General features: G+C 42.3%; 54 protein-coding genes (2 of these 54 running past the window's edge). 9 read left to right on the forward strand and 45 right to left on the reverse strand.

Annotated elements, in window-relative coordinates; translation table 11 throughout:
- The 6 genes from odhB to sdhC all read right to left on the reverse strand — a co-directional run.
- Positions 1-893, reverse strand: partial view of a 2-oxoglutarate dehydrogenase complex dihydrolipoyllysine-residue succinyltransferase gene (gene odhB, locus B6N13_RS03715; protein ID WP_169458538.1) — the 5' portion only. 634 nt of this gene lie to the left of the window's left edge; 893 of the gene's 1,527 nt are visible here — the first part of the coding sequence; the start codon lies at positions 891-893; the stop codon falls past the left edge of the window.
- Positions 894-926: 33 nt separating this feature from the next.
- Positions 927-3,764 carry a 2-oxoglutarate dehydrogenase E1 component gene (locus B6N13_RS03720; RefSeq protein ID WP_169458539.1) on the reverse strand — a complete coding sequence of 946 codons (2,838 nt, stop codon included), beginning with the start codon at positions 3,762-3,764 and terminating at the stop codon, positions 927-929.
- Between the two features lie 375 nt (positions 3,765-4,139).
- Complete coding sequence (locus B6N13_RS03725; RefSeq protein ID WP_012070489.1) at positions 4,140-4,844, reverse strand: succinate dehydrogenase iron-sulfur subunit; 705 nt, start codon at positions 4,842-4,844, stop codon at positions 4,140-4,142.
- Between the two features lie 12 nt (positions 4,845-4,856).
- The gene (gene sdhA / locus B6N13_RS03730) at positions 4,857-6,629 is read right to left on the reverse strand and encodes a succinate dehydrogenase flavoprotein subunit (protein WP_169458540.1); all 1,773 of its coding nucleotides are present in this window, start codon (positions 6,627-6,629) and stop codon (positions 4,857-4,859) included.
- A gap of 3 nt (positions 6,630-6,632) precedes the next feature.
- Entirely contained in the window at positions 6,633-6,980 is a 348-nt protein-coding gene (sdhD, locus tag B6N13_RS03735; RefSeq protein WP_012070491.1) for a succinate dehydrogenase, hydrophobic membrane anchor protein, read from the reverse strand.
- Positions 6,974-7,351: a succinate dehydrogenase, cytochrome b556 subunit gene (gene sdhC, locus B6N13_RS03740; protein WP_048814051.1), complete on the reverse strand. Its 378-nt coding sequence runs from the start codon at positions 7,349-7,351 to the stop codon at positions 6,974-6,976. The genes sdhD and sdhC overlap by 7 nt, the downstream gene beginning before the upstream one ends.
- Before the next feature lie 571 nt (positions 7,352-7,922).
- Here sdhC and gltA point away from each other — a divergent pair.
- Positions 7,923-9,206 (forward strand): citrate synthase, encoded by a 1,284-nt coding sequence (gltA, locus tag B6N13_RS03745; RefSeq protein ID WP_012070493.1) that lies wholly within the window; start codon positions 7,923-7,925, stop codon positions 9,204-9,206.
- A 78-nt stretch (positions 9,207-9,284) separates the two neighbouring features.
- Here gltA and B6N13_RS03750 read toward each other — a convergent pair whose 3' ends face one another.
- Entirely contained in the window at positions 9,285-9,515 is a 231-nt protein-coding gene (locus tag B6N13_RS03750) for a hypothetical protein (RefSeq protein ID WP_012070494.1), read from the reverse strand.
- A complete protein-coding gene (locus B6N13_RS03755) occupies positions 9,516-10,601 on the reverse strand; it encodes a DUF2066 domain-containing protein (RefSeq protein WP_169458541.1) in 1,086 nt (361 codons plus the stop codon).
- A gap of 115 nt (positions 10,602-10,716) precedes the next feature.
- Here B6N13_RS03755 and purM point away from each other — a divergent pair, with 115 nt between their 5' ends.
- The 3 genes from purM to B6N13_RS03770 are packed head-to-tail and all read left to right on the forward strand — an operon-like array spanning position 10,717 to position 13,179.
- Positions 10,717-11,775 (forward strand): phosphoribosylformylglycinamidine cyclo-ligase, encoded by a 1,059-nt coding sequence (gene purM, locus B6N13_RS03760; protein ID WP_012070496.1) that lies wholly within the window; start codon positions 10,717-10,719, stop codon positions 11,773-11,775.
- Complete coding sequence (purN, locus tag B6N13_RS03765; protein ID WP_169458542.1) at positions 11,772-12,425, forward strand: phosphoribosylglycinamide formyltransferase; 654 nt, start codon at positions 11,772-11,774, stop codon at positions 12,423-12,425. Before purM ends, purN begins: the two co-directional genes overlap by 4 nt.
- A 13-nt stretch (positions 12,426-12,438) precedes the next feature.
- Positions 12,439-13,179 (forward strand): DUF3108 domain-containing protein, encoded by a 741-nt coding sequence (locus B6N13_RS03770; protein WP_169458543.1) that lies wholly within the window; start codon positions 12,439-12,441, stop codon positions 13,177-13,179.
- Positions 13,180-13,205: 26 nt separating this feature from the next.
- On the opposite strand, the gene B6N13_RS03775 is transcribed toward B6N13_RS03770, so the two are convergent.
- The 14 genes from B6N13_RS03775 to B6N13_RS03840 form a co-directional block, all read right to left on the reverse strand.
- Positions 13,206-13,781 (reverse strand): molybdenum cofactor guanylyltransferase, encoded by a 576-nt coding sequence (locus B6N13_RS03775; RefSeq protein ID WP_169458544.1) that lies wholly within the window; start codon positions 13,779-13,781, stop codon positions 13,206-13,208.
- A gap of 11 nt (positions 13,782-13,792) precedes the next feature.
- Positions 13,793-14,806 (reverse strand): glycosyl transferase family protein, encoded by a 1,014-nt coding sequence (locus B6N13_RS03780; RefSeq protein WP_169458545.1) that lies wholly within the window; start codon positions 14,804-14,806, stop codon positions 13,793-13,795.
- Positions 14,803-17,502: a nitrate reductase gene (locus B6N13_RS03785; RefSeq protein WP_169458546.1), complete on the reverse strand. Its 2,700-nt coding sequence runs from the start codon at positions 17,500-17,502 to the stop codon at positions 14,803-14,805. Before B6N13_RS03785 ends, B6N13_RS03780 begins: the two co-directional genes overlap by 4 nt.
- Positions 17,503-17,799: 297 nt before the next feature.
- Positions 17,800-18,135: a nitrite reductase small subunit NirD gene (gene nirD / locus B6N13_RS03790; RefSeq protein ID WP_169458547.1), complete on the reverse strand. Its 336-nt coding sequence runs from the start codon at positions 18,133-18,135 to the stop codon at positions 17,800-17,802.
- A 4-nt stretch (positions 18,136-18,139) separates the two neighbouring features.
- Entirely contained in the window at positions 18,140-20,698 is a 2,559-nt protein-coding gene (nirB, locus tag B6N13_RS03795; protein WP_169458548.1) for a nitrite reductase large subunit NirB, read from the reverse strand.
- Positions 20,699-20,768: 70 nt separating this feature from the next.
- Entirely contained in the window at positions 20,769-22,007 is a 1,239-nt protein-coding gene (locus tag B6N13_RS03800; RefSeq protein WP_169458549.1) for an FAD-dependent oxidoreductase, read from the reverse strand.
- Positions 21,985-22,833, reverse strand: a complete 849-nt coding sequence (locus tag B6N13_RS03805; RefSeq protein ID WP_169458550.1) for an ABC transporter ATP-binding protein — start codon at positions 22,831-22,833, stop codon at positions 21,985-21,987. The genes B6N13_RS03800 and B6N13_RS03805 overlap by 23 nt, the downstream gene beginning before the upstream one ends.
- A 41-nt stretch (positions 22,834-22,874) precedes the next feature.
- Complete coding sequence (locus tag B6N13_RS03810) at positions 22,875-23,846, reverse strand: ABC transporter permease (protein WP_012070506.1); 972 nt, start codon at positions 23,844-23,846, stop codon at positions 22,875-22,877.
- A 64-nt stretch (positions 23,847-23,910) separates the two neighbouring features.
- Positions 23,911-25,308 (reverse strand): CmpA/NrtA family ABC transporter substrate-binding protein, encoded by a 1,398-nt coding sequence (locus B6N13_RS03815; protein WP_169458551.1) that lies wholly within the window; start codon positions 25,306-25,308, stop codon positions 23,911-23,913.
- Between the two features lie 347 nt (positions 25,309-25,655).
- Positions 25,656-26,849, reverse strand: a complete 1,194-nt coding sequence (locus B6N13_RS03820) for a CmpA/NrtA family ABC transporter substrate-binding protein (RefSeq protein WP_169458552.1) — start codon at positions 26,847-26,849, stop codon at positions 25,656-25,658.
- Positions 26,846-27,454 carry an ANTAR domain-containing protein gene (locus B6N13_RS03825; protein ID WP_169458553.1) on the reverse strand — a complete coding sequence of 203 codons (609 nt, stop codon included), beginning with the start codon at positions 27,452-27,454 and terminating at the stop codon, positions 26,846-26,848. The genes B6N13_RS03820 and B6N13_RS03825 overlap by 4 nt, the downstream gene beginning before the upstream one ends.
- A 198-nt stretch (positions 27,455-27,652) precedes the next feature.
- Entirely contained in the window at positions 27,653-28,288 is a 636-nt protein-coding gene (locus B6N13_RS03830) for a response regulator transcription factor (protein WP_012070510.1), read from the reverse strand.
- A gap of 104 nt (positions 28,289-28,392) precedes the next feature.
- Positions 28,393-29,724 carry an HlyD family type I secretion periplasmic adaptor subunit gene (locus tag B6N13_RS03835; protein ID WP_012070511.1) on the reverse strand — a complete coding sequence of 444 codons (1,332 nt, stop codon included), beginning with the start codon at positions 29,722-29,724 and terminating at the stop codon, positions 28,393-28,395.
- A gap of 2 nt (positions 29,725-29,726) precedes the next feature.
- On the reverse strand, positions 29,727-32,015 hold the full coding sequence (locus B6N13_RS03840; RefSeq protein ID WP_169458554.1) for a type I secretion system permease/ATPase: 2,289 nt from the start codon (positions 32,013-32,015) through the stop codon (positions 29,727-29,729).
- Between the two features lie 144 nt (positions 32,016-32,159).
- Between B6N13_RS03840 and B6N13_RS03845 the strand changes: the two genes are divergently transcribed.
- Positions 32,160-32,531: a hypothetical protein gene (locus B6N13_RS03845; RefSeq protein ID WP_012070513.1), complete on the forward strand. Its 372-nt coding sequence runs from the start codon at positions 32,160-32,162 to the stop codon at positions 32,529-32,531.
- Between the two features lie 40 nt (positions 32,532-32,571).
- Here the strand turns inward: B6N13_RS03845 and B6N13_RS03850 are convergent, their stop codons facing one another.
- Genes B6N13_RS03850 through B6N13_RS03870 form a run of 5 tightly spaced genes read right to left on the reverse strand, consistent with a single transcriptional unit; the run spans position 32,572 to position 36,919 of the window.
- The gene (locus B6N13_RS03850; protein WP_169458555.1) at positions 32,572-34,521 is read right to left on the reverse strand and encodes an EAL domain-containing protein; all 1,950 of its coding nucleotides are present in this window, start codon (positions 34,519-34,521) and stop codon (positions 32,572-32,574) included.
- Positions 34,522-34,531: 10 nt separating this feature from the next.
- Positions 34,532-35,254 carry a transglutaminase-like cysteine peptidase gene (locus B6N13_RS03855; RefSeq protein ID WP_083766346.1) on the reverse strand — a complete coding sequence of 241 codons (723 nt, stop codon included), beginning with the start codon at positions 35,252-35,254 and terminating at the stop codon, positions 34,532-34,534.
- Positions 35,229-35,522, reverse strand: a complete 294-nt coding sequence (locus tag B6N13_RS03860; RefSeq protein ID WP_012070516.1) for a DUF1244 domain-containing protein — start codon at positions 35,520-35,522, stop codon at positions 35,229-35,231. Before B6N13_RS03860 ends, B6N13_RS03855 begins: the two co-directional genes overlap by 26 nt.
- A gap of 38 nt (positions 35,523-35,560) precedes the next feature.
- The gene (locus B6N13_RS03865; protein WP_169458556.1) at positions 35,561-36,163 is read right to left on the reverse strand and encodes a tRNA-uridine aminocarboxypropyltransferase; all 603 of its coding nucleotides are present in this window, start codon (positions 36,161-36,163) and stop codon (positions 35,561-35,563) included.
- Between the two features lie 30 nt (positions 36,164-36,193).
- Positions 36,194-36,919 (reverse strand): pyridoxine 5'-phosphate synthase, encoded by a 726-nt coding sequence (locus B6N13_RS03870; RefSeq protein WP_169458557.1) that lies wholly within the window; start codon positions 36,917-36,919, stop codon positions 36,194-36,196.
- A 411-nt stretch (positions 36,920-37,330) separates the two neighbouring features.
- On the opposite strand from B6N13_RS03870, the gene B6N13_RS03875 reads away from it, so the two are divergent.
- The 3 genes from B6N13_RS03875 to B6N13_RS03885 all read left to right on the forward strand — a co-directional run bounded on the left by B6N13_RS03875 (position 37,331) and on the right by B6N13_RS03885 (position 39,068).
- A complete protein-coding gene (locus B6N13_RS03875; protein WP_012070519.1) occupies positions 37,331-38,005 on the forward strand; it encodes a DNA-3-methyladenine glycosylase I in 675 nt (224 codons plus the stop codon).
- 20 nt (positions 38,006-38,025) lie between these two features.
- Positions 38,026-38,685 carry a DsbA family oxidoreductase gene (locus B6N13_RS03880; RefSeq protein WP_348981523.1) on the forward strand — a complete coding sequence of 220 codons (660 nt, stop codon included), beginning with the start codon at positions 38,026-38,028 and terminating at the stop codon, positions 38,683-38,685.
- Positions 38,686-38,873: 188 nt separating this feature from the next.
- A complete protein-coding gene (locus tag B6N13_RS03885; RefSeq protein WP_012070521.1) occupies positions 38,874-39,068 on the forward strand; it encodes a (2Fe-2S)-binding protein in 195 nt (64 codons plus the stop codon).
- Between the two features lie 13 nt (positions 39,069-39,081).
- On the opposite strand, the gene bfr (B6N13_RS03890) is transcribed toward B6N13_RS03885, so the two are convergent.
- The 3 genes from bfr (B6N13_RS03890) to parC all read right to left on the reverse strand — a co-directional run bounded on the left by bfr (B6N13_RS03890) (position 39,082) and on the right by parC (position 42,449).
- A complete protein-coding gene (bfr, locus tag B6N13_RS03890) occupies positions 39,082-39,546 on the reverse strand; it encodes a bacterioferritin (protein WP_012070522.1) in 465 nt (154 codons plus the stop codon).
- An 11-nt stretch (positions 39,547-39,557) separates the two neighbouring features.
- A complete protein-coding gene (bfr, locus tag B6N13_RS03895; protein ID WP_012070523.1) occupies positions 39,558-40,031 on the reverse strand; it encodes a bacterioferritin in 474 nt (157 codons plus the stop codon).
- 120 nt (positions 40,032-40,151) lie between these two features.
- Entirely contained in the window at positions 40,152-42,449 is a 2,298-nt protein-coding gene (gene parC / locus B6N13_RS03900) for a DNA topoisomerase IV subunit A (RefSeq protein ID WP_012070524.1), read from the reverse strand.
- A gap of 184 nt (positions 42,450-42,633) precedes the next feature.
- On the opposite strand from parC, the gene B6N13_RS03905 reads away from it, so the two are divergent.
- Positions 42,634-43,362 (forward strand): hypothetical protein, encoded by a 729-nt coding sequence (locus B6N13_RS03905; protein WP_211172765.1) that lies wholly within the window; start codon positions 42,634-42,636, stop codon positions 43,360-43,362.
- 6 nt (positions 43,363-43,368) lie between these two features.
- On the opposite strand, the gene B6N13_RS03910 is transcribed toward B6N13_RS03905, so the two are convergent.
- The 15 genes from B6N13_RS03910 to B6N13_RS03980 all read right to left on the reverse strand — a co-directional run.
- Positions 43,369-44,256: a GNAT family N-acetyltransferase gene (locus tag B6N13_RS03910; protein WP_012070526.1), complete on the reverse strand. Its 888-nt coding sequence runs from the start codon at positions 44,254-44,256 to the stop codon at positions 43,369-43,371.
- 364 nt (positions 44,257-44,620) lie between these two features.
- On the reverse strand, positions 44,621-45,499 hold the full coding sequence (gene aguB, locus B6N13_RS03915; RefSeq protein WP_169458560.1) for an N-carbamoylputrescine amidase: 879 nt from the start codon (positions 45,497-45,499) through the stop codon (positions 44,621-44,623).
- A 47-nt stretch (positions 45,500-45,546) separates the two neighbouring features.
- Positions 45,547-47,451, reverse strand: coding sequence for a biosynthetic arginine decarboxylase (gene speA, locus B6N13_RS03920; RefSeq protein WP_012070528.1), 1,905 nt, complete (start codon positions 47,449-47,451; stop codon positions 45,547-45,549).
- 155 nt (positions 47,452-47,606) lie between these two features.
- The gene (lipA, locus tag B6N13_RS03925; RefSeq protein ID WP_012070529.1) at positions 47,607-48,566 is read right to left on the reverse strand and encodes a lipoyl synthase; all 960 of its coding nucleotides are present in this window, start codon (positions 48,564-48,566) and stop codon (positions 47,607-47,609) included.
- Position 48,567: 1 nt separating this feature from the next.
- The gene (gene lipB / locus B6N13_RS03930; RefSeq protein WP_012070530.1) at positions 48,568-49,212 is read right to left on the reverse strand and encodes a lipoyl(octanoyl) transferase LipB; all 645 of its coding nucleotides are present in this window, start codon (positions 49,210-49,212) and stop codon (positions 48,568-48,570) included.
- A complete protein-coding gene (locus B6N13_RS03935; RefSeq protein ID WP_169458561.1) occupies positions 49,213-49,518 on the reverse strand; it encodes a DUF493 domain-containing protein in 306 nt (101 codons plus the stop codon).
- Positions 49,519-49,547: 29 nt separating this feature from the next.
- Positions 49,548-50,696, reverse strand: a complete 1,149-nt coding sequence (locus B6N13_RS03940) for a D-alanyl-D-alanine carboxypeptidase family protein (protein ID WP_169458562.1) — start codon at positions 50,694-50,696, stop codon at positions 49,548-49,550.
- A gap of 74 nt (positions 50,697-50,770) precedes the next feature.
- Entirely contained in the window at positions 50,771-51,706 is a 936-nt protein-coding gene (locus tag B6N13_RS03945) for a septal ring lytic transglycosylase RlpA family protein (RefSeq protein ID WP_169458563.1), read from the reverse strand.
- A complete protein-coding gene (gene mltB, locus B6N13_RS03950) occupies positions 51,693-52,748 on the reverse strand; it encodes a lytic murein transglycosylase B (protein WP_012070534.1) in 1,056 nt (351 codons plus the stop codon). The genes B6N13_RS03945 and mltB overlap by 14 nt, the downstream gene beginning before the upstream one ends.
- Positions 52,748-53,869 carry a rod shape-determining protein RodA gene (rodA, locus tag B6N13_RS03955; RefSeq protein ID WP_012070535.1) on the reverse strand — a complete coding sequence of 374 codons (1,122 nt, stop codon included), beginning with the start codon at positions 53,867-53,869 and terminating at the stop codon, positions 52,748-52,750. Before rodA ends, mltB begins: the two co-directional genes overlap by 1 nt.
- Complete coding sequence (mrdA, locus tag B6N13_RS03960) at positions 53,862-55,742, reverse strand: penicillin-binding protein 2 (protein WP_012070536.1); 1,881 nt, start codon at positions 55,740-55,742, stop codon at positions 53,862-53,864. Before mrdA ends, rodA begins: the two co-directional genes overlap by 8 nt.
- A gap of 9 nt (positions 55,743-55,751) precedes the next feature.
- A complete protein-coding gene (rlmH, locus tag B6N13_RS03965; RefSeq protein WP_012070537.1) occupies positions 55,752-56,219 on the reverse strand; it encodes a 23S rRNA (pseudouridine(1915)-N(3))-methyltransferase RlmH in 468 nt (155 codons plus the stop codon).
- A gap of 11 nt (positions 56,220-56,230) precedes the next feature.
- Complete coding sequence (gene rsfS / locus B6N13_RS03970; RefSeq protein WP_012070538.1) at positions 56,231-56,584, reverse strand: ribosome silencing factor; 354 nt, start codon at positions 56,582-56,584, stop codon at positions 56,231-56,233.
- A gap of 14 nt (positions 56,585-56,598) precedes the next feature.
- Positions 56,599-57,264, reverse strand: a complete 666-nt coding sequence (gene nadD, locus B6N13_RS03975; RefSeq protein ID WP_012070539.1) for a nicotinate-nucleotide adenylyltransferase — start codon at positions 57,262-57,264, stop codon at positions 56,599-56,601.
- Positions 57,254-57,671 carry the 3' end of a glutamate-5-semialdehyde dehydrogenase gene (locus tag B6N13_RS03980; protein ID WP_169458564.1) on the reverse strand. Its footprint extends 842 nt past the window's final position, so the window shows 418 of its 1,260 coding nt (coding positions 843-1,260); the start codon falls outside the window, past its right edge; its stop codon occupies positions 57,254-57,256. Before B6N13_RS03980 ends, nadD begins: the two co-directional genes overlap by 11 nt.

Consider the following 57,671-nt stretch of genomic DNA (forward strand, 5'->3'; position numbering starts at 1 on the left):
TGAGCATCAACCAAACGCTTAGCAATAGTCGCGCGTAGACGAGTCATAGGAACACGTTTTTCAATGCGTCCTTCAGCGCCTAGTGCTGCCATTGGTGCTGCGGCAGCTTTAGGAGCTGGGGCAGAAGCTGCTTTTGCTGGTGCAGCTGCAGGAGCTGATGCTTTTGCTTTCACTGCTGCATCAACGTCTTCTTTAGTAATACGACCGCCTTTGCCTGTACCCTTTACTTGAGCGACAGTTAGACCCGCTTCAGACAGAGCTTTACGAGCTGCAGGACCTGCAACACCATCTTCATCAGCATCTGTAGAAGATGCAGATTCTGCTTGAGCAGCTGGCGCCGCTTCAGAGCCAGATGCACCTACCAAGAAGTTAGCAAGAACTTCATCGCTAAGAACTGTTTCGCCTTCGTTTTTCAAGATTTCGCCGATCACGCCATCAGCAGGCGCCACAACTTCTAGAACAACCTTATCGGTTTCGATATCAACAATATGATCATCACGTGTACAAGCTTCACCTGGCTGTTTGTACCAAGTAGCAACCGTACCATCAGCAACAGATTCAGGGAAAGTTGGTGCTTTAATTTGAACGGTTTCTTTTGAAGAAGCGGCAGCCGCAGGAGCTGCTGCTTTTTCAGCTGGAGCAGCAGAAGCGGCCGCACCAGATTCAAAAATTGCCAAAACTTCATCGCTCAATACGATGTCGCCTTCCGCTTTTAAAATTTCTTTTAGCACACCATCAGCAGGTGCAACGACTTCTAAGACAACTTTATCTGTCTCGATATCTACAATGTGCTCATCACGTGCACAGGCTTCGCCTGGCTGTTTGTACCAAGTAGCAACGGTACCGTCTGCTACAGATTCTGGAAAAGTAGGTGCTTTAATTTCAATGCTCATTTTATACCCTTATCTCTCTGACAGGCTATGGTACTAACCAACTAATGCGTCGTTGACCAGCGCTTCTTGTTCTTCAACATGGATTGACATGTAACCAGCCGCTGGTGCAGCAGACGAAATTCGACCTGCAAAGCGGATTTTCAAATCTGGATACAGTTTTTCCAATACTCGATTCATACGGTGACGATTGGCATGCCAAGCACCTTGGTTTTTCGGCTCTTCTTGACACCAAACCAAACTCTCAACATTTTTGTACTGTTCTAACTCAGACTCAAGGTCAGCGTATGGGAACGGGTACAATTGCTCCAAACGGATCACTGCAACATCATCTTTTTGCAATTCTTCACGACGGTTGATCAAGTCAAAATACACTTTACCGCTACAAAGGATAATGCGTTTCACTTTATCCGCTGCAATCATATCAGATGATTCTGGTAGAACCGTTTTGAAGCTTCCTTCCGCCAAATCTTCTAGAGTTGAAATCGCTTGTTTATGACGTAACAAACTCTTAGGAGACATAATAATCAGCGGACGACGCATAGGACGAATCGCTTGACGACGAAGAATGTGGAAGATTTGTGATGGTGTTGTCGGTACACAAACCTGAATATTGTATTCTGCACAAAGCTGCAAGAAGCGCTCTAGACGTGCAGATGAATGCTCAGGACCTTGACCTTCATAACCGTGTGGCAACAACATGGTCAATCCGCATAAGCGACCCCATTTGTGCTCACCACTGGTGATAAATTGATCGATTACAACCTGTGCACCGTTGGCAAAATCACCGAACTGCGCTTCCCAAATAACCAAACCTTTTGGAGCTGTGCTTGCGTAACCATATTCAAAAGCCAATACCGCTTCTTCTGAAAGGTAAGAGTCATAAAGATCTAATGTAGGCTGATCTTCAGACAAATGTTTCAGTGGAATATAAGTACTACCATCTTTTTGACTATGAATGACCGCATGACGATGCGAAAAAGTACCGCGACCAGAATCCTGACCTGTAATACGAATCGGATAGCCCTGCTCTAACAAAGTAGCGAATGCCAATGTTTCAGCATAGCCCCAGTTAAGAGGTAACGCACCTGCTGTCATTTTATCGCGATCTTGATAGATCTTTTGCACTTGACGCTGTACAACCACTCCATCTGGAACACTCGTTAATTTCTTAGCGACTTCTTGCAACTTAGCTAATGGATATGTGGTATCACCTGCATCAGTCCATTCAACACCAAGATAAGGCTTCCAGTCGACAAATGAACCAGTCTGAGATTCAAGGACAAGACTTTTCGCAACATGACGACCGTTATCTAAGTCTTCACGGTTTTCCGCAACCATCTGATCTGACTTTTCTTGAGTCACAACAGACTCGTTAACTAGGCGTTCAGAATATAATGTCCGAGTGGTTTTAAGACTATTAATCACGCTATACATTAGCGGCTGAGTACCAGAAGGCTCATCAGTCTCATTGTGACCACGACGACGGTAACAAACCATGTCGATAACCACATCACGACCAAATTCGTAACGGTAATCCAAAGCCAACTGAGTAACAAATAACACAGCTTCTGGATCATCGCCATTCACGTGGAAGATCGGCGCCTGAATCATTTTTGCAACATCCGTTGCATATTCAGTAGAACGAGAATCTTCTTGACGGTTAGTTGTAAAACCTACTTGGTTGTTGATAACGATGTGAACTGTACCACCTGTACGGTAAGCACGAGTTTGAGACATCTGGAATGTCTCCATAACCACACCTTGACCAGCAAACGCAGCATCACCATGAATCGAAATAGGTACAACAGTTTTACCTGTCGTGTCTTTACGACGATCTTGGCGAGCACGCACCGAACCTTCCACTACAGGAGAAACGATTTCTAGGTGAGATGGGTTAAAAGATAGCGCGATATGTACTTCGCCACCCGCTGTCATCACATTTGAAGAGAAACCTTGGTGGTATTTAACGTCGCCTGAAGTATTAACTAGTTTTTTACCTTCAAACTCGTCAAACAAGTCTTTTGGGTTTTTACCTAGCGTATTAACCAATACGTTTAGACGGCCACGGTGAGCCATACCGATCACAACTTCTTTAGCACCAAGTGCGCCAGAACGTTGAATCAATTCATTCACCATAGGGATCAAGCTCTCGCCACCCTCAAGCCCAAAACGTTTTGCACCAGGGTAACGGCTAGCAAGATATTTCTCTAAGCCTTCAGCCGCAGTCAATCGCTCAAGTAGATTTTCGCGAGTTTCTTGTGAGTATTCTGGACGAGAACGAACAGATTCTACACGCTGTTGAAGCCACGCTTTTTCTTGCGTATCAACAATGTGCATGAATTCATAACCTATGCTTCCGCAATAAGTTTTTTCCAATTCGGATACAATTTCACTTAACTTAAGAGAGTCTTTATTAAAGAACAAAGAACCTACATTAAATTTTGTATCTAAGTCAGCACCTGTTAATTGGTGGTAACCAATATCTAGGTCGGCAACTTTCTCACGTTTTTGCAATCCAAGCGGATCAAGTGTTGCATGTTGATGCCCGCGTACGCGATAAGCATTAATCAACTGCAAGACATTAATTTGTTTCTGTTCATGCTCAGAACTAGCCACTTTACCTGTAGAAACAGGCATAGAGCGAAACTTGTTCTTACCAATCTGTAGAAACTGCTCTTGAATCACGGAATGAGGAAGATCAGTTGATTGCGCTTCACTTACGCGAGGCAATTGATCAAAACATTTACGCCATTCTTCCGACACTGAGTTCGGATCGACGAGGTAGCTTTCAAACAACCCTTCAACATATTCCAAGTTTCCACCTGAAAAGTGAGAGGTGCTCCACAGCAACTCCATTAAACTTTCGTGCATTCTCGATCACCCTTATGTTCGAGCCAGCTACCGGGGTCCCGGTATCAACCTATGATTAAGGTCGATCATTTTATCAGGCCCGTAAGGCTATTAAAGCCTCGATTTTTTGTTAATTTCCAGCTACTTTCGCCCTTTTACGCTCAATACTAAGCCACTAAAAGCGTTTTATTTAATTAAACAAAACCCCTTGAATCCTTAATCACTAAGTTAGTGGCTTTTCTTTGTGCATCCTTGCTCGTAAAGATCGAATTTTAAATTCTTTTTATTGCATTCTCTATATTAGAATATGCAAAAATGGCGGCATTGAATCAATATTCAAGCCGCCTACCTTATGTGGTCACACTAACATACCATAATGAACCACTTTGAGCATTATCAGGTCGCTCTCTGCAATAGCATAGTACGAATATTACCGATTGCCTTAGTTGGATTTAACCCTTTTGGACAAACGTTGACACAGTTCATGATACCGTGACAACGGAAAACACTGAATGGGTCATCCAAATCGCTAAGACGTTCTTGAGTTGCTGTATCACGGCTATCTGCCAAGAAGCGATATGCCTGTAGCAAACCTGACGGTCCTACGAACTTATCAGGATTCCACCAGAATGATGGACAAGCAGTTGAGCAACACGCACACAAGATACACTCATAAAGACCATCAAGCTTTTCACGCTCCTCAGGGCTTTGTAAACGCTCAATTGCAGGTGCTGGAGTATCATTAAGCAAGTATGGACGAATCTTCTCATACTGCTTGTAGAACTGCCCCATATCAACAACAAGGTCACGAACAACAGGCAATCCAGGAAGTGGACGTAATACCAACTTACCTTTTTTAACTGCTTCAGAAACTGGCGTGATACAAGCTAGACCATTTTTACCTGACATATTCATACCGTCTGAGCCACACACACCTTCACGGCATGAGCGACGGTAAGAAATACTAGGATCTTGAGCCTTCAACAAGTTCAAAACATCAAGCACCATTAGGTCTTTACCTGCTGGCAACTCAATTTCATAATCCTGCATGTAAGGAGCGTCGTCCTTCTCAGGATTGTAGCGATAGATACTAACTAACATTGACATAACTCCTTAATATGAACGAGCCTTAGGTGGGAAAGCTTCCATAGTTTTCGGCGCAAAGTTTACATCACGCTTAGTTACCGCTTTACCTACTGGATGGAATAAAGAATGCTTCAACCAGTTCTCATCATCACGCTCTGTAAAGTCATTACGCGCATGAGCACCACGACTTTCCTTACGGAATTCCGCAGGAATGGCAGTCGCTTCAGCAACCTCTAATAAGTTCTCAAGCTCAAGAGCTTCAATACGAGCTGTATTGAATGCCTGGCTCTTATCTTCAAGGTGAAGATTTTCAACTCGAGCACGAATCTCTTTTAACTGCTCCAAGCCTTTCTGCATTGCTTCGCCATCACGGAACACACCGAAATATAGTTGCATTACACGCTGAAGGTCAGCACGAACTGCAGCAACACTTTCACCGCCAGTCGAACTATTTAAGCGATTTAGACGAGCCAACGCTTTTTCAACATTTGTATCGTCAGCATCAAGCGATTCAAAACCTTCATCCAAAGATTTTTTAACTTGAATACCAACAGCGCGCCCAAATACAACCAAATCAAGCAACGAGTTACCACCAAGACGGTTTGCACCGTGCACAGATACACAAGCCGCCTCTCCACACGCGTAAAGACCATCAATAATGGTATCTTCGCCCGCTTCGTTAACTTTAATTGCTTGCCCGCCGATATTTGTTGGAATACCACCCATCATATAATGACAAGTAGGGATAACTGGAATTGGCTCTTTAACTGGATCAACGTGAGCAAAAGTACGAGAAAGCTCAAGAATACCTGGAAGACGCTTATTCAAGGTCTCTTCACCCAAGTGATCTAATTTTAGCAATACGTGATCCCCATCTGGACCACATCCACGACCTTCTAGGATTTCAAGAATCATTGAACGTGCAACAACGTCACGACCAGCAAGGTCTTTAGCGTTTGGCGCATAACGCTCCATGAAACGCTCGCCGTCTTTATTGATTAGGTAACCACCTTCACCACGACAACCTTCAGTAACTAGAGTACCAGCGCCATAGATACCGGTTGGGTGGAACTGCCACATTTCCATATCTTGCATTGGGAAACCAGCACGAAGCGCCATACCCACACCGTCACCAGTATTGATATGAGCATTAGTAGTAGACTGATAAATACGACCAGCGCCACCAGTTGCAATAACAGTTGCTTTTGCTTTCAAGTAAACTGTTTCGCCAGTTTCGATACAAATCGCAATAACACCAACAACAGCATCTTCGTTATTTTTAACAAGATCTGTCGCATACCACTCATTAAAGAATGTAGTACCGCCTTTTAGGTTGCCTTGATAAAGGGTATGCAACAAGGCATGACCAGTACGGTCAGCAGCCGCACAAGTACGAGCAGCCTGACCACCTTTACCAAAATCTTTAGACTGTCCACCAAATGGACGCTGATAAATACGACCTTGCTCAGTACGAGAAAACGGTAGACCCATGTGCTCAAGCTCAAATACAGCCTGAGGACCTACGGAACACATGTATTCGATAGCATCTTGGTCGCCAATGTAATCTGACCCTTTTACAGTGTCATACATATGCCAGCGCCAATCATCATTTGGATCATCACTTGCGATCGCACAGGTAATACCACCTTGCGCAGACACAGTGTGAGAACGAGTCGGGAATACTTTGGTAACACACGCGGTATTCAAACCAGATTCAGTTAACTGAAGTGCTGCACGCATACCTGCGCCGCCACCACCGATAACAATGGCATCAAAAGAAATAGTACGAATATTTGCCATTACTTATAGCCCCCAAAGAACCTGAACACCCCATACGATGTAAACAAACATTACAAGACCGCATAGAGATTGAAAAAAGAAACGAGCACCGGTTGCTTTAATATAGTCAGTAGAAATAGACCACAAGCCAATCCAAGAGTGCATACCAATAGACAAAAGCACCATCAAACTAAAGATGCGCATCCATGTTGCTTCGTATAAAGCGCTCCACTGATCATATGTAAGATCAGGATTAAGCAGCAAATAACCAATAATGAAAATCGTGTATAGAGACAATACAACAGCTGAAACGCGCTGCATCATCCAGTCGTAAAGGCCTGAACGACCAAAACTAGTGATTTGAGTTACCATATCCAAACTCCTGCTAACACAATAAGAACCACAGCAATCACAATGTTTGCGATAGCAGCACTACGTCCACTTTCCAACTCCTCGAAATACCCCATATCCATAAACAAGTGTTTCACACCTGCTACGAAGTGGTACATCAATGCAGAGACAACACCCCAGATCACAAATTTCACTAAGAAGTTAGTTTGCAGTGCATTCACCACCTGATCAAAACCTTCTTGGGACTCTAAAGAAAGATCGAACGCATAAAACAAGAAAGCCAATCCTACAAAAAGGATGATTCCTGTAATACGGTGAAGAATAGACACGATTGCTGTTAGAGGCATCGATATTGTTAAAATATCAAGGTTGACTGGTCTTTTTTTATTCACGACTTTTTACACCATTTTATCGATTGAATGGTCAATCACGACCCAATGTCTATACGTGCTTACATAAACCTTAAAAAAGAGTAACGTAATCACGTCATAGGCCTACTTTGAAAATCTCATCGATTTGCAAACAAATGTTTAAAAGCGACTCTCTTTTATCCATTAGCATCAACAAATCAATGAAATCGTCTGAGGCGCAATTATAGACCAGCAAAAAATACTAAGACAAATAGACTGAACAAGAGGTTTTCAATGGTCACCATTCAGCAAATGAATGTAACCATAAGCCGAAACAATAATGGTATAAAATTACACAATTATTTACACACAAAAACCCAATAAAACCCTTATATTTCAACAATATAAACAAAAATCACCAACGCCTTGACTTTACCCTACATTGCAATTCTGTCAGATAATTACAAAATTACGCACCACAATGTAAATAGAGTGCAAATGAACAAGATTGACTTTTATAGCCTAGAGACAGTATTTTTTCCGCACCTTCTGGGCTAGATAGAGTCAAACAATAACTTAATAGCCCCGAATCGGAATACGAAGGAGACCATAAATGGCTGATAAAAAAGCGACACTCAAAGTGGACGGAATCGATAAAACTATCGAACTTCCTGTTCTTTCAGGCACTTTAGGCACAGACGTTATCGACGTTCGAGGCCTAGGCGCTAACGGTGTATTCACCTACGATCCAGGCTTTATGTCTACCGGCTCTTGTGAATCCTCTATTACGTTCATAGATGGAGACGCTGGAATCCTTTTGCATCGTGGCTACCCAATTGCCCAACTTGCAGAACACTCAGACTATCTAGAGACATGCTATTTGTTACTTTATGGGGAACTTCCTAATAAGGATCAAAAAGCCGAATTCGAAAAAACGGTTGGTAAGCACACTATGGTGAACCAATCGATGCACAAATTCATCGAAGGCTTTAGAAATGATGCCCACCCAATGGCGATTATGTGCGGCCTAGTGGGTGCATTATCAGCCTTTTACCAAGACCACATGGATATTACCAATCCGAAGCATCGTGAAATCGCGGCTTTCCGCCTAATTTCTAAAATGCCGACATTGGCATCAATTTGTTATAAGTACTCTAAAGATCAGCCTGTTATGTACCCACGTAACGACCTATCTTATGCAGAGAACTTCTTATATATGATGTTCGCTACCCCTTGTGAAGACTACAAGGTCAATCCTGTTTTTGCTAAAGCAATGGATAGAATTTTCATTCTTCATGCGGATCATGAGCAAAACGCTTCAACATCAACAGTACGTTTGGCCGGTTCATCTGGTGCCAACCCATTTGCTTGCATCGCAGCAGGTATTGCAACGCTTTGGGGCCCTGCTCATGGCGGCGCAAACGAAGCAGTACTGACTATGCTTGAAGAAATTGGCGATGTTGAAAATATCGACGAATACATAGCAAAAGCCAAAGATAAAAATGATCCATTTAGACTGATGGGCTTCGGTCATCGCGTTTACAAAAACTTTGACCCACGTGCAAAAGTTATGCGCGAAACCTGTGACCAAGTATTAGCAGAATTGGGACAATCTAACGATCCATTACTAAAAATTGCAAAACGCCTTGAGCAAATTGCATTAGAAGACCCATACTTTGTAGAGCGTAAACTCTACCCGAATGTGGATTTCTATTCAGGCATTATTATGAAGGCAATCGGCATTCCATCCAGTATGTTTACTGTGATTTTTGCCATGTCTCGTACCATTGGCTGGATTTCTCATTGGAACGAAATGATCAGTGGACCATATAAAATTGGCCGTCCTCGCCAGTTATATGTTGGCAAACCTGAGCGCGACTACCCTATTAAAAAGTAATACATTGAACAATGCATTACAAAAAACGCGCCCTCAGGCGCGTTTTTTTATGAATAAAATCAGCAAGAAGACGATGAATCACTCTTCATCGTCTTCAACTATTTCAGTCACAGTCGAATTACCACATTTAACACAATCACCTTCAATCCAAACGCGGTCCTTACCCTCAAATTCCTTAGGATTAACCATACCTAAGTCCACTTCCATACAGTGATTACACCAAGTTTGCGTCAAGAAATCCTCTTGCTCTTCCACTGGACGAGCGAAGAAATCTCGCTCTATAACTTTTTCATCCAATAGATCTGTCATTTAATTCACTCCACTATACTGATAAGACGCAACTCGATTTGCATCAGGATCTAAGGCATTCAAAGGCGCACTGATTAACAAACGACTTAACGATATACTGTTAAATAATTTTTGCTTATCACCATCAATTTCAATAGAAAACTCTACTTTTTCGCCGTCAACTTGAACTAAGGTCACATCTCGAACAACGCCAATACTTTCCAAATAGGACTGCACTTTGTTCATGGCAGTGTAACTATTTATTCCTATCACCTGTAGATTCAACTCACTTGCAGACCCACTATTTCGTACGGAAGCATAACGAGATGAAAACACCTTAGCCAAATCAGCACTTGCTTGGTCGATTAAGTCTGTAAGACTTTCACCTCGCAAGACAAATCGCTCCGTTTCACCATTTTTTAATAGCACCAATAAATTACCGCTCACTTGCCCTGAATAATTACTTATCCTCAGAGCTGCCACAGAATCTGTCTGATAACGCTTACTAGCATTATTTATGCTGTCCTCAAAGAACCCCCACACATCAGACGTCGCAAGATTCCTCTTGTCGACATCATCAAGCAAAGGTGCATAAATGGGCACGCCAATCTTACTTGCAGACTGGGCTAATTTATTTAGTGCATCAGATGGCTCTTTTGAACCAGACAAAGCCCTAATACCATTAGTTTCACTTACCAACCAAACTAAGACAGAGGGTCGATTATCCCCCCAAACCGGCAAGTTATTTTGCGATAAAAAACCATCAATAGATTCCTGATAGAAAGATACTTTAACTTTCTTGCCAGGCACCAGCCCATCATTCGAAGGCAACAACTCGCTAAGCGATGCAACAGAATGTTGCGCAACCCATGCCGGCGCTTTCTTTTTAGCTTGCTCCAGCAGATCACCAATGATGGCGTTTTTATCACCCGACACTTTTATCAACACATCTTCAGCAGCCAACCCAAATGCTTCGTTGAGCATTTGTGCCTCAGATTGTGTCACTGGCAAGTTAATTTCAGCACTATAAAGCCCCTGAACAGGAACTGCATTTGCTGGCGAAATACAAAAAACACTAATTAGTAGTAAAAATATACGAGAATTCATAACCCTTCCTTCGTTTATTTGCCTATTCTACTGTCTTAATTGCAAAGAACCATAGCCCTAATGCACGACTATGCTAAAATGCATTTTTTCCTCGTACCATGATAAGGCATAGGCAATGACCAAGTCGGATAAACCATCCATTAGTTATAAAGACGCAGGCGTTGATATAAACGCAGGCAATCAACTTGTTGAACGTATTAAAGGCGTAAGCAAAAAAACTCGTCGCCCGGAAGTAATGGGTGGTCTGGGTGGATTTGGTGCTTTGACACGTCTTCCAACAAAATACAAAAACCCCATTCTTGTTTCTGGCACCGACGGTGTTGGTACTAAGCTTCGTCTAGCGATGGACCTTAACCAGCACGACACCATTGGTATCGACCTAGTTGCAATGTGTGTTAACGATCTAGTAGTAGCAGGTGCTGAACCACTATTATTCCTAGATTACTATGCCACTGGCAAGCTAGATGTTGATGTAGCTGCAAACGTTGTGACTGGCATAGGTGAAGGCTGCCTACAAGCAGGCTGTGCACTTGTTGGTGGTGAAACTGCTGAAATGCCTGGCATGTACCATGACGGCGATTACGATCTAGCTGGCTTTTGCGTTGGTGTGGTTGAAGAAGAAAACATCATCGACGGCAGCAAAGTAAAAGCCGGCGACAAATTGATTGCTTTAGGTTCATCTGGTCCACATTCGAACGGCTACTCCCTTATTCGCAAAATCCTTGAAGTAAGCAAAGCGGATCTTAATCAAGATATCGCCGGTGTTGCTTTGAAAGACGCCCTAATGGAACCAACTCGCATTTACGTCAAATCTATTCTTAAATTGATGGAATCTGTTTCTGTGAATGCGCTAGCTCACATTACTGGTGGCGGCTTACTTGAAAATATACCTCGTGTTCTTCCTGAAGATACAGCTGCTCGTATCGATGCAACAAGCTGGAAACGTCCTGCTGTGTTTGATTGGTTGCAAGAACAAGGAAATGTTGAGCAAGAAGAAATGTACCGTGTTTTAAACTGTGGTGTCGGCATGGTACTTTCTATTGATGCAGAAAAAGCGGATCAAGCTCTTGCCATCTTAAAAGCGGAAGGCGAAAACGCTTGGATCATTGGTGACATTTGCCCTCGTAACGGCGGTAAAGAGGTATTAATCTCTGACCTAGAGACGCAGGCATGAGTTTTCCGATCGTTGTCTTAATTTCTGGCAGCGGCAGCAACTTGCAAGCTTTGATCGATCAAAGCTTGCAAGGACTACTTAATATCAAGATCTGCGCTGTTATTAGTAACAAAGCAGACGCTTATGGTTTAGAACGGGCCAAGGTAGCTGGTATACCGACGCACACACTTAATCATAAGTCGTTTGATAGTCGAGAAGAATTTGATACTGAGCTGCAAGCACTTATCGATCAATACCAACCAAAATTGGTTGTTCTCGCTGGTTTTATGCGTATCCTAACTGAAACCTTTGCGAAACATTTTGAAGGTAGAATGCTAAACATTCACCCTTCTTTGCTTCCAAAGTACAAAGGTTTAGATACACATCAGCGAGCTATTGATGCAAACGAAAAAGAGCATGGAGTATCGGTACACTTCGTTAGTCCAGAATTAGATGCTGGCGCTGTTATTCTTCAAGCGAGTACAGAAGTAGTGCAAGAAGAAACGGCAGAAACTTTAGCTAGTAAAGTTCATGCCTTAGAACATATTATCTATCCTCTCACTGTTAAATGGTTCAGTGAAGAAAGATTAACATTCCAAGACGGAAAAGCTTTTTTAGATCAGAATGAACTGCCCGAAAGCGGTATTCTCTATAACGAAGCGCTAACATGATGTAGGAGAAAGTATGAGAACTCGTAAAATTCCAATGTTTTTAATGGCTATTTTTATGAGTATCCCCATACTTTCTCTTTCTTTGATGAAAGCAAATGCAGCTGAAACGAAATCACAAGAAACCTTCCTAAAACCTTACTCTGCTGTTTACAGCACAATCTGGAAAAAAGGCATCAGCCTAAAAGTAGAAGGCAAACAGACATTATCTAAAAAAGCAGACGATTCGTGGCAGTTTGTATTTACCGCAGACAGCATGATCGCTTCGCTTAATGAATCATCAATTTTCAATGTTGAAGACCATCAAATCATTCCAGCCAAATACGAATATCATACCTCCGCTCTAGGGAAAAAAAGAGACGCTGTACTCACTTTTGACTGGGAAAACAAGCTTGTCCATAATGACGTCAAAGACAAACCCTGGAACCTTACGATACCACCTAAAACATTAGACAAACTGTCTATTCAGTTACAAGTAAGACAAGATCTAAAAATGGGTAAAAATGAATTCGACTATCAGATTGCCGATGGAGGCTACATAAAAAACTGGCGCTTTGAACGTGAAAAAATGGAAACCATCGACACTAAACTTGGCCGAGTCTCTGCGATTAAAATCATTAGAACAGATAATCTAGAAAAAGGTAAAAGAACCTCTTTTTGGTTTGTACCAAAATTTGACTATTTACTGGTCAAAATGGAGCATAAAGAAGACGGTGAGTCTTATCGTCTAGATATCGAATCCATGAGCCAATCCTAAGAAATAAATACCAATAGAAGTAGAGCTTAGGACAATTCATTAGGTGTATTAACATTGAGTAACTCTGCGCTATTTTCCCAAACAATAGACTGACAGCCAAACGCATCATAAAAACCTAATACACTGTAACGCTGACCTTCTTCTAAAAAGCGCTTAAGAGCAGCAAGCGCAGTGTCAACAGGTAAAATGGCGTGCAAAGGATGCGCCCCCGAAGTCCCACTTAAATAATAGATTTTGTCGGGTAACAATAAGCTCGCCTCTTTCAGCCTTACAAAAGCCTCACCGCTAATACGAGGCGTATCGCAAGGCGAAACTAATAAATGCGATGTTTTTGCAAAGGCCAAGCAAGTATATAGGCCTGACAAAGGCCCTTTACCTTGAAATTCGGGATCATCTTTAATGACGTCATAACCTAATAGCGCATACTGCTCTGTATTCCTATTCGCATTAATAAACACACTATCCGCTACTTGCTGCAATGCCTTACCAACAGATAAAGCCATAGGCTCATTTTGAAAAAATAATAAGCCCTTATCTTTACGCGACATTCGCTCTGCTTTCCCACCTGCTAACACAGCACCAGACAAAGAGGTAAACAACATACTACTTGCTCTTAAAAAACGTTATCAAAAAAGCCTTTATCTCGCTTAGACCAAATATCATCAGCCAGAACAAGGCATCCTTCATGTGATGTTTCACCATAAAGAAGTCCTGCTACCGACGCAATAGTTTGTCTCACTGCTTGCTCTCCGAATTGATCAAGCTGAGCCCCACACCAATGATCAGTTAAGCGAGATAGATCTAAATTATCTTTTAATCGCTTATGCTCTTTTTCCGCTTTCGGCCAATCCGACCAACTCGCTACACCATTTTGCCATTTACCTAGAGTTACATCTCGCTCTGGGTTCACTTCCGCTTCACCGTTACCGCCACGAAACACCAATACAGAAGCATCCCTAAGTAACTCACAGGCGGAGAGATGCAGCTCATCATAGCCGCGGTGAAAAACCCCATGAACACTGTGACTAGCACAAAATGGATTCATCATACGCACCACGGTGTTTACAGGGGAACGTAATCCTAAAACATACTTTAAATCCATCATATGCCCTAAAGACTTATCTATTTGGGCAAGAGGAATGTAAGCGAAATTTCTATTCTCAAGCTCCCGCGTTATATCTTCCCTCGAATGACTAATCGCTAAACCAAGTTGTTGAATGCTTTGCTCAACATAAATGCGATTTTCACCGTCAAATGTATGACCATGCATAACAATTTTCACACCCGTATTGGCTAGCGCAAGAGCGGCTAGTAAAAACCAAGGCAGCTCATTCCGCTTACCAGCGTAAGCAGGCCAATCCAAATCTACTTTGGTACCCAAGGACTTTTGTTTGGCCAAATAGGCTCTGGTGGCTTTGGTAAAACCAACGGTTTCTTCTACCGTCTCTTCGCGGATGCGAATTAACATCCAAAAGGCCCCAGATTGCTCTGGAGCAACCTGACCAGACAGCATCAAGCTCATGGCATGCTCAGCTTCTTCTGTCGTTAAACTACGGGCTCCCTTTTTCCCTCGTCCCAAGATTTGCACATACTGGGTAAAATCATTAGCTGCTAGTTTTTCTCTCATACTGATAACTCCGCCACTAAAGGGATAAAGTGCTTTAATTCAGGAAGGCATGAGCCACAATTCGTACCGCATTTAAGTTTGGCTCCCAACGCATCAACTGAATCGGCTCCCGCAGCAATGGCTTTTTCTATCTGCTTCGTACCGATCTGAAAACACGAGCACACAATGTCACCTTTCTCTTCAATATTCGCAGGGGAACCAACCAAAAGAGCTAAACGATCTTGTAATGATAACGGCGCATTAATCGCCAAATTAGAGCTCAGCCATTCAGTAGAAAGAGACTCTGGCTTGGGATGAGAATAAATTAACAAAACAAGCTTTTGATCCACCAGTTTCGCAACTCGATTTTGCTGAGTAATTGGGTTGGAATACTCTATCCAATCACTCTGTCCAGTAAGGCTTTCACTGATATGACAATCAATAGCCTTCAACTTGGCCTGAGTCTGTCCATTTTGCCAAACTACTTCATAATGATAACCATGCTCTGACGGCACTTGGCACCAATATAGACAATCAGCTAAGGCAAGTGGTACGGCTGAAATAATTAAGCCGTAACAAACATCACTAACCGCTGCAAGCTGCACCTGAGCATGTTTAGATTCTGGCTGACCTGATAACGGATCGACCACCTGAGGAATTAAATTCGAAACGACTGAGGCGTTAGCAAATTGCTGTGTCCAGTGAATTGGCGTAAAAACACTATTTGGCGCAACGGCGCGACTTATTTTGGCTTTTAACAGGACTTCTCCATGGGGCGAAGTTATACGTACTACAGCTTTATCTTCTATTCCTAGGCGGCGGGCATCTTTTGGATGAATTTCTACATAAGGTTGAGATGTATGTTTTGCAAGAGAGGCGGCATCACCTGTGCGTGTCATGGTGTGCCATTGATCACGAACGCGCCCTGTATTTAAGGTAAAAGGCCACTCCTGGGAGCTTTGATTTTTGGATAAACAGGGTGTGATAGCAACAAATCTTGCTCGTCCATCTGGAGTAAAGAAACGCCCATCAGCAAACATTCGCTTGGTGCCTTCTGGCCGACCTTTAGGCACTGGCCACTGTATAGGTGTGATAGCATCGTATTCAGCTTTGGTTATTTGACTAAAATAACCAATATCAAAGTCACGTTTACCATGATTTTCAAAGGCCGATAAAGCCGCATGCTCAGCAAAGATTTCATGGACATTCTGATAACTAAACGCCGAAGCAAACCCAAGGCGTTTTGCCACTTCACAAATTGCCCACCAATCATGTTTCGCTTGCCCTGGAGCCGGTAACATTCCCCGTTGACGTGAAATACGCCGCTCTGAATTCGTCACCGTTCCATCTTTTTCACTCCAGCCAGTCGCTGGAAGTAGCACATCAGCCATAGCGGTTGTGTCTGTATGTGCTTTGCAATCACTAACAATGACTAACTCACATTTCTCCAATGCTCTACGAACCTGCGCAGTGTCAGGCAGGCTAACCATAGGATTAGTCGACATAATCCACACCACTTTGACTTTCCCCTCTTCCATGGCTTGAAATAAGTCGACTGCTTTCAAGCCATTTTCTGTTGCCATATTGGGTGCTTGCCAAAAACGCTGCACCAGATCCAACGCTCCTGGCGTAGCGAAATCCATATGAGCCGCTAGTTGGTTCGCCAAGCCACCCACTTCCCGCCCGCCCATAGCATTTGGTTGACCGGTAATTGAAAAAGGCCCCGCCCCCTCCTTACCAATTCGCCCCGTCGCCAGATGACAATTGATAATGGCATTACATTTATCGACACCCGAAGAAGACTGATTAACCCCTTGGGAATAAAAGGTAATTGTCTTTGAATACTCACGCCACCAGCTTGCCAAGCAAGCAAGCGCTTTCTCATCGATTCCACAAAAATCCGCGGTAAAAGACAGATTAGGTGTCGACTCCACTGCTTGGCTCAAAGTTTCTGCAAAACCATTCGTATGATTAGCGATAAAATCCTCATCCAAAATGCCGGCTTGAGCAGAATCATTCAATAAAAAAGAGAATATGGAGGCATCACTGCCAGGCTTAATCGTCAAATGCAAATCAGCAATGTCACACGTTGCGGTTTCTCGTGGATCAATCACCACGACTTTCATGTTAGGCCGTTGCTTTTTCGCAGAAGCAATTCGTTGAAATAAAATGGGATGAGTCCAGGCAGCGTTCGACCCAACCATGATTAATAAATCGCAGAGTTCTAGGTCTTCGTAATTACAAGGCACAGTATCCGAACCAAAGGCGCGCTTATAGCCCACCACGGCAGAGGCCATACAGAGCCGCGAATTAGTATCAACATTCGCCGTACCAATAAACCCTTTGGCCAATTTATTAGCAACGTAATAATCTTCCGTGAGAATTTGCCCAGAAAGATAGAAAGCAAAAGCATCCGGTCCATGATCTTTTACAACTTGGGAGATTTTTGAACTAACGGTTTCTATCGCAGATTCCCAAGACACGACTTGACCATTAAGCATAGGAGCCAATAAACGGTCATCAGATTTAATCGTCTGAGCAAGGCTACTACCTTTGACACATAAACGACCAAAATTCGCCGGATGATCCATATCACCTGAAACAGGGGGAACATCCTGATTGACTGAGTCAGGAATAGTTAAGTTAACCCCACAGCCAACACCGCAATAGGGACAGGTTGTTTTTCCGCTAATGGCTGTCTTTTTTGTTGCCGTCATGGACCTTCCTCGTGCTTTTGTATTTCTTAAAAACAAAAAAAGGCCCAATCACTTTTTAAAAAGTAATTGGGCCTCGTTGCCTTTTGTAATATCTGTATGCTTTATGTGTAAGCCATCGTCGGTTTACGGTGCATCAGTACTTTAGATAAAGCAATTAGCAAGCCAACTTTGACAAGCACTGCTTAAAGGCGAAAATCCTTATCTTTTAACAGCTGCCGCTTTGTCACCAAGAGAACACTTTCTTATTAAACCTAAAAATAGCGCCCAAATAGTGCAAACACATAAATACATGCACCGTTATGAGTGTGTTGCGATGAACACCTCTCCTCCTTCTAATTTTGCTTGCCAATGAGGCACCTTGATATCCTCTTCAAGACATTGGCCTGAGCTCAGCTCATAATGCTGTTTATACAATGGACTAGCCACCACCCACTGATCTTGAAGGTGAGCAACTAGCCCCCGAGACAAGACATTTGCCTTGCCAATTGGGTCCCAATTACCAATCGCAAAGATTTTATTGTCCGACTCAGGCACGTAGAAAACAGCCACCTGCTCGCCATTCAACATGGCTGCAACACCAGCCCCTTCAATTAAATTTTCTTGTTTACAAATTAATTTCCATGGCATCGTCATCGTATTAGCCCACCTTCGCAATTAATTGCTGTTTTTCAAACTCAGTTGCAGGGCGCATTTGGTCACGCTCCTCAACAAACACCACATTGCTATCGCTTCCCTCATAGTTAACAAATTGACGGAAAGTTTTGAGTGCTTCAGGATCCTTCAAAGTGGTTTTCCATTCACACTGGAAGGTATCCACTACGTGCTGCATACTTGCTTCAAGCTCAGCGCATAATCCCAGCTTGTCGTTAATCACCACATCTTTTAGATACTCTAAACCACCCTCTAAACCTTCCATCCAAACCGAGGTACGCTGTAATCGATCAGCTGTTTTGGTGTAAAACATTAATACTCGATCGATATATTTCACCAAGGTTTCGTCATCCAAATCTTTCGCAAAAAGATCTCCGTGACGCGGCTTCATACCACCATTACCACACACATATAGGTTCCAACCGCCTTCGGTCGCAATCACCCCAATGTCTTTACTTTGAGCTTCAGCGCATTCGCGTGTACAACCAGAAACAGCAAACTTAATCTTGTGAGGTGAGCGCAGTCCCTTATAACGATTCTCTAAATCAATCGCCATTTTCATACTGTCATTCACCCCGTAACGACACCAAGTACTACCAACGCAAGACTTTACCGTACGCAAAGACTTGCCATAGGCTTGACCGGTTTCAAACCCTGCCGCGATGAGCTTCTCCCAAATCTGTGGCAATTGTGACAAGGTTGCACCAAATAAATCGATACGTTGACCGCCTGTTACCTTGGTATATAAACCGTATTCTTTTGCCACTTCCCCCAATACAATCAATCTTTCAGGGGTAATTTCACCACCGGGAATACGAGGTACGATGGAATAAGTACCGTCTTTTTGCATATTGGCAAGAAAGCGATCATTTGTGTCTTGCAAACTGATATGCTCTTTTTTCAGTACGTAATCATTCCAAACGCTGGCTAAAATAGAACCCACAGCCGGTTTGCATATCTCACAACCATGACCTTTACCATGCGTTTTCAATAACTCAGCAAAAGTTTTAATTTCACCTACTTTCACTAAGTTATATAAATCTTGGCGGGTGTAGGCAAAGTGCTCACAAATGTCTGTGCTGACCTCAACACCCAACGCTAACAATTCGTTATCAACGACTTTTTTCAATAGCGCAGCACAGCCACCACAACCCGTAGCAGCCTTGGTGATACCTTTTACATCGCCCACAGATAAGGCGCCATTGCACACGGCATCACTAATATCTTGCTTAGAAACATTATGGCAGCTACAAATCGATGCAGTTGCTGGTAAGGCATCTACCCCTAATCCAACAGGTGCCCCATCCATTGCAGGCAAAATTAGAGCTTGCGCCTGTGTAGGAAGATCAATCCCATTGAGGTAATACTGCAACAAGGTGTCGTAGTAACTGTTATCACCAACCAATACAGCCCCTAACAGCTTTTTGCCATCTTCAGATACCACCATCTTGCGATAGCTTTGACTCAATTCATCTTGATATACAAAGACTTTACAACCTTGAGACTGTGCATGGGCATCACCCACAGAGCCAACATCACAGCCCAAGAGTTTCAATTTTGTACTCATGTCTGCGCCAGTAAAGGTCACGCCCGCATCACCCATCAGATGCCCAGCAGCCGATTTTGCCATGGCATAACCCGGCGCTACCAAGCCAAAAATACGGTTATTCCAAAGCGCACACTCACCAATAGCGTATATATTTTCGTCACTGGTCTGGCAATGGTTATTGACGCAAATACCACCACGCTCACCAACACTCAATCCTGATTGGTGCGCCAAAGCATCTTGCGGTCGAATACCTGCAGAGAACAAAATTAAATCTGTTTCAAGATAAGAGCCATCAGCAAAGTTCATTCGATGAAAAGCCATCTCCCCATCGACAATCTCTGTAGTTGCTGTGTTGGTGTAAACTTGAACCCCTAAACCTTCTATCATCTCTTTTAGAACAGCTCCGCCCTGTTCATCCAGCTGTACTGGCATGAGACGAGGCGCAAACTCAACCACACTGGTTTCCAAACCAAGGTTTTTCAGCGCATTGGCTGCCTCTAATCCAAGCAAACCACCACCTACAACCGTTCCTCGTGTTACTTGTTTTGCACAAGCTCGAATGGCGTCCAAATCATCAAGAGTACGGTACACAAAGGTGTTATCACGTTTATGACCAGGAATAGGCGGTACAAAAGGGTAAGACCCAGTCGCCAGCACAAGCTTGTCATAAGCTAAAGCTTCACCATTTTGCAATATCAATTGTTTCGCTTCACGGTCTATCTCGGTCACTAAACTATTGGTGAAATAACGCACGCCATGTTCATCATATAAAGTACCATCCGTCATCGCCAAGTCAGCCGCACCTTTACCAGTGAAATACTCACTAAGATGCACTCGGTCATAGGCTAAATAAGATTCTTCACCGAATACGGTAATTTGAAAGGTTTCGTGACCACCTTGAGCGATTATCTGCTCAACAAAGTGGTGACCGACCATGCCATTGCCAACGACAATGAGATGAGGTTTTGTAGTAAGAAAAGACACGGTTGACGTCATTATATTTTCCTCGCTGTAACTCTTTTTAAGTAACATGCCTAACGGCTAACAACACCAAAAACGACTCAATTTAGGCCACTTGGGGACAGCAATAGGCTTCACCAAACACCAGAAAATCAAGCATGTTAGAGACATTGGTCTTATTTTGAATTAACTGGAAATACCAGTTTCCATCGGCGACGTTGCCATAAAGAATTGCGCCAACCAGTATGCCTTCGTTGACTACTAGTTTGCGGTAATGATTTGCGCCCACATCTTTGAAAACGATACAACTATCTTCTGTTGAAGGTTGAATCTTTCCCACAGAAAAAAGATGAACACCGGACACTTTTAATTTTGTTGGTGTAGGCTCAATATCAAATACAGCCTCTTCACCAGCCAACACCTTCAGCAAGACATTAATTTGTGTCCAGATAGGTGCGACTAAACCAAATGTTTGTTGGTCAAATTCGCAACACTCCCCCAAAGCATAAATATCAGCATGAGAGGTTCGCATTTTTTTATCGACAATAATGGCGCGATTGGTCTCTAAACCAGCGGCTTTTGCCAAGTTAATCTCTGGCGAAATCCCAGCTGCCATAACCACTAAATCAATCGCTAATGACTCCCCACTTTGGCACTCCACATGGGAAACTCGACCATCATCCTGCTGCCTAAATGAAACTGGTGACTCTCCAAGTCGAAATTCAATGCCCATTTGCTTAAATCTATTAAGCAAAAGCCCTGCCGCTTCTTCATCTAGCTGTCTATTTAGCAACCAATTAGAGCGATGAAACACGACTACTTTGTGTCCGCGCTTTACCAAACCAGCCGCCGCCTCTAATCCCAACAAACCACCACCAATAACACAAATTTTCTGGCAGCCAGTTAGTTGAGTCATAACCTCCACGTCCTTCAAAGTACGAAAAGCCATAACATTTGGCGCTTCTCTGCCTTTGATTGGTAATAAGCAGGCCCTTGAGCCAGTTGCCAATACCAATTTGTCATACCCGATGAGCTGCCCACTTTTTAACGTAAGGGTTTTCGCCCCTACATTCAGGCTGGTCACTGGATCATTAGCAAGCACCTGTACTCCGTCATCGCACATGCGTTGCATATCCACTAACGGCATATCAGCCTGAGAAATCTCATTGGCCAATAATGAAGACAGCAGAATTCGGTTATATCCCACGTTAGCTTCTTCCCCGATCAAAATGATCTGGAACAAGTGACCATGGGATTGCCACAAATCATGCGCCAATTTGCTACCGGCCATTCCGGCACCAACAATGACAAGATGACGTTTGTTAAGCATTGGCAACTTTGGCATTAGCTGTCGCCTTATTATTTTTAGCCGCCACTTGAATTGGCTCAACTTTGCGCTGCTTTTCATAGAGGAAAGTTAATACTTGCGTACGATAATCAACGTATCTAGGGTCATTCGCTAACGCTAAACGATCACGAGGACGCTCTAAATCCACATGCAATATTTCTCCTACCGTGGCAGCAGGGCCATTAGTCATCATGACAATACGATCCGACAACAACACAGCCTCATCCACATCATGAGTAATCATAATCACTGTGTTGTTAAGGTCTTTTTGAATTTCCATCAAAGAGTCTTGAAGATGTGCACGGGTTAAAGCGTCCAACGCACCAAAGGGTTCATCCATAAGCAAAACACTAGGCTCCATAGCCAGAGCTCGAGCAATACCAACACGCTGCTTCATACCGCCTGAAATTTCATCTGGACGTTTATCAGCCGCATGCGTCATGTGCACCAACTCAAGGTTATGCATGATCCAGTCATGCATTTCTTTTTTGGTTTTGGTTTTACGAAACACCTGCTTAACCGCCAACTCAACATTTTGATAGGACGTTAACCAAGGTAATAATGAATGGTTTTGAAACACCACCGCACGTTCAGGGCCAGGCCCTTTCACCTCTCGGCCATCTAATAAAATGCCGCCCTCAGTCGCATCGTATAGACCCGCGACAATATTCAGAACCGTAGATTTACCACAACCAGAGTGACCAATGAGTGAAACAAATTCGCCCTTCTCAATTTTTAAACTGACATTATCTAAAGCCTTAAACGGCCCTTTTGGAGTTGGAAATTCAATCGATATATGACTGATGTCTAAATGTGTTGCCATGTTCATTCTCCCGTTAGCATTTTTCTTTTAGCTATCTTGTTCTAGCGAAGTACCTGAGTTTTATCCCAAGAAGCAAAGCGCTGAATTGTTAACATGACTCGGTCTAACAAATAGCCAATAAAACCAATCATCAATACCGCTACCATGATTCGCCCCAAAGAATTCGAACTACCGTTCTGAAATTCATCCCAGACGAACTTCCCAAGACCTGGGTTTTGCGCCAGCATTTCTGCAGCAATTAACACCATCCAAGCAATACCGAGCGATAAACGCAGACCGGTAAACATCAAAGGAATTGCGGATGGAATGACGATTTTCATCACATGAGTCATCCAGCCAAGCTGCAAAACCTTGGAAACGTTCAACAAATCTTTCTCGACGGCAGCAACACCCACAGCCGTGTTAATCAAAGTAGGCCACATACAACACAAGGTTACGGTGAACATGGAGGTTAAAAACGATTTGGAAAACATAGGATCATCAGATACATAACTCGCACTCACTACCATAGTTACCAAAGGCAGCCATGCTAGAGGAGAGACAGGTTTAAAAACCTGAATAACAGGGTTCAACGCGCTGTAAACTGAACGGTTTAATCCGATTAAAATACCTAATGGAATAGCAATCAAACTCGCCAAACCAAACCCTGCTAATACGGTATAAAGGCTGGTAAATATTTGATCAAAAAAAGTAGGCTTGCCTGTATAGTCTCTTAGCTTGCCAACATAGCTTGGATCTTTTGCTTGTCGCTCAGCAATTCTTTCTTCTTGACGCGCGTAGAATTTTTCTTCTTTTATACGCTCATTTTGATGTTCGGCTAGCAAGCTGTTCCATTGCTCATAAACTACAACAGGCCCAGGAAACTCTCCCAACGAGGTATGCACCCGACTCGCGCCGGCTTGCCATAACAAGATGAACACTACAATGCCGAAGACAGGCAGCAAGATTCCTTTCAAAGAAAAGGCACTTATTTTGTCTTTTAACGAGGCCATGGTTACGCTTGCTATCATCATCTTTTACTCACTCAATTTAACTCATAAAACGGCTACGCTATGCAGCCGCTTTATCTTGTTTACGTTAGATTTTGTCGTCGCCTTTTAAGCCGATCTTGAAGCTTTTCAAGTAATCATTTGGGTGTTTACCGTCGTAAGTAACCCCATCAATAAAGTCACTTTGTGGTGGTTTGAAACCATCTTCTTTTTCAAAATCTGGAAACTCAGACGCCATCATCACACCATCTTCAATCAAAGATTTTGCCGCTTGCGCATAAATGTCTGGACGATAAACGTCTTTCGCCGTTTTCATATACCATTCATCGGATTTTGGCTCAGCAATCTGTCCCCAACGGCGCATTTGCGTTAGATACCAAATCGCATCGCTGTAATAAGGGTAAGTTGCGTTATCGTTGAAGTCTGGAATCTCGCGTTTATCGCCTTTCTCATACTCAAAAGTGCCTGTCATACTGTTGGCAATAACATCATAGTCCGCACCAACATATTGGCTACGAGAGAGGATTTTCACGGCTTCAGGACGATTCGCATTGTTGTTTTCATCTAACCATTTTGCCGCGCGAATCATGGCCTTCACAACGCGGATATGAGTATTTGGATATTGTTCAGCCCAATCACTGCTGACCCCAAAGACTTTCTCAGGGTTGTTCTTCCAAATTTCATAATCGGTAATAACTGGCACGCCAATACCTTTAAATACCGCTTGTTGGTTCCAAGGTTCACCTACGCAGTAGCCAGAAATGGTTCCAGCTTCCATGGTGGCTGGCATTTGTGGTGGCGGAGTTACGGACAACAAGGCATCGGCGTTGATCTGACCGCTGGTATCACCTCGCTCTGGTGCGTAATAACCAGGGTGAATGCCACCAGCAGCAAGCCAATAACGCAATTCATAGTTATGAGTGGATACAGGAAACACCATGCCCATTTTGAAAGGCTTGCCTTGAGCTTTATAGCCATCGATCACAGGTTTTAACGCGCTAGCACTGATTGGATGAACAGGCTTACCATCTGGACCGTTAGGAATGTTTTTCTTCATTTCATCCCAAACATCGTTTGAAACGGTAATGCCATTACCATTCAAATCCATACTAAAAGCCGTCACTATATGAGCTTTCGTGCCATATCCTATGGTTGCACCAAGCGGTTGGCCCGCTAGCATGTGCGCCCCATCTAACTGACCATCAATGACTCGATCTAGTAATACTTTCCAGTTCGCTTGCGCTTCTAAAGTGACATACAAACCTTCATCTTCGAAATAGCCTTTTTCGTAGGCAATAGCCAATGGCGCCATATCTGTCAATTTGATAAAACCAAATTTCAGCTCTTCTTTTTCTGCATAACCCAGCTCTGCGTGAGCAGCACCAGTCATTAATACAGAACCCAGCACGATAGACAGACTTAGTTTTTGAGTGGCATTAATAAAGATCGGCAAGCCAATAGCCGTTTTCAAATATCTTAGGTTCATAGTCACGCTCCGCTTAAGGGATTAATAAAGTACAAAAACAAAAAAGGCGCATGCGAATCACAAAAAATGTGTTCGCAGGCGCCTTTGCCATTCAAAGAAAATCCTACATTGGACAATCAATAATGTGGGTGATAACTAACTACCATTGCTAGCCTCACCAAAATTTTAAATTCTATGTTTCTATATCTCTTGTAGAGCACACAATGTGCCAAAAAAACTAACCATATGATTTTAAAGAATTTTTATTATTAAACCCGATCCAGTGCAAACAATAAGCAAAAAAGACCATTTTATTTGCCCAATTATCATGCGGTACGCACCAAAATAAGACACCCTTATGGGACTTATTACTTTGCAAAACCACTCAAAATACCGTCAGGGTGCAATCGTATCTTTCCAGAAGCCACGGCATCTAACCAACCAGATTCATCTTCGGCAGATAAATGCCAGTTCATATGATCTTTTTCTTCTATTAGCCCTAAAGCTTTAAAATAAAGATCCTGACGATAAACCTGTTCAGCAATTGTATTCAGCATCTTAATATCCCCCAACTGATGCCAGCGATGCATTTGCGCCATGATCCACAGGGCATAACTTGGCAGAGGCTTATTAATTTCATGACCTGAAAAACGCTGATAGGCTTTCATAGGCCAATCAAATTGGCCTTTTGGCTTAATGGCACTAAAACCGTACACCAATTGCTCCAACGTACAATTCAAATAATCTGGATGGCTTAAAATACTGAGCAATTCCGTTTGATTACTTGGCTCATCAACCCATAAACACGCTTTTTCTAATGCTCTAATAATTGATAAATGCACTTCCAGATTCTGTTCAGCCCAAGCGGAATTTACGCCAAATACTTTTTCAGGTGTACTTCCCCATATCTCATAACCTGTCACAAGCATGTGCCCAACCCCTTGCTCTACTGCAAGGCTGTTCCATGGTTCTCCCACACAATAACCATCAATATCACCGGATTTTAAGCTATCGAGCATTTTTACTGGGGGAACTACAACTATTTGCACATCTTTATCGGAATCAATTCCGGCTCGGCTTAGCCAGTCTCGTAATTGATAATTATGGGATGAATAAGGGTAGACCATGGCAAAACGCAATGGATCGGCATCTATACCTCGCGCATCGAGCAGCCTTTTAAGCGCTGTTCCACTGCGGATATCAGTAGAAGACTCAGCGTAATGCTGCAACTCTTCATACAGGGCATTACCAATCGTGATGCCGTTACCATTATGACTGACGGTAAAACTCGTCTGCATAGCCGTCTTAATAGTGCCAATACCTAAACTAGCAGCAATCGGCATAGACGCCAACATATGCGCACCATCAAGCAAATTGAAGGCAACTTTATCGCGAATACTGGCCCAGGATGCTTCTTTAGATAACACCACGTCCACGCCTTCTTGAATAAAAAAACCTTTTTCTTGAGCTATCACAAAAGGCGCGCAATCGATAAGCGGAATAAATCCGATACGAACAGGTTCACTAGTTTGAATAATAGTATTTGGCTGTATCAGGTTCATTTTGAACCTCCCATCAATTCCATCACTGATATGATATTTCGAGCTACGTCAGTCATTCGCTGACTACGATCCATCGCTAGTTTCCGAAGCGCTTTATAGGCTGCTGGCTCATCACATTGTTGATGTTTCATTATCAAACCTTTTGCTTTTTCTATCAGCTTACGGTCTTCGAGCTGGCTTTTCACGGAGTCCAACTCCATCCTTAATGCTTGGAACTCTCGAAACCGCGCAATGGCAACTTGTAGCAAAGCTTTGACGCTGCCACTATTAACGCCATCCACAACATAAGCACTCACACCAGCGCGAATAGCCGCTTCCACGTGCCGGGAATCATCTTCTTCAGCGAACATAACAATAGGACGAGGGTTATCTTTAGTGAGTCGAGACATATTTTCCAACATATCTCGATCAGGAGACTCGATATCAATAATCACCATATCTGGCTGGTATTCATTAACCGCTTCCGTGAGGTTTTTGGCATTCTCCAGCCGTCTAATAACACGGTAACCACTGTCTATCATGGCTTGTTCAACAATGGCTGCCCTTGCAGGCTCATTATCGACAAGCATCACGGTTAATTCTTTTTCAGGGGGCGGCGCAGGCATGGTGCATTCTCTTAAAAATCGTAAAATTACTTTCAGATAAAATGCAAGATATGCGCCATTTCGACACATTAATTTTCTAGAAATTAGAGGCAAAAAAGGCTCTAAATAGAGCCTTTTAAGAGTGATTAGTCAAAAATGGACACACAAATAATAAGTACGAACTGAAGCAGTGCAAACTAGCGCTACTAAAGAACCAAATCAATGCACCGCATATCGAGTCTGTGCGAGTAGAGCTAAAGCCAAGCGGTCTTTAGTGTTGGTTTTCTTAAAAATTGACGTCAAATGCGCTTTTACTGTGCGCTCGGTAATTCCCATTTCCAGTGCGATTTGTTTATTTGATAGCCCCTTAGATACAAAACTCGACACCTTTAACTCTCGCTCAGAAAGGTCATCTAGCTCGTCATTATGAAGTGGTTCGCTTGTTGCTGATTGCATAATCAGCTGCTGAATGAAGGCTTTGCCCCCCCAAATCTCACCAGAATCAACAACCGATAACACCAAGGAAAGCTGCTCTTTACCAATATAAGGAGCACACTGACCACTCACTCCAACCGAGAAGAGCCTTAATGCCGCTGCTTGACTAGACTGATTAGGGAAGACGATAATTTTTTGCTTTGGAAACGCAGAGCAAAGAGCAACCACTTCCTCCACCTGTTTTGGTAAAGAAATATCTTCTAGATATATAAAACAGTACTGAAAACCAGAAACATTAGTCTCTAATTGGTAATACACCTCTTCCAGAGTCTTAACTCGAACTAATGAGGTACTTACACTGACTATTTGATTCCAATGTTTCCATACGGCGTCATCTGTATTCCAACACAAAGTTTTCAAAATAAGTCTCGTCCTATCAAGTGCGATATACCATTCTAACGAGCAAACAATAGCGGAATGTTAACATTTGTAACTAACAGCCTTGCTTGAAAAGATTTTTGTAATTACCGCTCACGAAGCGCATTTTGCTTTGCCTTTAAAATAGGTTTTAGCAAATAATCTAACAAAGTTTTCTTACCTGTAATAATATCTACTGTTGCCTGCATACCAGGTATAATAGGCAATGGCGCATTTTTAGTACCTAAATAGTTTTTATCCGTTCTTACCCGAACAAGATAGAAGCTGTTTCCTTCCTCGTCGAGAATAGTATCCGCACTAATGTTTTCCACCACACCATGCAAACCACCAAAAATTGCAAAATCGTAGGCTGATAATTTCACCACTGCACTCAAATCAGGCTTAATAAAACCAATATTTTCAGGACGTACTTTTGCTTCGATTAACAGAGAATCTTCAATTGGAACAATCTCAAGTAAGTTCATACCGGGCTTGATAACACCACCAACTGTATTAATTTGAATCTGTTTCACAATACCTTTTACTGGTGATCTAACCTGTGTTCTCGATACTTTATCTTCAAGAGACACATTGCTTTCGCGTAACTGATCTAATTTACTTTTTACTCCAGTTAGGTCTTCTTGAGCATCCGCCCTAAATTTCGCTTCACCTTCGGATAGCTTACTTTGCGCTTCTTTCAGCGCTGAACGCGCCCGAGGAATCGCTAGCTGAGTTGCTTCCAAATCCCCTTGCAACTGATTGACTTGGCGTTCGAGCTGCAATAACTCAACCCTAGACACAGCTCCTTGCTCAAACGCAGGTCGAGTTAATGCCAACTCTTCCTTAGAAAAGGCATAACTTTGTTTTAAGTTTTCTAGTTTTGCCTGTAACTCAACTATTTCTTGTTTCTTTTGCTCAATCTGCTGCTGAAAGCCAACCTGGTTAGTCCGTAAAGACTCTAATCTGTTGTTATATAAATCAAGTTCACGCTTTACAACCAGCGGATAATCTTTCATGATTTCCGGATCAAATTTAGGCTCCAGACCGTAAGATTCAGCCTGTAATCGAGTCGCTCGAACTTTTAAATTAATCGATTCGGCTTGCTGTTCACGCAATGATGACAAAGCTTCAGTATTTTCTATCGTCATCAACACTTGCCCACTATCGACTACTTGACCTACTTTGGCATTAATTTCTTTTAAAATACCACCTTCAAGGTTTTGAATCTGCTGGACTTGGCTAGAAGGAATGACTTTCCCTTCGCCCACAGTAACTTCATCTAAAGCCGTATAATTAGCCCACACCAATGCCGCTGCCACGAAAATAAAAATCACCCAAAGGATAATTCTACCGCCACGTGGTGTTTTCAACATCAAGGCCGCATTTCGGTCCGTTAGATACTCTAAATCATCTTGTGAAATCGAATTTTTATTACTCATTATTAACTGACCTTCAACTTGCCTTGACGAAGCGCTTCATGCACTTGCGCTTTTGGACCATCAGCAATCAAGCGACCATTATCCATAACGATAATTCGATCGACCATGTCTAGCATAGAGGCCTTATGTGTAATCAAAATAAGGGTTTTGTCTTTCACCCCCTCTATTAAGCGACGCTTCATTCGAGACTCGGTGGTGTTATCCATCGAAGCTGTCGGCTCATCCAAAATCAAAATTGGCGGATCAAAGAGCAGAGCCCTTGCAATAGCAATACTTTGACGTTGACCTCCAGATAACAAGGCACCACGTTCACCAACAATGCTGTCTAAGCCGCTTGGCTTACGATTGGCGAACTCAGATACTCCGGACAGGTCCGCCGCACGAATAATGGCATCATCTTCCATATAAGGAACGCCCATCACGATGTTATCTTTGATCGAGCCATAGAATAAATTCACATCTTGCGAAACTGCACCAATATTCCGACGTAGATCGGTTGGGTTTACTTGGCGTAGATCCACACCATCAATTCTTATCGCACCGCTATCAGGCGTATAAAGACCCGTCATCAATTTACCGAGGGTCGATTTACCAGAACCGATCCGGCCAATAATAGCGACTTTTTCGCCTTGCTTAATATTAATATTAATAGCACTAACTGCGGCTTGTTCTTGATCAGGATAAGCGAAGTTAACTGCTTCAAATTGAAATTCTCCCTTAAACACTGGGCGATGAACAAACTTGACATCATCCGGATTTTCAACAGGCGAAGACATGATTTCGTTTAGAGAAGTAAAAGCAGATTTTGCTTGGTTATAGCGTGTCGCTAAACCTGCTACTTGCGCCATAGGGCCAAGTGCCCTTCCAGTCAACATAACAGACGCAACCAAAGCCCCCATGCTCATATTGCCCTCGGATATTTGATACACCCCAACAATGACAATAATAACGGTAGTTAGCTGCTGAGCTACCATCGCAAAAGAGGAAGAAGATTGTGACAACTGACGAGTTTTGACGCCCCAATCAGCAATATTACCAACCGCATTTTCCCACTGTTTCTGCATCACGCCTTCAGCATTATTGAGCTTCACACTTTCCGCGTTATACAAACTCTCAATCAAAACCGCATTTTTTTGTGATGCCGTTTTTTGGCCCTCTTCGATAGAGCGACGTAATGGTATTTGAATGATGATGCTATAAAGGACGATCAGAGCAATGGTTACAATGGGAATATAGCCAACAGGACCACCAATCAGCCAAATCACACCAATAATCAGAAACATAAAAGGAATATCAACCAAAGTGGTGATAGACGCTGATGTAATGAAATCTCGGATGCTTTCAAATTCTTGTAGGTTTTTAGCAAAAGCCCCGACAGACTTAGGTCTCGATGCCATGGTGATGTTATTCACTCTGGAAAAGATAGCCGCTGATATCAAAATATCGGATTTCTTGCCCGCAATGTCGATAAAATATGCACGTAAGGTTCGTAACAAAAAGTCGAATAAGTACACGACAGCGGCACCGATGGCCAACACCCAAAGTGTATCAAATGCATTGTTCGGCACGACTCGATCATAAACGTTCATAACAAAAAGAGGGCTAGCAACGGCGAAAATATTAATTAACAAAGACGCAATAAAAACATCTCTATAAATTCGCCAAGAACCAGAAATTGTTCCCCAAAACCAATGTCCTTTTTTGTTTTCTTTCTCATCGCTTTTTTCGGAGCGTTTATCAAATTGATATAAGGGACGAACAAAAAAACAATAACCAGTGCATGACTCGGCAAGCTTATCGATAGGAAGAATAATTTCCCCCTCACCAGATTCTGGGCGAAGTATTTTTGCGGTGCCTTGCTTTTTATCTAATTCAAGTAAAATACAGGCCTGTTGATCCCTTAATAACAACACCGCCGGCATGACCATATTGGGGATTTTTACGAGAGGTCGTTTAACAAAACGTGTGCTAATACCAATACGCTTAGCGGCACGCTGAAAAAGCTCTGGTGTCATAGCATTGTCGGTAATAGGTAAACCTGAAGCTATACCATCCGAAGTATAGGGATTATGAAAGTATTTACTTAACAGTACTAAGCAATCCAACAGAGGATTAGGGTATTCTAATGAAGCACCTTGTGTATCCCACTGATCAACATCCTCTTTAGAACCATCTTCAACTTCTGCATCCGTCTTCCCTTCGTCTGATTCATTTGTAACTTCATTTTCTTCATACGAATCATTTTCTAAAGGTGACGAAGAGTTCTGTTCTGAACGACCAGAGTCAGACATACTCTATATTCTCCTAAAACTACCGAAAATCTGTTTTTTTATAAACAAATAGCTTATTAATTATGGTCTAGAATAGTGTTTATTAAGTAATATGTGAAGCGAACTTATGCCTTACTACAAATTGAAACACAGAAGGAAATCAACATGCTATACGCAAAAGTCAATGAAAATGGTGTAATTATTGATGTCGCCACATCTCAATCAGATGAGTACAAACTACTGGTTGCACCAAATGATCCGACAGTTGCTAGCATATTGGAAAAAAAATTCACTACAGCAAGCACAAGCACTCAAGAAATTCTCGCTAGTTCTGACGGCGAAATGATGCGAATACTTGAAGATTTGGTAGACCTTCTAACTGAAAAACGCTTAATACAATTTACTGAATTACCTCTAGCCGCGCAAAAGAAATTACTCGGTAGAAAATGGGTTCGTGGCGTACACAGCAACCATGACGAAAGCTTAATGACAGATAGTGGCATTGCCGAAGGAGACGATGAAGACGCTTTAATCTAAAGTATCTTCATTTTTAAAGGAACAAGAAAGCGACATCGATCTACATATCCTGTGCGCGACCGATTAGAAATCCTTGGCCACCGGATACATCAAAGCGTTTCAATGCTATCCATTGTTTTTCACTCTCAACTCCCGTCGCAATCACCTCAATATTTAAGCTACCAAACATCTTACACAAGGTGTGCATGAAGAAAGATTCAGACTCTTTACCTGCTGCCATTCGGGTATAAGAAGAATCCACCTTAACGTAATCCGGCATCAAAGTTTGTAGATATTGAAAGGCGGAGAACTGTTTACCCACATTATCAATGCCAAATTGCACTCGTTGTGTTTTTAGCATCTGAGCCAACTCATTCGCCTGTGTCTCTTCAATCAACACACTCTGCTCCGAAATTTCAAACATCAATTTACTTTTTACGTCTACATTAAGGTTGCTCAATGTTTTGTCTAACCATGTAATAAAAGCAGGCTTAGCATAAGAAGACGCTGACAAGTTTACAGTTAATGGAACTGTAAGCTGCCTCGATTTAATGTATTCGATCACTCGTCCAATAATGACTTGATCTATTTGACTACCTAAATCAAACAGTTCAGCCAAACCAATAAAATACCCCGCATGATACTCTTTCCCTGCATGTTCCAAGCCCATAAAGACTTCTTCATGCAAAATAGTTGGCGTTTCATCCAAAGTTGTAATTTTTTGTTTTTTAAGTTTGAAAGATTTATGCCGTATGGCTGATTCTAATATTTCTTTCCAAGCCGTTTTACTAATGGCCATATCTTGGCCCATATTAAGATCAAACACTTTACTCGAATTGCTACCCTCTCGTTTCGCCTCACGCAGAGCAGCATCAGCTTGAGACATGGCACTTGAACGCTCTACCGATCCATCAATGGTCACTGCACCAATGTTAGCCACCGCAGCAGAATAACTAATGCCTGCTGTATTCAATTCCATTAACTCTGACATAATCTCATCGACCACTTTAGTAAGCTGACTGTGATCAAAATTAGGAATAAGCAAAACAAAGTCCGCCCCAGATAAACGAGCTAAAGTAGAAAAAGAAGACAGCGTCGATACTTTTTTAGTTAAAATATCAGCGGCAGATTGGATAAACATATCCGCAGATTCATAACCACGCTCATTATTTAACTTACCCAAATCCGCCAAACTAATCAGAACTAGCCCATCGATACCGCGCTCTCTTTCAGCAAAATGTGATTTCATCTGGCTTTCAAAAAAATGTCGATTACCTAATCCACTAACTGGGTCTTTAAACGCTTTGGCTTGCAGCCATTGAGCCGTCTCGACTTCCGACGCGAACTCTTTTTCTAGTTTTTCTGCCATTCGGTTCATAGACAACACAACAGACTTTAGCTCTCGTGTTTTAGGCACTGCAATGGTTTTAATAAAACGGCGTTGCTGAATCGCTTCCGCTTGTTTTTCAAGCTCAGCCAAAGGCCGAAATAAATAACGTAACGCAAAACTGCCAATAACCAGAGTGATTGCACCAATCACAAAAAATGACACTAATAAATCCCGTGAAGCAAGCCAAAGCTGATTGTAGCCATACCCTGCACTACCTGTGATATAAACCTGTCCTAACTCACTCCAACCATTTGAAATAACGGCTTTAGCCACTGGCACCTTGAAATCAATTAGCTGAATAAACCAATTAGGAACACCGTCTATTTTAGTTTCATTGGAACGGGTGATATTTTTATCTGTATCGTAAACATGAATACGAACTTCCGAAAAATAGCCGCTATCAAAAACAGCATTAATGCTACTTTCTACAGAAGCATAATCTTCCATCGCCATAAAGTCGGAGACAGACATACTCAAAGAGGTGGCTGAGTCTTGGGTCGTTGATTCTAATTGCCCGATTAAATAGCCCTTGGTGGTATTAAAATTGATAACCATCACCACGGCGAGCATCAATGAGAATATGGCAATAATCGTCATCATTAATTGGCGGAACAGCGTCATCCAAGTTCTCCTAGTTTGTCATCGTATTAAAACGATTATTTAAATCTGTCCACAAGCTCAATCTAGATGAGCCACCTACCAACACACCGCGCCCTTTTTCTTTTGAAAGCCACAAATTCTCTGCATTGAACGAATAAATAGGCAAGAGGTCATTACGCTTTGACGCGGGTTTTAATTCTTTATCAAGATTATCAAGCAAGACTGGGACAGACGTTGGTTTATGATAATACGCCAATACCATATGATGTTGATTAAGCTTTAACGCTTTTACATACACAAGTCGTAGCTTTTCATCTGGCACACCCAGCTCTCTGAGCGTGAAGTATTTGGCGATGGTAAAGTCTTCGCAGTCTCCAGCTTGCATACCTAAAAATTCAATGGGTGTTGCCCAATAGTCTTCCTTTCCCCACAAAGTCATGTCGTCGACAAAATCCATCTGGTTAAAGAAGTTATTCACTTGAGTGAGCTGATCAACAATAGGTAAAGATCGAGAATCATCAATGAGCTTTCGCCAAGCTAAAATACGCTTTTCTGCACCTGCACCATAGACTGTACCAGCTTGTTTCGCTAACTTTCGATATTTGTCTGACACATCGGCGTACAACCACCAATGCGGCACAAAACACATAATAAGAAGCACACAAACCAGACGTTTGCTGCTTCTTAGATAGGAAAAAAACGAACCAAATCGTTTTCTCACCGCAAAGCTACTTGTCAGACTTAGACTTTGCATTAAATGCGGCCAGCTGCTCTGCTGTGGCTTCTGGTTGATACTTGGCTTTCCAAGTGTCATAAGGTTCGCCATAGACAAATTCTCGCGCTTGATCGTAGTCTACTTTCACGCCTTGTTGCTCTGCTTCGGCCATATACCATTTGCTCAAACAGTTACGACAAAATCCAGCTAAATTCATCAGATCAATATTTTGCACAGATTTATTTTCGTCAAGATGTTTCAACAAGCGACGCAATACAGCGGCTTCGATTTCAGTTTGTTTGCTCATAATAATCTTAAATCCCTCTGTTTTTTTCTTATCACAGGTTAACAGTCAAGGTGTCGATGACTCAGAGGCTGCTTGCGCCACTGCCATTCTTGCGCCGCAACCATAAAGTCTCTTAGTGGTTGCATGTTTTCATTAGTAACTTGCTCTATTGCATACGCGCACGCTTCCAAGGTTGATAATGACTCCATGCTGGGTGACTTGCGAATACTGTATTGCCCTACTGGTGGGCGCAAAAAACACACCGCTTTAAAAGCATGTAGTAGAGATTCAGTGAAATAGAATTTCTTCGCCTTCCGCCAAGTGGCATCAAGTAAAATTAACCCTTCAACCTCAGTAGCCGAGCTGGCATCTATTGATTCTATAGGCACAGCATCATCCGATGGAAACACCAAACGCCATTTAGCCGGATCTTTTTGTCTCAAAGTACTCGATAGCACATCGTGATTTGCTATCGAAATACATTCCACTGACGGCAATCCTAAAGACAACAATGACACGGTGTTTTTAGCATGTTTCGCTTCTTTAGGGTCTTGCAAAATCAAGATCTTTAATCGCGTAGAAAGCACGGGTATCCACTTACACACACACTGTTTTATTAAAAAGTGACAATTGCCACAGTGTGCTCTTTTTGCGCTTTGCATGCTCGAGTCTCTAGTTTAGTCACCTACTTTTCAAGCCAACTTTTCAAGATAGGCTTTTACAACGTTATTCCAGCCGAGATCCAAAGCTTCAACCGTCAAAGCATGACCAATCGATACTTCCATAATTCGACCTTGTTCACACAAAGCTTGAACATTATTTAAATCTAAATCATGTCCTGCATTGACTTCCAGCCCAGCATCCAAAGCCGCTTGTGCAGCGTGCTGATACGTATCAAGAACGTCTTCAAATCCCTCTTTACCAAACGCATTGGCATAGGCTTCAGTGTAAAGCTCCACACGGTCAGCGCCCACTTCTTTTGCTAAAACCATGTTTTCAGGATCAGGATCCATGAACAAGACAACACGAATACCTTTTGCTTTAAGTTTGGCGATCACGGGACGCAAAGCATCTTGATCACGGGCAATATTCCAACCATGATCCGATGTTAGCTGATTCGGATCATCAGGCACTAAAGTACATTGATCTGGTTCCACTTCTAATACAACATCTAAAAATTGCGCATCAGGAAAACCTTCGATATTCAATTCCGCCTTAGGAAAACGCTTCAATAATTCTTTCAAATCATAAGCATCTTGATAAGTCGCATGACGCTGATCTGGTCTTGGGTGAATGGTAATACCAAATGCACCCAGTTCCAGCGTACGCTCCGCCATATCAATTAAGTTTGGATAATCTCTTCCACGAGAATTTCGAAGCAAGCCAATTTTATTCAGATTAACGCTTAAGTGTGTCATTCAACTTCTCTCGACAGGGTCATTTATTAGCATTATAGGACAAACACATAGCGTCCATCACTAAAATACCAAACAAGTTATCCGCTCAGCCATTATCTAGGGAAGGTGCGAACAAGTCCTCTTGTCTCAGCATGTGGATAAAAGCCTGTTATTCGAGGCGAGTAGCGAATGTGAATAGTGGTTCTATTTTCGAGGTGCTCAACAAAGAATACAGGCTTTTAGGACATGCCCTGCGGGTCTTTCAGAGAAAACGCCACATGTCGTTGCGACTCTTTGAAAGGTACCTACATTCCTTCAGAGTCGCGCCTTATTTGACGATTTCTCTGAAAGACTGAGGCTTAGTAGACTTATTCGCACCTTCCCTAGAGCAAGGCTTATGGTAAACTGGCCGCCACAAAATAGGAGTCCAAGATGAAATACGAACTCTTTCAATCTATTTATGACCGAGCCGCCCTTCGACATGGCGGAACAAAACACCTAGAAACCATGCTTTCGACTCCGCTAAGCACGGCACAGCTTAATCAACATACTGATGATAGATGGCTGGCGGCTTTCTCTCAAAAAGTCTTTCAATCTGGCATTAATTGGCAAGTAGTGCGCAATAAATGGCCAGGTTTTGAAACGGTATTCTTTGGTTTTGACATTGAAAAAATGTTACTCATTCACGATGAAATGTGGGAAGAAAAAGCCAAAGACATACGCATCATTCGTAATTTTGGCAAGGTGATGACGATTAGAGAAAACGCCTTAATGATTAGCGAATGCCAAGCCAGCCATGGAACATTCTCTAACTTTGTTGCTAACTGGCCGAATGACGACATTATTGGTCTCTGGGCCTACTTGAAAAAACATGGAGCTCGTCTTGGCGGTAACACCGGCCCTTATACATTAAGAGCAATGGGCAAAGACACCTTTATGCTAACCAAAGATGTTGAAGGCTATTTACGTCAACACGAGATCATTACCACAGGAAGAGACACTCAGTCAGCCTGGAAAGCAGCACAAGGCGCGTTTAATCACTGGCACAAAGAAAGCGGACGCTCCTATACAGCAATTAGCCAATGCATTGCGCTAAGCGTCAACTAAACAAAATACTTTAAACTACAATTTTTTTAGGAGAACTCATGGCCGATCTACGTATCGACATTATTTCAGATGTCGTTTGCCCTTGGTGCTATCTAGGTTATTCTCGCCTTAAACAAGCCATTGAACAATTAGGCGATGACTATAAAATCGACATTCGTTGGCAACCCTTTGAGCTACATCCTGATATGCCGTTAGAAGGTGCCGACCGAGAAACGTACCTCGGCGAGCGGTTTGGCAGTCAGGAAAAACTTAATGAAGCCACACACGCCATTCAACAGGTCGGTATTGAGGCTGGTATTGAATTTAATTTTTCCGAAAAAGACCGCATCCCTAATACCAAAATTGCTCACCAATTTGTGCTTGCTGCCACTAAGTCAGGGTTAGCGACACCGTTTATCTTAGCAGCCTTCCATGCCTATTTTACGGACGGAAAAGACATTGGGTCAAAGAGCATTCTAGAAGAAGTTGCCATTAGTATCGGTATGCAAAAAGCCGATATTGAATACGCATTAAGTGCAGAAGCTAAAACGCTGACAGAGAAAAAACTACAGCATTTGCGTGGTTTGGATATTAACTCTGTGCCGACTTACGTCATCAACGACAAATACATGGTTCAAGGTGCTCACGATCCAGAATCTTTCCTAAAAGTGCTTACCGATATTGCAGAAAAAGAGTTGTAATCCATAAAACTCCACCTTCCATTAACGATAAGGCTAAAGCTGTCATTTAGTCTTATCGTTAACTCTTCAGCGAAACTCTAAAAAAAACTATCAAGCTATGCAAACAGATAAATTTTTATCTATTGATAATCATTAACATTAAAAATACAATCGGATGATTAGAATATTAGTGAGAGTGATTTTCATTTATGTACGTTTGTATTTGTAACCGAGTATCAGACAGAGAAATCAAAGCATCTATTCAAGAAGGGGCAACAACCATGCGTGAGCTATACAAAGAGCACAGCATTGGTAGCCAGTGCGGAAAATGCTGTCAGTGTGCAAAAAAGCTACTAAACAGTGAGTTAATCAAAATTGCTGAAACTCAAGTTCAAGTAGCTTAATTGCAGCATTGAATTACATTTGGGATTGCAGGTAATTTTCAATGCCAGAGCTAGCAATCAAGTGTTGCTGAGTTTCAAGCCAATCTATTTGCTCTTCTTGCTCTTCTAGTATTTTTTCCAGCGTATCACGACTCATAAAGTCTTTTTTCTGCTCACACAAGTCAATTGCTGCCTTAAGTGCTGGCAAAGTATCTAATTCAAACTCTAAGTTAGCCGAAATCATTTCTTCGCTATTTTCCCCAATGCGCAGACGACCAAGATCTTGCAGATTAGGTAAACCTTCTAGAAATAAAACTCGTTCAATCAAACGATCGGCATTTTTCATTTTTTGAATGGAGGTTTTATAATCAGCTTTATCAAGCGCATTAAAACCAAAATCTTTAAACATACGAGCATGAAGAAAATATTGGTTAATACCTACCAATTCATTGGCTAATACCTTATTTAGGTTGGCGACTACGTCACGATCCCCTTTCATAGCGCCTCTCCTTAGTTGCCCATCTGAGATTGGTAGTAATTCTGCATACCAATTTTTTCCATTAGACCAAGCTGTTTTTCCAACCAATAAACATGATCTTCTTCAGTATCGAACAACAGCTTCTCAAGGGTCTCACGTGTTTGGTAATCGCCTTCTGACTCACATATTGCAATCACATCTCTTACGCAGCTAACAACTTCAAGCTCAAGCGTTAAATCATTACTCATCATAGAGTGAACATCAGAGCCAATTAGCAAATCACGACGTTTAGTCATGCATGGCACACCTTCCAAAAACAAAATTCGCTTAATAAGCCAATCCGAATGTTGGGTTTCTTCTTCCATTTCATGATTAAGGCGATCATATAACTTGCTCAATCCCCAATCTTCGTACATACGTGAGTGGATGAAATACTGGTCAATGGCCGCTAATTCATTAGCCAATAACGCATTCAAACCGTCGATTACTTTTTTACTGCCTTTCATATTCTTCTCCTCTTATTGCTGGCAAGTCCATTTCGCATAATGAGTACAGCACTCAAAACTCGACTCATAAAATACTAGAGTCTAGAACATAATCCCAGACTCTAGTATTAGTTTCCTTTTTTAAAACAAATCTTGGCTTGGGGGGTCATCGTTTTTAACAACTTTACCTTCGCCTACTTTTACTTCAAGACTATCTATTCGCTGAAACCCTCTAGGCAACTTCAAGCCTCTTCGACCACGCTCACCTAGATACTCTTCGAGGTCTTTTTCGGTAAATGATATAAAACGCTTTCCAGCATAAGCCGTCAGTAAATCATTGGGCTGAACGCAAGCCAGAGCAATGACAAGCTCTTCCCTATCTGCAGCACGAGAGCTTGGGATACTAAGCATCTTATTACCTTTACCTTTCGCCATTTGCGGCAAGGAAGCCACATCAAAGGCCAACATCCGACCTTCATTAGATATAGCCACAACGCGTCCAGATACAGGGTCTTGTACTGGAACCGGCGCCATTACTCGAGCACCTTTCGGTAACGACAAGGTCGCTTTACCTGCTTTATTTTTGGCATATAGATCTTTTAATTGCGCAACAAAGCCATAGCCCGCATCACTTGCAATCAAGTAATGTGCTTCTTCATTATCCAGCACTGCAGACACTATTGTCGCATCTTTTTCTAACGAAATACGACCCGTGATTGGCTCACCTTGACCTCGGGCAGATGGTAAGGTGTGCGCCTTGATAGAATAGGTTCGTCCATTGGACGCAAGCAAAACAAGCGTTTGGTTAGAACGACCTTTAGTGCTTACTAAGAACTCGTCACCAGACTTGTAGCTCAAACCATTTACGTCAATATCATGGCCTTTTGCTGCACGAATCCAACCTTGCTTAGAGATAACCACCGTAATTGGATCATTCGATAATAGATCTTCTTCACTAAAAGCTTGCGCCTCTTTACGAGCAACAATCGGAGTACGACGATCATCACCAAAATCATCAATCGCTTCTTGAATCTCTTCGGTGATTAATTTCTTCAACTTACGATCAGAAGACAGCAAACCTTCTAATTGCTTACGCTCTTTTTCTAGCTCGTCTTGCTCACCCTTGATACGCATCTCTTCAAGTTTAGCAAGGTGACGCAACTTCAATTCTAGAATAGATTCAGCTTGCATATCGCTCAAACCAAAACGCGCCATCAACTCTACTTTTGGTTTTTCTTCTGTTCGTATAATCTCGATAACTTCATCAATATTTAAGTAGGCGATTAACAAACCTTCTAAAATATGTAAACGGTTATTCACTTTATCAAGACGGAATTGCAAACGACGACGCACTACATCAATACGAAAGCGTAACCACTCAGATAAGAAATTCTTTAGCGGCTTAACTTGAGGTAAACCGTCTAAACCAATTACGTTCATATTGACCCGATAGGATTTTTCTAGGTCTGTGGTCGCAAAAAGATGCGTCATGACAGAATCAATATCAACACGATTTGATTTAGGCACAATTACCAGTCGAGTAGGATTTTCATGATCTGATTCATCACGTAAATCCACAACCATTGGCAATTTCTTCGCCTGCATTTGTGCGGCAATTTGCTCTAATATTTTGCTGCCAGACACTTGATGAGGCAGTTCATTAACAACGATCTCGCCTTCTTCAATCGTAAAACGAGCTCGAGCTTTTATCTGCCCTTTACCAGTTTCATAAAGCCTAACTATGTCACTTTTTGGCGTAATAATTTCGCCACCCGTTGGAAAATCAGGGCCTTGGACAAAATTAAGCAAATCATCTAACTCAGCGTTTGGATTATTAAGCAAGTGAATACAAGCACCGCCAATTTCACGCAGATTATGCGGCGGAATATCCGTCGCCATACCAACAGCTATACCCGTCGTGCCATTAAGTAATAAGTTAGGCAGACGAGACGGCAAAACCGATGGTTCTTGTAATGTACCATCAAAATTAGGCGTCCAATCCACAGTGCCTTGGCTCACTTCTCTTAACAAGACATCAGCGTACTTTGACAAACGCGATTCGGTATAACGCATTGCCGCGAAAGATTTTGGATCATCTGGTGCCCCCCAGTTACCCTGACCATCAACAAGTGGATAGCGATAAGAGAAAGGTTGAGCCATGAGCACCATAGCTTCATAACAAGCACTGTCACCATGTGGGTGAAATTTACCCAACACATCCCCTACAGTACGAGCAGATTTTTTATATTTGGCCGTGGCTTTTAGCCCTAGTTCGCTCATCGCGTAAATAATTCGGCGCTGAACAGGTTTTAAGCCATCACCGATATGCGGTAAGGCTCGATCCAAAATAACGTACATGGAATAATTCAAGTACGCTTTTTCTGTGTAGTCTTTTAATGAAAGGGTTTCATTCGACTCGAAATTTGACAACTCACTCAAGGAAACTTTCCTTCTATAATCGTTTGCATGGGCAAATTATCGGCGCATGCGGATTTCATAAACTAATATGGGCTCAACTATAAAGAAACATCCCAACTCACTGCAACACTCACCGTAAGATTATCATGGAAAGGTCGCTATTCTCGTGTTTCAATACATTCGATAATTAAAAAGGTACTTGATGGTGAACATAACTGACCAAAACACACTCGACCCGATGAACTACAGCCTTGGGGAGTCAAGCAAACACTTTATCATCCATCAACAAGATGACCTTTTTATTGCACATGAATACCTGTTTCAGACAGACATCCCTAGCCGCTTCTATCATCACCAGACAGATACTTTCCTCTTTATCATTAAAGGGGAATTATACTTACAGCAATGCACCCAACAAAAAAGTGAACAAGAAACAGCCTTAAAACAGCATCAAGGAATTTGGTTAACTGCACAGTCAATTAACAGCATCACTTTACTAACACCAACGGTAGAACTGTGCTTAATACGACTAAAGAACACAGGTCCAGCAAAATTAAACAACTCGTTTAAAAAAGTCTCTTCTGGCACAGTGGAATCAATATCTGGAAGAAGTCACATTAAGACATGGCCACTATGGCATGGAGAGGCGGGTCAGATTGCGCTAGAACTTTATCCACCTCAATTTAAGGAGACACTTTATTATCAAAAAACAGCCACCCAATACCTTCTTCCGCTGACTGGTATCGCGTTCATTTCAGACGAGAGGAAAGTACCTAAAGCCTGTCCCAGTTATGGCAAAATAATCGCTCATAAAGAACCGAGAGCGATTTTAAATCCAAGCACAGAAAGTCTTACAGTGCTGTCAGTTATGACAACTCAAAACACCAAGGGGCGGATTCTACTTCTCACAAAACCAGAAGGCAAAACACTTTAGTAATATTTAGCGCAGTACTAATGCTGTGAGAATATGATCTTCCCATTGTCCATTGATTTTCAAATAATCCCTTGCGACACCTTCTTTATCAAAACCTAGCTTTTTCAAAACGGCTGCACTGCGAGCATTTCTTGGCATATAGCTCGCTTGAATTCGATCAATATGCTGCTCTTTATGGATGTATTCTATTCCTGCGCTCAAGGCTTCTTGCATGATGCCTTTGCCTTGCTCACTTTCTCGCAAACTGTAACCAAGATTACAGGCCTGAAAAACACCACGTATAATATTCGAATAATTGGTGTAAGCGAGCATTCTGTCTTCATTAGGTGACAGAAAGCAGAAAACAATACCTTTATCTTCTAAAAAGTCACGACGCATTTCTCGAACTCGTAACTGGCAGGTTTCAAGTGAATAGTAGCCATCAGTTCTATATGGTTCCCATGGGGCAAGAAACGCCTTTTCTTGATTAATATAATCGTGCAAGAGCGGAGCTTGAGCTTCGTCTAATATTTTCAATACACCTCTCTCGGTAACAATCCGAGGAAAACGTGATGCATGTAAACCTTGATTAGAGTACTTAAATGACATGTCCTTCATCACTTCGAACAATTTTAACGAATATTCTTCATACCAAAAATTTTCACCAATAGACAAGGTTCTACGCTGCATATCGTGGGCCAACCATCCTTCTGCAGCCTCCTTTGTTTGCCAATAAGTCATCAGCAGATCCATTTCCCCCGAGCCATATTCAGCACCAAGGTATCCGGGCTGACCTTGGGCCAGTTCGAGCATTTTTTCTGCCATGATTCGGTAAGTCAAGTCATTCAACATCAGCTTACTAGACAGCATAATCGCAAAATAAGGCAATTCACTTGGGGAACTAAATACGTTCATCGATTCTCTAAAATAAATGGATGGATCTTTTAGCTAGGCATAGAGACAAAATTATATCTGCATCTATTTGAAATCCCAGGCCATAGTTAAAATCTCAAGCTATAGTTAACATCTAGGTTTTGGACAGATCTATGCTGACGAGGGTGCGCTTCTTGTTAAACCTTGTAATTCAAAGCATGTAATTCGCTTTATATTGCCGTCAGAGTGCATCTAAAGACACAGGCCTTGCACTATTTTATACAATAGCTTTAGGCTTCTAAAAACCAAGTGTAAGTAGATCTACCTTATTGATATTCCCCCTTTATACCAATAAGGATAAGGAAAGCTTTGTGCCCGCTTTATGCGGGCACTTTTTTGCTTTCATCTATTTATCCCAAGTAACGCCACCGCCAGAGGTAATAGCTTGATATTGATCTGGGCGACGATCACGGAACAAACCAAAGGAGCGACGAGCCTTACGAATAGCCTCTAAATCGTATTCAGAATACAAAATAGTACTTTCATCACGACCCGCAACACACTTCATTGCTCCCATTTCATCTGTCATAAATGAAGAGCCATAAAACTGAATAAAGCTATTCTCACCTTCTTCACGCCCTACTCGGTTTGCCGCTATAACAGGCACCATATTCGCCGCAGAATGCCCTTGCATGGTTCTTTGCCAATGATCCTTTGAGTCCCATTCAGGGTAAGGAGGCTCTGAGCCTATTGCAGTTGGATAAAAAATTAACTCCGCACCTTTCAGAGCTAGCTCACGCGCTAACTCTGGAAACCATTGATCCCAACAAATACCACAGCCAATTCGACCAAACTGCGTATCCCAAACCTTCACGCCAGTATTACCTGGTGTGAAATAGTATTTTTCTTGATAACCAGGACCATCTGGAATATGCGTCTTGCGGTACAAATCCATTACTTCACCATTGGCATCAATCATCACCAATGAGTTATAGAAAACGTTACCATCGCGTTCAAAAAAGCTAATTGGTAAAACCACACCTAACTCTTTAGCAAGCGCACTCATTGTCTGAATAGCCAAACAATCATTTACCGGCTGAGCCCAATCAAAATACGCAGGCTTTTGATCAATGCAAAAATATGGCCCCATAAACAGTTCTTGCAGAAGAATAATATTTGCCTGATTTGCAGCTGCTTCTCTTACTTGTGCAACGGCATTATCTAAATTCGCTTGAAAGTCTGTACTGATCGCCATTTGAACGCAGGCCACTTTTACATTACTCATACTTACTACCTCCAAAATATGTTGCGCTACAAGTACAAAAACTCATTTTATACTTGAGTCAAATATGTTGTGCCTTCTAGCACTTTTTTATAAGTCGCCAATAGTGATACTTGTTCTTCTTGACTTAATGGACTTGCTGCCACTTTGTCCTGATAGCTCTTAATCAGCTCTTGCTCATTATAGCTAACAGACTTAAGTACATCCTGAACACTATCACCTTTCAATACATGATCAATTCTAAAACCATCGTCTGTTAAATAAACGTCAACCGAACAAGTATCACCAAATAAATTATGCAAATCCCCTAGCGTTTCTTGATAAGCCCCAACTAAGAAAAAGCCCATTAAATAGTCCTCACCTTTTGGTGGCGGTGGCGGCAGTGGCAAAGAAGATTCAATACCTTGACCATCCACATAGCTGTACAAGCAACCATCCGAATCACAAGTAACATCTTGAATTTTACCTCTGAAAGAAGGCGCTTGATCCAAACCTTGCAAAGGCAATACTGGGAACAATTGGTCAATCCCCCAAGCATCTGGCATAGACTGAAACACTGACAAGTTAACAAATAACTTCTCTGCTAAACGTTCGTTTAGTTCATCAATTACCGCACGATGCCCTCGATTTCGATTGTCCAAACGAGGCAACAAGTTGCGACACGCAGATAAGAAAAGGTTCTCTGCTTGTGCTCTTTGCGACAGGTTAAGCTGACCATGATTGTATAAGGTCAAGCTGTCATTAAAGTCATCCAGCAAATCATGATAAATCTCGACCAAGGATCGACTTTCTTCTTCATTCTCGCCTTTTAAACTTTGATAAGATGCCCAAAGTCGTTGTAGTTCTAGCTCACTGTCTTCAGCCGGTTCTTCAATCGGTAAAAGCTCAGCGCCATGGGAGAAAACGTCGGCAATCATCATGGCATGATGAGCTGTCACAGCTCGACCTGACTCAGAAATCAAATGAGGGTGTGGAAGCTCGTATTGTTCGCACACATTATGGAAAGCAAAAACCACATTATTGGCATATTCTCCGATACTATAGTTCGCAGAAAAATCATTTTGGCAACGTGTACCTTCGTAATCGACTCCCAAACCACCGCCAACATCAACCCATTTAACTTTGACCCCCATCTGATGAAGTTCAGCGTAATAACGAGCACACTCTTTAAGGCTGTTTTGAATATCGCGAATACGCGTAATTTGCGAGCCTAAGTGGAAGTGAATTAGCTCAAGACAATGCAACAGATCCAATTCACGCAAACGATCAATAGCTCTTAGCAATTGAGATGTAGTCAAACCGAACTTAGATTTTTCACCACCACTATTACCCCAATGCGTCGTACAAGTAGAGGCCAATCGAATACGAATACCAATACGCGGCTGAACCCCAATTTTGTCGGCTTCTTCTAGAATCCAATCAAGTTCATGCATCTTCTCAACAACAATAAACACCTGATGACCCATTTTTTCGGCCATTAGGGCTAGGTGGATAAATTCACGATCTTTATAACCATTACAAACTATGATGCCATCAGCATTTTTATGCATCGCCAAAACAGCCATAAGCTCTGGCTTACTCCCAGCCTCTAAGCCAACAGTCGCAGCATTATCTGGCTGACATGCCGCAATTTCCTCTACAACACGGCGCTGCTGATTGACCTTAATTGGATAAACAATGGCATACTTCGCCTGATAATCGTAATAATCAATCGCTTGCTGAAATGAGTTAGTAATTTTTTCAATTCTTGAATGAAGAATATTTGGAAAACGCACCAGACAAGGATAAGGAATCCCTTGTTGCTTCAATGCAACAGATAGCTCAGTTAAGTCAATGCTATTTTCTCTATCCGGTAGCGCAATAACACGCCCTTTATTATTGATTGAAAAAAAACCACTACTCCAATGGCTTACATTGTAGAGTTCCATAGAATCTTTAATTGACCAAGGCTTCATATCATCTCCAAAAGTCTAAATAGCGGTAAACTCGCGCCGTTTCCCATCAAGGAACGTCATAGTAAAACACTGACATATCTTTTATATTTAATTCAAATAAAAAAAGCGGGGCTAAGAAATATCTTAACTCCGCTTTATTCTAACGAACGAACAAATTAAGAAACGTGTTCGCCATGAGCTTGCTTATCCGCGTGGTAAGACGAGCGAACCAAAGGTCCACACGCAGCATGCTTAAAGCCTAACTCTTTTGCAACTTGTTCATAACGTGCAAATTCTTCAGGCGGTACAAAACGCGCCATTGGAAAATGATGCTTAGATGGCTGTAAGTATTGACCAATGGTCAACATATCAACGTTATGAGCTCGTAAGTCTTTTAGTACTTCAACAATCTCTTCGAATGTCTCGCCCATACCAACCATCAAACCAGATTTAGTTGGTACATCAGGACAACGATCTTTAAAGTTTTTCAAAAGATCTAATGACCACTGATAATCTGACCCCGGTCTTACCTGACGGTACAAACGTGGAATAGATTCTAAGTTGTGGTTGAAAACATCAGGTGGAGCAATTGAAAGTGTATCAATGGCGACTTCCATGCGACCACGGAAATCTGGCACCAATGTTTCAATCTCAATATTCGGGCTTTCTGCACGTGTTTCTCTAATACAATCCACAAAATGTTGTGCACCACCATCACGAAGATCATCACGATCTACAGAGGTGATCACCACATACTTGAGTTTCATGTCACGAATAGCCGCCGCCAATTCTTTTGGTTCATCAGCGCTTAATGGATTTGGACGACCGTGAGCCACATCACAAAAAGGACAGCGGCGAGTACAAATTTCCCCCATAATCATGAAGGTAGCGGTGCCATTACTGAAACACTCACCTAAATTTGGACAATTCGCCTCTTCACAAACGGAAGCTAATTTATGCTCACGCAAAGTTGCTTTGATACGAGCTATCTCTGGTGACGCTGGCATACGGACACGAAGCCAATCAGGCTTACGTGGAATTTCTTCAGTAGGAACAATCTTAATGGGAATACGCGCCATTTTATCGGCTCCGCGTAATTTTTCCCCTTGGACAACGCGTTTGCGTTCTGTTGTCATTCTATTTCCACCCTTGTTGGATAGCCGGATAATTGTATCCGAGTTGCTCAGCCAGCTGATTCGCTAGCTGAGCCTTTACATTCGATAAAATAACGCCTTTATTTAGACGCTTCATATCAACCATTTGTAAGCCTTGATAGCCACATGGGTTAATACGATTAAATGGGGTGAGATCCATATCAACATTTAAGGCAAGTCCATGAAATGAACAACCTCTGCGTACACGTAATCCTAGTGACGCAATTTTTTGTTCATCCACATAAACGCCTGGTGCGTCTGGCTTTGGGTAGGCCTCTATAGCGTTCAGCGCCAAAGCGCGCACCACAGAGTTCTCTAACACACTAACCAAATCACGAACGCCTATCCCAAGACGTTTTAAATCAACCATGACATAGGCAACCAGTTGACCCGGCCCATGATACGTGACCTGACCACCACGGTCGACCTGAATAACAGGAATATCACCCGGAGCCAAAAGATGCTCTTCTTTACCGGCTTGACCTTGTGTAAACAAGGAAGGATGCTCTAACAGCCAAATCTCATCAGCATCGTCTTTTGAACGAATTTGAGTAAATTGCTTCATCCTTTCCCATGTTTCAGCATAATCAACAACACCTAAATCACGGCAAATTAAATCAAGTTCCATTTACATGACCATCTTAACGGCTTCAATTGACATCAAGTCGCTATGCAAAGCCGATAGTTGGTCTTCACTTTGAGCCACTATACGAAAACTAAAGCTAATAAAACGTCCCTTACTCGAACGATTAGTATTCTCAGCAGTAGTATTCATCTCCGGAGCATGAATAAGCAATCGTTCAGTTATCTCAGTATGAATACCATCAACATCAAGTGAAACCACCTTTATAACGTAGTTTTCACAAGGGAATTCTATTTTAGGTGCATCAACTGCTTTTTCAGCCTGATCACCATTTTTCGTAATTAGTGCCATTGATTTAATCTACCACTCGCCATTAGGGCTTAAAACAAGTTCATAAAAAAGAGTTTAATTTTATCAAACATTCGCTTGAAGAAACCACCTTCTTCTACTGCTTCTAACGCAACAACTGAGCGCTCTAGTAAAACATTACCTTCAGAGCCAACAACAATTTTACCCAATACATCACCTACAGCAATTGGTGCCATAATTTCTTTATGCATATCAAGTGTTGCTGGAATAGACTCACCTTGCTGACGCGGCATAGTAACAAGCACATCTTCTGCAAAGCCTACTTTCACGTTGTCTTGGCTACCACCCCATACACGGGCATTGTTCACCACTTGACCACGGCTATATAGCTTACGAGTTTCATAATATCTGAAGCCATAATCCAACAACTTCTGAGATTCCATCGCCCTAGCTGCGTCTGATTTTGTCCCCATAACAACAGTGATCAAGCGTGTTCCGTTACGCACGGCTGAAGCGGCCAAACAGAATCCAGCGGCTTCTGTATGCCCTGTTTTCAGACCATCAACCGTTTTATCGCGCCACAATAGCTTGTTACGATTTGGCTGACGAATATTATTGTATGTGAACTCTTTTTCCGCATACATTTTATAATTTTCAGGATACTGCAATATAGTAGCACGCGATAATTTAGCAATATCATGAGCACTAGAATAATGATCTTCTGCAGGAAACCCCGTTGCATTAACAAAGTGCGAGTTGGTCATACCAAGAAGTTGAGCATGTTGGTTCATCAAATCAGCAAAAGCAGACTCACTTCCAGCAACATATTCCGCAGCGGCCACACTAGCGTCATTACCTGATTGAATAATGATACCGCGCATTAAATCTTCTAATTTAACTTGCGTACCCTCACGAATGAACATACGAGAACCTTCCATTCTCCATGCTTTTTCGCTTATGTTTACTTTATCATCCAGTGATAAATTTCCACGTGCTAGCTCATACTCAATAATATAAGCCGTCATTAATTTTGTTAGACTTGCTGGAGGCAAAGCCTGATCAGCATTATGTTCAACCAAGATGTCGCCAGTATATGCATCCATAAGAATGTAACTACTCGCTGACAATTGTGGTGGCGTTGGGATTAATGAAGGAGCAGCAAAAACTGAGCCGCTCACGAAGCAAAATACAAGGGATAAAGTAGCTAGGAGTTTTTTCATACTCAAAAATATCGTCTTCTTAAAAAAATGTTAACAAATGCCCTATAAGAATCTCTAGCCCGCACAAAACGCCTTTAAGGCACTAAAGCAACTCTCACCGGGGTTCCAAAACCTTCCTGTTGTAATTTTTGCTGCCATTGAGTTAACTCATTGGGATCAGCAAAAGGCCCAACTAAAACCTTGTATAGACCATCGTCCTGCTTATTAATAACCACTTTCACACTCGTATCAAATGCCTCAAAAAGGCGCTGTTTAAGCTTGTCAGCAGACTCTTCCGAACTAAACGCCCCCATTTGGAGATGAGAAAAAACCAACACAGGTGAAGGGGTTACACTATTACCAGAAGATGCCGACGAAGCCTTATCTGGCAAGGCTTTCGGCGGAGTAACCGGGGCAACTTCAGCGACTTTTGGCGGGCTGTAAGATTGCCCTTGGGCAGGTGTAATAGCCTCTATTCTAACTCGAGCTAAGCCTTTCTTATGGTAATCAAGTCGAGCCGCCGCGGCATAGGAAAGATCAATAAGTCTATCCCCATGAAATGGCCCTCTATCATTCACCCGAACAATTACTGAACGCTGATTATCAAGGTTCGTCACTTTCAAATAAGTCGGTAGGGGCAGAGATTTATGGGCTGCAGAGAAACTATACATATCATATGTTTCCCCATTTGAGGTCTTATGCCCATGAAACTTCTTACCATACCAAGAGGCAGTGCCCTCTGCCACATAACCTTGAGCTGAGTCCATTACCCAATATTTTTTACCCCAAACCTCATATGGACTTTTGTTTCCTCCACGGCTTTTAGGCTCCCATTTTGGAACTAAATTAGGAAGATGATCCACCTTAATATCACCAGTTGGAGCATGATCCTGTAAGATGGAATAACGCCCTCCACCTGACGCTTTTTCATAATCTGCGTCATCCTTACCTAATACATGACGCGTACTCATACATCCATTCAATACCAGCAAACTAATGCCAGCAACAAATAGTATGTTAATTACTTTCATAGGTCCCTATACTCTCAGCGAGTTCCAATACAGACATGGCATATCGCCTACTAGGATTGTAATCCATAATCGTAAAAAAATTCTCATATGCAAGCCAATAAGACACCTCTTCCGGCCCAGTACGCAAACCAATCAATCCCGTCTTTTGAGGAATAAAAGGCTGAGTTGGAAGCACATTTAACGCCGACCACTCAGTCATTTCAGCACTAGGTGCTCTGCCACGATTAATTAAATCTGTCACTGAATCAGGTTCTGCGACATAAGCCATTACAAACCAAGGTTGTCGAGACTGCCAGCCATGATGCTTAAGATAATTGGCAACACTCCCAATCGCGTCAGCTTCTGATCCCCACAAATCAATATGCCCATTTTTGTCATAATCTATTGCCAGTTTTTGATAGTTACTGGGCATAAACTGCACCATCCCCATCGCTCCACTGTATGACCCTTTTGTTTCGCCAATGTTCCATCCTTCTTGACGTGCAAGCAACAAATAGGCTTTTAGTTCACTTTGGAAGTATTCTTTTCTTCGAGGATAATCAAAGGCGAGAGTAGTAAGCGAGGTAAAAACATCTTTTGACCCTGTAATGCGCCCATAATAAGTTTCAACCCCTATAAGAGCTACGATGACGTTTGGCTCTACACCAAATTCACGTTCTGCCTTACGCAGCCAATAAGCATTTCGTTTAGAAAACTCACGACCAAGCCTCGCTCTATCTTCATTAACAAAGCGTGTTTTATATTCGTAATAGGGAGTTATCACTTCAGGTTGATTATCTGATTTCGCAATAACGTTTGGGCGTACTTTAATATGAGAAAAAGCTAATTCGAGGCGCTTTTTATCATAAGCATGCTCTTTAACCAGCTGATTAATAAATACTTGAACCTCTGGATTTCCAGCATAAGAATCTGCCCATTCTTTGGGCATATCCTCAAGAAGTGACTCGCTGACTCCTGTATCCGAGGGTAATGTAGAATGATCCATACTACTACACGCAGTTAGACCAAGCGCTAGAAACAACAATGTAGCTTGCTTAATCATTATCTTGCTCTTTTATGTGTTTGTATTGACATTAAAATCCCAAATGTCGCCATGATAGTAATGATTGAAGTACCACCATAACTGACGAGTGGTAAGGGTACCCCAACCACAGGCAGAATGCCTGACACCATCCCAATATTTACAAACATGTACACAAAAAAGGTAAGCGTTAAACTACCTGCTAACAACCGCGCATAGTTGTCTTCCGCATTGGCAGCAATATACAAACCTCGAGCAATAACAAGCAAATAAGCTAAAACTAATACACCACAGCCCAACATCCCGAACTCTTCAGCTAGCACCGCGATAATAAAATCCGTATGACTTTCTGGCAGAAAATCTAACTGAGCCTGCGTCCCTTCTAAAAAACCTTTACCATAAAGCCCACCAGAACCAATTGCAGTTTTAGATTGAATAATATTCCAACCAGAACCTAGCGGATCACTCTCGGGGTTCAAAAAAGTCAATACTCGCTGACGCTGATAATCATGCATAAACTGCCACAACGTATAACCAGCTATAGGCGCTAATGCCGCCGCACCCAATATATAGCGCCAACCAAGCCCAGCCAGAAAAAGCACAAAAATACCAGACACAGCAACCAATAAAGCCGTCCCTAAGTCTGGTTGCTTAGCTATCATCAACACAGGCAAGACGATAAGACCAAGAACTGCCAGTATTTGTTTAAAGTTTGGAGGAAGTTGCCTGTCAGAAAAGTACCAGGCTATCATCATGGGCATGACTATTTTCATAATTTCTGAAGGTTGAAACCGCAACCCTCCCGGCAAAGCCAACCAACGTTGTGCTCCTTTTGCCCCAACACCAAACAGCAACACACCAATCAAAAGCACTGTAATAAAAATAAATAGTGTCGGTGAAGCTCGCCGCATATATTTAGGGGGCAACTGAGCCAACGCGACACAAATAAGCAAACCTATTACCAATCGAAACACTTGCCGCTCTACCATTGCTACATCTTGTCCGGAGGCTGAATACAGAATAAAAAGCCCTCCACTAATAAGCAGCAACAAAGATCCCATCAGCAAAACGTCAACGTGAACCAGCTGCCATAAGCGAGCATTAGTAAAAGACAGCGCCCTGCGATAAAAGCTATCAGTCATTTTTATCACCTTTTAAATAATCGTAACGCGCTGGATAATCATCGTGCAGATAAGCATCAAATAGTGCTTTTGTTAAATCTGCCGGCTTGGAACTACTGCCGCCATTTTCAAAAATAGCAAACACCGAAATTTTAGGATTACGAGCCGGAGCAAAACCGATAAACAATGCATGGTCATGTAAACGTTTTTCAAGACTATCTGCATCGTATTCCTGGTCTTCTTGCAAACTAAATACCTGACCCGTACCTGTTTTTCCGGCAATTTCGTAATCCGTTCCCTGCAAACGCCTAGCTGTACCATGCGGATCGGTTACAACCTTACGCATCGCATCAATCATACGCCCCCAGTTACGCTGATCCTTTAATACAATGTCATGTTCATCACCAAGCCCATCTGGAAACTCAGCTGGTTGATCCCCCACTAACCGAGTCATGCGAGGATAGAAGTAATGTCCTTTACTGGCTAACGCAGAGGTCGCAGAAGCAATTTGCAATGGTGTCGCCACCATAAAGCCTTGTCCTATACCAACGTTCACCGAATCCCCTGGATACCAAGGCTCTTTATATTTGGCTTTTTTCCACTCGTTAGAAGGCAATAATCCGTGGCTCTCACCACTCAAATCCAACAATGTTGTCTGACCAAACCCAAAGCGCGTCAAAAAATTATGAATAGGAGTAATGCCCATTTTGTTTGCCAATTGATAATAATACGTATCAACCGATTCAATAATAGAGCGCTCTAAATCAATCCAACCATGCCCTGTTCGCTTCCAGTCTCGATAACGACGTCCATCTGGATTTATTTGATAGTAACCTTTGGCAAAGTAACGCTCGGTCCATGACGAAAATCCATACTCAAGCCCCGCAAGCCCCATGAAAGGCTTAATTGTGGAGGCTGGAGGATACCCACCGCGTAAAGCACGGTTAAAAAGCGGGAGTTTTTTTGATTGGCGTAGAGCGGCATAATCATCAACTGAAATACCACGCACGAAGAGGTTTGGGTCGTACCCAGGCTTAGAAACCAAAGCGAGGATTCCGCCAGTCGTTGGATCTATGGCTACAACTGAGCCCGTGTAGTCCCCCAAAAGATCATAAGCATATTGCTGAAGCCTAGCATCTAAATATAGGTGAAGATCTTTACCGGGAGTTGGATTCTGCCGCTCTAGCTCGGACATAATCCGACCACGTGCATTTACCTCAACCTTACTAAGACCTGCCTCACCAAAGAGTGTTTTTTCGTAAAAACCCTCTACTCCAGTTTTACCTATAAACAAAGCGCCCTGATAAGCTAACTTATCAACTGTTTCTAAATCTTTAGAAGTAATTCGACCAACATAACCAATAGCATGTGCAAACGCTTCGCCGTATGGGTAATAACGGGTTAATTGGGCCTCGACCTGAACACCATCGAGTTTATATAAATCAACAGAAACCTTTGCCCACTCTTCATCCGTCAATTGAGATTTTAAAGTAAGGGATTGATAAGGGCGGCGGTATTCTTTTCTCCTACTATCAAAATCTTCCCATTCACTATCACTAATATCGATAATGCCAGAAAGCATTTGCTTTAACTTAGGAAAACTTTCAACCCGTTCAGGTATCACAGTTAAACTGTGTATAGGACGATTATCAGCTAACACCAATCCGTTGCGGTCATATATCAAACCTCTTGGCGGTGGCTCTGTGACCAACATCACTCGGTTATCATTCGCCTTAGTTTGGTACAATTCATGTTCTATCACTTGAAGATAAAACAACCGAGCCATTAGCACGACAGCCATTAACAAAACAAAAACAGCGGCGGCTAAAACACGCTGCTGTGTCAGTCGTTGCTCTTGACGATAATTGCGGAAGTTCTGATGGCGACGAGTCACAACATCACCTTATCTATGATACGGATGATTATTCATGAGTGTCCAAGCACGATATATTTGCTCAGCCAAAATAACTCTCACCATAGGATGCGGCAATGTCAAACGCGATAGAGACCAAGTCTGATCAGCACGAGCGGTACATCTTGGATCAAGGCCATCCGGCCCACCCACTAACAAGCTCACATTATAACCATCCATTCGCCACTGTTCTGTCTGGTCGGCCAATTGATCAGTAGACCACTCTTTACCAAGCACTTCCATGGCAATCACTTTGTCTCCAGAAGGTATAGCCTCAAGCATACTATCCCCTTCCTTACGAATTGCCTTTGGTATATCGGTGTTTTTTCCACGAGGCGACATAGGTATTTCAACAAGCTCTAACGCAAAATCTTTCGGTAAACGTTTAGCATACTCATCGTACCCCTCAGTCACCCACTTTGGCATTTTATTGCCAACAGCAATCAAACGAACACGCATTTAAAAGAGCCTTACATTTGTTCTGGCTTAATATCCCACAGTTTCTCAAGATCATAAAATGCTCGAGCTTCTTCTGTCATCACATGAACAACAACATCATGCAAGTCAACCAACACCCAATCGCTACCCATGCCACGACCTTCAGAACCTAATGGCTGAAGACCTTTCCCTTTTAAATGCTCAAATACATTTTGACCCAAAGCATTAACATGGCGCTTTGAAGTACCGGTACAAATCACCATGTAATCCATCATGTCTGTATGATTTGCAACATTTAACACTGTGATCTTATCGCCTTTCACATCTTCCAATGCTTCAACAGCAAAAGCTAAAATTTGATCTGCTGTGAGGTTAAGCTGACTCATATAATTACGTTACCCTATCGATATAATTGATGTTGTTCTATATATTTTTGGACTGGCTCTGGCAATAAATAAGCAATTGACTCTTTTTTACGAGCAAGCTCTCTAATCATGCTAGAAGATATCCCCAAAGGAGTAAGAGTCTCGAACCAGACACGCCCTGAGGGCGCGCATTGTAACTCATGCGGCGATGCGGCACGATAGTTTTCGCAAAAACCACTCAATTCAGAGATCAAATCAGGTTCCCAACCAGGACGAGACACCACCAACAAATGCGCATAATCCATTATTTCCTGCCACTTATACCAAGTAGGAAGAGATAAGAAGCTGTCCATACCCAACACCATAATGAGCGATTCATCAGGGCCAACTTCTGACCGAAGATCTCGCAAAGTATCAATACTATAGCTTGGGCCCTCTCTATCCATTTCTCGAGAATCCACACACAGTCGATCATCACTAGAGATGGCAAGCTCGGCCATTTCAAAACGCTGTTGAGGCAAAACACTTGGACGCCCTTTATGCACAGGCTGAAAACAAGGAATTAACTTTAAAGCAGAATAGTGAAAACGATCCAAAATTTCGACCGCGGTTCTCAAGTGGCCATTATGAATGGGATCAAATGTTCCTCCCATAATAGCCAGCCCTGAAACCTTCACACCATGGTTATCTCTAATTGTCACGAGTATGCCCATCTCCAAGCACAACATACTTCTGACTGGTCAAACCTAACAAGCCAACAGGGCCACGAGCATGAATTTTATCGGTGGAAATACCAATTTCAGCACCAAAACCGTACTCAAAGCCGTCAGCAAAAGAAGTCGACGCATTTACCATTACGGAAGAAGAGTCTACTTCCGTCATAAATGCACGAGCCTTGGTGTAATTCTGTGAAACAATTGCATCCGTATGATGAGATCCATACTTATTAATGTGAGCAATAGCCTCATCCATATTAGCAACGATCTTAATAGATAACTTAGGCGCTAAATATTCGGTATACCAATCTTCCTCGGTTGCCGCACCAATTTCACCACTAACACTACGTGCCTGATCACAACCCACTAAAGACACGCATTTTTCTTGTAAG

The sequence above is a fragment of the Marinomonas sp. UCMA 3892 genome (assembly GCF_012726345.1).
GTDB lineage: Bacteria > Pseudomonadota > Gammaproteobacteria > Pseudomonadales > Marinomonadaceae > Marinomonas.

Excerpts from the sequence above, each read along its gene's own strand:
- B6N13_RS03810 (WP_012070506.1), bottom strand. The coding sequence starts at position 23,846 with ATGATGATAGCAAGCGTAACCATGGCCTCGTTAAAAGACAAAATAAGT.
- lipB (WP_012070530.1), bottom strand. The coding sequence starts at position 49,212 with ATGGAACTTGATTTAATTTGCCGTGATTTAGGTGTTGTTGATTATGCT.
- nirB (WP_169458548.1), bottom strand. The coding sequence starts at position 20,698 with ATGACGTCAACCGTGTCTTTTCTTACTACAAAACCTCATCTCATTGTC.
- B6N13_RS03820 (WP_169458552.1), bottom strand. The coding sequence starts at position 26,849 with ATGAACCTGATACAGCCAAATACTATTATTCAAACTAGTGAACCTGTT.
- B6N13_RS03835 (WP_012070511.1), bottom strand. The coding sequence starts at position 29,724 with ATGAGTAATAAAAATTCGATTTCACAAGATGATTTAGAGTATCTAACG.
- sdhA (WP_169458540.1), bottom strand. The coding sequence starts at position 6,629 with ATGGCAAATATTCGTACTATTTCTTTTGATGCCATTGTTATCGGTGGT.
- B6N13_RS03840 (WP_169458554.1), bottom strand. The coding sequence starts at position 32,015 with ATGTCTGACTCTGGTCGTTCAGAACAGAACTCTTCGTCACCTTTAGAA.
- purM (WP_012070496.1), top strand. The coding sequence starts at position 10,717 with ATGACCAAGTCGGATAAACCATCCATTAGTTATAAAGACGCAGGCGTT.
- rsfS (WP_012070538.1), bottom strand. The coding sequence starts at position 56,584 with ATGAGTCAGCTTAACCTCACAGCAGATCAAATTTTAGCTTTTGCTGTT.
- purN (WP_169458542.1), top strand. The coding sequence starts at position 11,772 with ATGAGTTTTCCGATCGTTGTCTTAATTTCTGGCAGCGGCAGCAACTTG.
- mltB (WP_012070534.1), bottom strand. The coding sequence starts at position 52,748 with ATGATTAAGCAAGCTACATTGTTGTTTCTAGCGCTTGGTCTAACTGCG.
- bfr (WP_012070522.1), bottom strand. The coding sequence starts at position 39,546 with ATGAAAGGGGATCGTGACGTAGTCGCCAACCTAAATAAGGTATTAGCC.
- B6N13_RS03725 (WP_012070489.1), bottom strand. The coding sequence starts at position 4,844 with ATGTTAGTTAGTATCTATCGCTACAATCCTGAGAAGGACGACGCTCCT.
- B6N13_RS03770 (WP_169458543.1), top strand. The coding sequence starts at position 12,439 with ATGAGAACTCGTAAAATTCCAATGTTTTTAATGGCTATTTTTATGAGT.
- B6N13_RS03945 (WP_169458563.1), bottom strand. The coding sequence starts at position 51,706 with ATGAAAGTAATTAACATACTATTTGTTGCTGGCATTAGTTTGCTGGTA.
- B6N13_RS03910 (WP_012070526.1), bottom strand. The coding sequence starts at position 44,256 with ATGAACGTATTTAGTTCCCCAAGTGAATTGCCTTATTTTGCGATTATG.
- sdhD (WP_012070491.1), bottom strand. The coding sequence starts at position 6,980 with ATGGTAACTCAAATCACTAGTTTTGGTCGTTCAGGCCTTTACGACTGG.
- B6N13_RS03825 (WP_169458553.1), bottom strand. The coding sequence starts at position 27,454 with ATGCCTGCGCCGCCCCCTGAAAAAGAATTAACCGTGATGCTTGTCGAT.
- B6N13_RS03750 (WP_012070494.1), bottom strand. The coding sequence starts at position 9,515 with ATGACAGATCTATTGGATGAAAAAGTTATAGAGCGAGATTTCTTCGCT.
- B6N13_RS03815 (WP_169458551.1), bottom strand. The coding sequence starts at position 25,308 with ATGAACCTAAGATATTTGAAAACGGCTATTGGCTTGCCGATCTTTATT.
- B6N13_RS03855 (WP_083766346.1), bottom strand. The coding sequence starts at position 35,254 with ATGCAAAGTCTAAGTCTGACAAGTAGCTTTGCGGTGAGAAAACGATTT.
- B6N13_RS03885 (WP_012070521.1), top strand. The coding sequence starts at position 38,874 with ATGTACGTTTGTATTTGTAACCGAGTATCAGACAGAGAAATCAAAGCA.
- B6N13_RS03805 (WP_169458550.1), bottom strand. The coding sequence starts at position 22,833 with ATGGCAACACATTTAGACATCAGTCATATATCGATTGAATTTCCAACT.
- B6N13_RS03785 (WP_169458546.1), bottom strand. The coding sequence starts at position 17,502 with ATGACGGCAACAAAAAAGACAGCCATTAGCGGAAAAACAACCTGTCCC.
- rlmH (WP_012070537.1), bottom strand. The coding sequence starts at position 56,219 with ATGCGTGTTCGTTTGATTGCTGTTGGCAATAAAATGCCAAAGTGGGTG.
- B6N13_RS03845 (WP_012070513.1), top strand. The coding sequence starts at position 32,160 with ATGCTATACGCAAAAGTCAATGAAAATGGTGTAATTATTGATGTCGCC.
- B6N13_RS03870 (WP_169458557.1), bottom strand. The coding sequence starts at position 36,919 with ATGACACACTTAAGCGTTAATCTGAATAAAATTGGCTTGCTTCGAAAT.
- nirD (WP_169458547.1), bottom strand. The coding sequence starts at position 18,135 with ATGACGATGCCATGGAAATTAATTTGTAAACAAGAAAATTTAATTGAA.
- speA (WP_012070528.1), bottom strand. The coding sequence starts at position 47,451 with ATGAAGCCTTGGTCAATTAAAGATTCTATGGAACTCTACAATGTAAGC.
- B6N13_RS03755 (WP_169458541.1), bottom strand. The coding sequence starts at position 10,601 with ATGAATTCTCGTATATTTTTACTACTAATTAGTGTTTTTTGTATTTCG.
- lipA (WP_012070529.1), bottom strand. The coding sequence starts at position 48,566 with ATGACAACAGAACGCAAACGCGTTGTCCAAGGGGAAAAATTACGCGGA.
- bfr (WP_012070523.1), bottom strand. The coding sequence starts at position 40,031 with ATGAAAGGCAGTAAAAAAGTAATCGACGGTTTGAATGCGTTATTGGCT.
- B6N13_RS03780 (WP_169458545.1), bottom strand. The coding sequence starts at position 14,806 with ATGAGAGAAAAACTAGCAGCTAATGATTTTACCCAGTATGTGCAAATC.
- B6N13_RS03875 (WP_012070519.1), top strand. The coding sequence starts at position 37,331 with ATGAAATACGAACTCTTTCAATCTATTTATGACCGAGCCGCCCTTCGA.
- B6N13_RS03800 (WP_169458549.1), bottom strand. The coding sequence starts at position 22,007 with ATGCCAAAGTTGCCAATGCTTAACAAACGTCATCTTGTCATTGTTGGT.
- B6N13_RS03850 (WP_169458555.1), bottom strand. The coding sequence starts at position 34,521 with ATGACGCTGTTCCGCCAATTAATGATGACGATTATTGCCATATTCTCA.
- rodA (WP_012070535.1), bottom strand. The coding sequence starts at position 53,869 with ATGACTGATAGCTTTTATCGCAGGGCGCTGTCTTTTACTAATGCTCGC.
- B6N13_RS03860 (WP_012070516.1), bottom strand. The coding sequence starts at position 35,522 with ATGAGCAAACAAACTGAAATCGAAGCCGCTGTATTGCGTCGCTTGTTG.
- B6N13_RS03865 (WP_169458556.1), bottom strand. The coding sequence starts at position 36,163 with ATGCAAAGCGCAAAAAGAGCACACTGTGGCAATTGTCACTTTTTAATA.
- gltA (WP_012070493.1), top strand. The coding sequence starts at position 7,923 with ATGGCTGATAAAAAAGCGACACTCAAAGTGGACGGAATCGATAAAACT.
- B6N13_RS03935 (WP_169458561.1), bottom strand. The coding sequence starts at position 49,518 with ATGGCACTAATTACGAAAAATGGTGATCAGGCTGAAAAAGCAGTTGAT.
- aguB (WP_169458560.1), bottom strand. The coding sequence starts at position 45,499 with ATGAGTAATGTAAAAGTGGCCTGCGTTCAAATGGCGATCAGTACAGAC.
- B6N13_RS03775 (WP_169458544.1), bottom strand. The coding sequence starts at position 13,781 with ATGTTGTTTACCTCTTTGTCTGGTGCTGTGTTAGCAGGTGGGAAAGCA.
- B6N13_RS03720 (WP_169458539.1), bottom strand. The coding sequence starts at position 3,764 with ATGCACGAAAGTTTAATGGAGTTGCTGTGGAGCACCTCTCACTTTTCA.
- B6N13_RS03940 (WP_169458562.1), bottom strand. The coding sequence starts at position 50,696 with ATGAAAAAACTCCTAGCTACTTTATCCCTTGTATTTTGCTTCGTGAGC.